This window comes from Lentilactobacillus raoultii, from assembly GCF_900411375.1.
Taxonomy (GTDB): domain Bacteria; phylum Bacillota; class Bacilli; order Lactobacillales; family Lactobacillaceae; genus Lentilactobacillus; species Lentilactobacillus raoultii.
Genome location: NZ_LS422984.1, coordinates 702,364 through 760,034 on the forward strand (window position 1 = coordinate 702,364; position 57,671 = coordinate 760,034).

The 57,671-nt window shown below is 42.6% G+C and carries 48 protein-coding genes, 1 pseudogene and 3 CRISPR repeat arrays (2 of these 52 only partly in view); of the genes and pseudogenes, 28 read left to right on the plus strand and 21 right to left on the minus strand.

The genetic code is table 11. From position 1 onward, the window contains the following. Positions 1-653: direct repeats of the CRISPR family, unit length 28 nt; unit sequence GTATTCCCCACGTATGTAGGGGTAATCC; it begins 450 nt to the left of the window's first position. 708 nt (positions 654-1,361) lie between these two features. Further along, positions 1,362-2,654: pseudogene (locus ED605_RS04950) on the minus strand (IS1380 family transposase). Between the two features lie 384 nt (positions 2,655-3,038). Between ED605_RS04950 and cas3 the strand changes: the two are divergent. Genes cas3 through cas2e form a run of 8 tightly spaced genes read left to right on the plus strand, consistent with a single transcriptional unit; the run spans position 3,039 to position 12,412 of the window. Continuing rightward, complete coding sequence (gene cas3 / locus ED605_RS04955; protein WP_121977771.1) at positions 3,039-5,780, plus strand: CRISPR-associated helicase Cas3'; 2,742 nt, start codon at positions 3,039-3,041, stop codon at positions 5,778-5,780. Further along, positions 5,773-7,479, plus strand: coding sequence for a type I-E CRISPR-associated protein Cse1/CasA (locus ED605_RS04960; RefSeq protein WP_121977772.1), 1,707 nt, complete (start codon positions 5,773-5,775; stop codon positions 7,477-7,479). Before cas3 ends, ED605_RS04960 begins: the two co-directional genes overlap by 8 nt. Positions 7,480-7,501: 22 nt before the next feature. Further along, a complete protein-coding gene (gene casB / locus ED605_RS04965) occupies positions 7,502-8,098 on the plus strand; it encodes a type I-E CRISPR-associated protein Cse2/CasB (RefSeq protein WP_121977773.1) in 597 nt (198 codons plus the stop codon). Positions 8,099-8,103: 5 nt separating this feature from the next. Continuing rightward, positions 8,104-9,192, plus strand: coding sequence for a type I-E CRISPR-associated protein Cas7/Cse4/CasC (gene cas7e / locus ED605_RS04970; RefSeq protein ID WP_121977774.1), 1,089 nt, complete (start codon positions 8,104-8,106; stop codon positions 9,190-9,192). Further along, a complete protein-coding gene (cas5e, locus tag ED605_RS04975; protein ID WP_121977775.1) occupies positions 9,173-9,880 on the plus strand; it encodes a type I-E CRISPR-associated protein Cas5/CasD in 708 nt (235 codons plus the stop codon). The genes cas7e and cas5e overlap by 20 nt, the downstream gene beginning before the upstream one ends. 12 nt (positions 9,881-9,892) lie before the next feature. Next, positions 9,893-10,567, plus strand: coding sequence for a type I-E CRISPR-associated protein Cas6/Cse3/CasE (cas6e, locus tag ED605_RS04980; RefSeq protein ID WP_121977776.1), 675 nt, complete (start codon positions 9,893-9,895; stop codon positions 10,565-10,567). A 4-nt stretch (positions 10,568-10,571) separates the two neighbouring features. Then, positions 10,572-11,525 carry a type I-E CRISPR-associated endonuclease Cas1e gene (cas1e, locus tag ED605_RS04985; protein ID WP_121977777.1) on the plus strand — a complete coding sequence of 318 codons (954 nt, stop codon included), beginning with the start codon at positions 10,572-10,574 and terminating at the stop codon, positions 11,523-11,525. After that, the gene (gene cas2e, locus ED605_RS04990) at positions 11,522-12,412 is read left to right on the plus strand and encodes a type I-E CRISPR-associated endoribonuclease Cas2e (protein ID WP_121977778.1); all 891 of its coding nucleotides are present in this window, start codon (positions 11,522-11,524) and stop codon (positions 12,410-12,412) included. The genes cas1e and cas2e overlap by 4 nt, the downstream gene beginning before the upstream one ends. A 29-nt stretch (positions 12,413-12,441) precedes the next feature. Continuing rightward, positions 12,442-14,121: a CRISPR direct-repeat array (repeat unit 28 nt; unit sequence GTATTCCCCACGTATGTAGGGGTGATCC). A 126-nt stretch (positions 14,122-14,247) separates the two neighbouring features. Here the strand turns inward: cas2e and ED605_RS04995 are convergent. The 4 genes from ED605_RS04995 to lplA (ED605_RS05010) are packed head-to-tail and all read right to left on the minus strand — an operon-like array spanning position 14,248 to position 19,269. Further along, a complete protein-coding gene (locus ED605_RS04995) occupies positions 14,248-15,423 on the minus strand; it encodes a mandelate racemase/muconate lactonizing enzyme family protein (protein ID WP_121977779.1) in 1,176 nt (391 codons plus the stop codon). Between the two features lie 2 nt (positions 15,424-15,425). Further along, positions 15,426-16,481 carry a lipoate--protein ligase gene (gene lplA / locus ED605_RS05000; RefSeq protein ID WP_121977780.1) on the minus strand — a complete coding sequence of 352 codons (1,056 nt, stop codon included), beginning with the start codon at positions 16,479-16,481 and terminating at the stop codon, positions 15,426-15,428. A 38-nt stretch (positions 16,482-16,519) separates the two neighbouring features. Further along, a complete protein-coding gene (locus ED605_RS05005; RefSeq protein ID WP_225419044.1) occupies positions 16,520-18,187 on the minus strand; it encodes a peptide ABC transporter substrate-binding protein in 1,668 nt (555 codons plus the stop codon). 23 nt (positions 18,188-18,210) lie between these two features. Then, positions 18,211-19,269, minus strand: coding sequence for a lipoate--protein ligase (gene lplA, locus ED605_RS05010; RefSeq protein ID WP_191981342.1), 1,059 nt, complete (start codon positions 19,267-19,269; stop codon positions 18,211-18,213). A gap of 343 nt (positions 19,270-19,612) precedes the next feature. Here lplA (ED605_RS05010) and ED605_RS05015 point away from each other — a divergent pair, with 343 nt between their 5' ends. The 6 genes from ED605_RS05015 (at position 19,613) to ED605_RS05035 (ending at position 23,413) form a co-directional block, all read left to right on the plus strand. After that, on the plus strand, positions 19,613-20,167 hold the full coding sequence (locus tag ED605_RS05015; protein ID WP_121977781.1) for a DUF4352 domain-containing protein: 555 nt from the start codon (positions 19,613-19,615) through the stop codon (positions 20,165-20,167). 55 nt (positions 20,168-20,222) lie between these two features. Continuing rightward, positions 20,223-20,612 (plus strand): transporter, encoded by a 390-nt coding sequence (locus ED605_RS05020; RefSeq protein ID WP_121977782.1) that lies wholly within the window; start codon positions 20,223-20,225, stop codon positions 20,610-20,612. Positions 20,613-20,626: 14 nt separating this feature from the next. Next, the gene (locus ED605_RS05025; protein WP_121977783.1) at positions 20,627-20,902 is read left to right on the plus strand and encodes a DUF2147 domain-containing protein; all 276 of its coding nucleotides are present in this window, start codon (positions 20,627-20,629) and stop codon (positions 20,900-20,902) included. Positions 20,903-21,120: 218 nt separating this feature from the next. After that, a complete protein-coding gene (locus tag ED605_RS14590; RefSeq protein ID WP_162919753.1) occupies positions 21,121-21,270 on the plus strand; it encodes a hypothetical protein in 150 nt (49 codons plus the stop codon). Between the two features lie 94 nt (positions 21,271-21,364). Then, the gene (locus tag ED605_RS05030) at positions 21,365-22,315 is read left to right on the plus strand and encodes a DMT family transporter (RefSeq protein WP_121977784.1); all 951 of its coding nucleotides are present in this window, start codon (positions 21,365-21,367) and stop codon (positions 22,313-22,315) included. A gap of 288 nt (positions 22,316-22,603) precedes the next feature. Next, complete coding sequence (locus ED605_RS05035) at positions 22,604-23,413, plus strand: sialate O-acetylesterase (protein ID WP_121977785.1); 810 nt, start codon at positions 22,604-22,606, stop codon at positions 23,411-23,413. Positions 23,414-23,450: 37 nt separating this feature from the next. On the opposite strand, the gene ED605_RS05040 is transcribed toward ED605_RS05035, so the two are convergent. Continuing rightward, a complete protein-coding gene (locus tag ED605_RS05040) occupies positions 23,451-24,035 on the minus strand; it encodes a hypothetical protein (RefSeq protein WP_121977786.1) in 585 nt (194 codons plus the stop codon). Between the two features lie 144 nt (positions 24,036-24,179). Further along, on the minus strand, positions 24,180-25,037 hold the full coding sequence (locus tag ED605_RS05045; protein ID WP_121977787.1) for a helix-turn-helix domain-containing protein: 858 nt from the start codon (positions 25,035-25,037) through the stop codon (positions 24,180-24,182). 371 nt (positions 25,038-25,408) lie between these two features. Here ED605_RS05045 and ED605_RS14880 point away from each other — a divergent pair, with 371 nt between their 5' ends. The 9 genes from ED605_RS14880 to ED605_RS05085 all read left to right on the plus strand — a co-directional run bounded on the left by ED605_RS14880 (position 25,409) and on the right by ED605_RS05085 (position 37,727). Next, complete coding sequence (locus ED605_RS14880; RefSeq protein WP_263852933.1) at positions 25,409-25,882, plus strand: MFS transporter; 474 nt, start codon at positions 25,409-25,411, stop codon at positions 25,880-25,882. A 1-nt stretch (position 25,883) separates the two neighbouring features. Then, positions 25,884-27,005, plus strand: a complete 1,122-nt coding sequence (locus ED605_RS05050) for an MFS transporter (protein ID WP_263852934.1) — start codon at positions 25,884-25,886, stop codon at positions 27,003-27,005. Positions 27,006-27,035: 30 nt separating this feature from the next. Next, positions 27,036-27,404, plus strand: a complete 369-nt coding sequence (locus tag ED605_RS05055; RefSeq protein ID WP_121977788.1) for a hypothetical protein — start codon at positions 27,036-27,038, stop codon at positions 27,402-27,404. A 540-nt stretch (positions 27,405-27,944) separates the two neighbouring features. Continuing rightward, positions 27,945-29,546 carry an MFS transporter gene (locus ED605_RS05060; protein ID WP_121977789.1) on the plus strand — a complete coding sequence of 534 codons (1,602 nt, stop codon included), beginning with the start codon at positions 27,945-27,947 and terminating at the stop codon, positions 29,544-29,546. Positions 29,547-29,590: 44 nt separating this feature from the next. After that, entirely contained in the window at positions 29,591-30,280 is a 690-nt protein-coding gene (locus tag ED605_RS05065; RefSeq protein WP_121977790.1) for an SGNH/GDSL hydrolase family protein, read from the plus strand. 71 nt (positions 30,281-30,351) lie between these two features. Then, on the plus strand, positions 30,352-32,802 hold the full coding sequence (locus tag ED605_RS05070; protein WP_121977791.1) for a DUF5776 domain-containing protein: 2,451 nt from the start codon (positions 30,352-30,354) through the stop codon (positions 32,800-32,802). 42 nt (positions 32,803-32,844) lie between these two features. Continuing rightward, positions 32,845-34,896 carry a glycosyl hydrolase 115 family protein gene (locus tag ED605_RS05075; RefSeq protein ID WP_121977792.1) on the plus strand — a complete coding sequence of 684 codons (2,052 nt, stop codon included), beginning with the start codon at positions 32,845-32,847 and terminating at the stop codon, positions 34,894-34,896. Positions 34,897-34,928: 32 nt separating this feature from the next. Next, complete coding sequence (locus ED605_RS05080) at positions 34,929-35,132, plus strand: hypothetical protein (RefSeq protein ID WP_225419045.1); 204 nt, start codon at positions 34,929-34,931, stop codon at positions 35,130-35,132. Between the two features lie 332 nt (positions 35,133-35,464). Beyond that, a CRISPR array of direct repeats spans positions 35,465-37,265; the repeat unit is 28 nt; unit sequence GTATTCCCCACGGATGTAGGGGTGATCC. Positions 37,266-37,283: 18 nt separating this feature from the next. Then, positions 37,284-37,727 (plus strand): GNAT family N-acetyltransferase, encoded by a 444-nt coding sequence (locus ED605_RS05085; protein ID WP_121977793.1) that lies wholly within the window; start codon positions 37,284-37,286, stop codon positions 37,725-37,727. Between the two features lie 211 nt (positions 37,728-37,938). Here ED605_RS05085 and ED605_RS05090 read toward each other — a convergent pair whose 3' ends face one another. From ED605_RS05090 to ED605_RS05100, 3 genes are read right to left on the minus strand one after another with little or no spacing between them, the layout of a single operon-like run. Beyond that, entirely contained in the window at positions 37,939-38,133 is a 195-nt protein-coding gene (locus tag ED605_RS05090; RefSeq protein ID WP_121977794.1) for a hypothetical protein, read from the minus strand. Positions 38,134-38,156: 23 nt separating this feature from the next. Beyond that, complete coding sequence (locus tag ED605_RS05095; RefSeq protein WP_121977795.1) at positions 38,157-38,378, minus strand: DUF2188 domain-containing protein; 222 nt, start codon at positions 38,376-38,378, stop codon at positions 38,157-38,159. A 14-nt stretch (positions 38,379-38,392) separates the two neighbouring features. Continuing rightward, positions 38,393-39,277, minus strand: coding sequence for an SDR family oxidoreductase (locus ED605_RS05100; protein WP_121977796.1), 885 nt, complete (start codon positions 39,275-39,277; stop codon positions 38,393-38,395). Between the two features lie 292 nt (positions 39,278-39,569). Here ED605_RS05100 and recQ point away from each other — a divergent pair, with 292 nt between their 5' ends. Together recQ and ED605_RS05110 are read left to right on the plus strand one after the other, a co-directional pair. Then, a complete protein-coding gene (gene recQ, locus ED605_RS05105; RefSeq protein WP_121977797.1) occupies positions 39,570-41,333 on the plus strand; it encodes a DNA helicase RecQ in 1,764 nt (587 codons plus the stop codon). Between the two features lie 119 nt (positions 41,334-41,452). Further along, the gene (locus ED605_RS05110) at positions 41,453-42,013 is read left to right on the plus strand and encodes a hypothetical protein (RefSeq protein ID WP_121977798.1); all 561 of its coding nucleotides are present in this window, start codon (positions 41,453-41,455) and stop codon (positions 42,011-42,013) included. Positions 42,014-42,138: 125 nt separating this feature from the next. Here ED605_RS05110 and ED605_RS05115 read toward each other — a convergent pair whose 3' ends face one another. From ED605_RS05115 to ED605_RS05130, 4 genes are all read right to left on the minus strand, one after another. Further along, on the minus strand, positions 42,139-42,762 hold the full coding sequence (locus ED605_RS05115; protein ID WP_191981343.1) for a LysM peptidoglycan-binding domain-containing protein: 624 nt from the start codon (positions 42,760-42,762) through the stop codon (positions 42,139-42,141). Between the two features lie 669 nt (positions 42,763-43,431). After that, positions 43,432-46,092, minus strand: a complete 2,661-nt coding sequence (locus tag ED605_RS05120; RefSeq protein WP_121977800.1) for a YfhO family protein — start codon at positions 46,090-46,092, stop codon at positions 43,432-43,434. A 237-nt stretch (positions 46,093-46,329) separates the two neighbouring features. After that, positions 46,330-47,082: a DUF6612 family protein gene (locus ED605_RS05125; protein ID WP_121977801.1), complete on the minus strand. Its 753-nt coding sequence runs from the start codon at positions 47,080-47,082 to the stop codon at positions 46,330-46,332. A 178-nt stretch (positions 47,083-47,260) separates the two neighbouring features. After that, positions 47,261-47,707: a hypothetical protein gene (locus ED605_RS05130; RefSeq protein WP_121977802.1), complete on the minus strand. Its 447-nt coding sequence runs from the start codon at positions 47,705-47,707 to the stop codon at positions 47,261-47,263. Positions 47,708-48,018: 311 nt separating this feature from the next. Between ED605_RS05130 and ED605_RS05135 the strand changes: the two genes are divergently transcribed. Continuing rightward, positions 48,019-48,444 carry a hypothetical protein gene (locus tag ED605_RS05135; protein ID WP_225419046.1) on the plus strand — a complete coding sequence of 142 codons (426 nt, stop codon included), beginning with the start codon at positions 48,019-48,021 and terminating at the stop codon, positions 48,442-48,444. Between the two features lie 375 nt (positions 48,445-48,819). Here the strand turns inward: ED605_RS05135 and ED605_RS05140 are convergent, their stop codons facing one another. The 7 genes from ED605_RS05140 to ED605_RS05170 form a co-directional block, all read right to left on the minus strand. Then, complete coding sequence (locus tag ED605_RS05140) at positions 48,820-50,418, minus strand: APC family permease (protein ID WP_121977804.1); 1,599 nt, start codon at positions 50,416-50,418, stop codon at positions 48,820-48,822. Positions 50,419-50,630: 212 nt separating this feature from the next. After that, positions 50,631-51,116 (minus strand): nucleoside deaminase, encoded by a 486-nt coding sequence (locus ED605_RS05145; RefSeq protein WP_121977805.1) that lies wholly within the window; start codon positions 51,114-51,116, stop codon positions 50,631-50,633. Positions 51,117-51,134: 18 nt separating this feature from the next. Further along, positions 51,135-52,541 (minus strand): solute carrier family 23 protein, encoded by a 1,407-nt coding sequence (locus tag ED605_RS05150; RefSeq protein ID WP_370824502.1) that lies wholly within the window; start codon positions 52,539-52,541, stop codon positions 51,135-51,137. 360 nt (positions 52,542-52,901) lie between these two features. Then, positions 52,902-54,515 (minus strand): FAD-dependent oxidoreductase, encoded by a 1,614-nt coding sequence (locus tag ED605_RS05155; RefSeq protein WP_121977807.1) that lies wholly within the window; start codon positions 54,513-54,515, stop codon positions 52,902-52,904. Between the two features lie 176 nt (positions 54,516-54,691). Beyond that, positions 54,692-55,174: a universal stress protein gene (locus tag ED605_RS05160; protein WP_121977808.1), complete on the minus strand. Its 483-nt coding sequence runs from the start codon at positions 55,172-55,174 to the stop codon at positions 54,692-54,694. A gap of 138 nt (positions 55,175-55,312) precedes the next feature. Then, positions 55,313-55,822: a YbhB/YbcL family Raf kinase inhibitor-like protein gene (locus ED605_RS05165; protein ID WP_121977809.1), complete on the minus strand. Its 510-nt coding sequence runs from the start codon at positions 55,820-55,822 to the stop codon at positions 55,313-55,315. Positions 55,823-55,914: 92 nt separating this feature from the next. After that, the gene (locus ED605_RS05170) at positions 55,915-56,541 is read right to left on the minus strand and encodes a hypothetical protein (protein ID WP_121977810.1); all 627 of its coding nucleotides are present in this window, start codon (positions 56,539-56,541) and stop codon (positions 55,915-55,917) included. Between the two features lie 158 nt (positions 56,542-56,699). On the opposite strand from ED605_RS05170, the gene ED605_RS05175 reads away from it, so the two are divergent. Further along, complete coding sequence (locus tag ED605_RS05175) at positions 56,700-57,161, plus strand: GNAT family N-acetyltransferase (RefSeq protein ID WP_121977811.1); 462 nt, start codon at positions 56,700-56,702, stop codon at positions 57,159-57,161. 250 nt (positions 57,162-57,411) lie between these two features. After that, positions 57,412-57,671, plus strand: the 5' portion of a protein-coding gene (locus ED605_RS05180) for a uracil-xanthine permease family protein (RefSeq protein WP_121977812.1). The gene runs 1,096 nt beyond the window's last position; only the first 260 of its 1,356 coding nucleotides appear in the window; the start codon lies at positions 57,412-57,414; its stop codon lies beyond the right edge, outside the window.

Below are 57,671 nucleotides of genomic sequence, written 5' to 3' on the forward strand. Positions count from 1 at the left end.
AATCCCCAAATATAGGCTTTGTAGTCCCTGTCAAAGGTGTATTCCCCACGTATGTAGGGGTAATCCCCATATGAGCAATGCCGAAATTATGATCGCCAAGTATTCCCCACGTATGTAGGGGTAATCCTTGCTAAAACAAAATCTTGTTTATTGGCAAAAAGTATTCCCCACGTATGTAGGGGTAATCCCTCGCAATCACTGAGCGCTTCACAGGCAATTCGGTATTCCCCACGTATGTAGGGGTAATCCCGAGGGATGCTGGTTAGTCCGGGGGCTATTCTTGTATTCCCCACGTATGTAGGGGTAATCCTGAGTTTGGCACAAACGCAGCCGCCGTATTAGCGTATTCCCCACGTATGTAGGGGTAATCCTATCGGATAACCAGTACAGCGTGCCAACCGGCAGTATTCCCCACGTATGTAGGGGTAATCCCGTGGCACAAGACGTACTAAATGCTTTCACATTGTATTCCCCACATATGTAGGGGTGATCCTTGAGATCTTTTTATGTATATGTATTCCCCACAGGGTGGGGGTGACCCGGATTTTGGGTTCGGCCGTACGGTATTCCTCACGGATGTGAGGGTGATCCTTAGGCGTTTGCTTAAGGTTTCCTAATTAAATTCGTATTCCCTACGGATGTAGGGGTGACTCGAATTTTTGGCTTTGCTATAAAGCATTCTCTACTACGAAGGTGGCAATCATTTTTATAAAATACCATTAGGGGCTGTATTTTTCTAGCAGTTGGCTGTCAAAAAATGTATTAATTGCAGCTGGTTGGTAGTGGAACGTGCTAAACATCTTCGAGACTGGTAAGGTTTTAGACTTGCCGGTCTTCTTGTGATACATGGATTATGGCTAAGTGTTTTAAAAACATGTAGTTCCGAAAATTAGATGTCGATGGTCTTTCATTTATTAGATTGACACCTCAATGTCTGGAATTAATAGCTGGAGGTGGGTCTAAATTAATGAGCAAACGAATCAATCAGTCGTGTTTAACAGTTAAAAACTACCACAACGATAATCTTACTGGGACTTTTAGATAACCTGACCAAATTATGATAGTTACAGAATAATTTTGGCGGAGAATTGGAACTTTATAAACGCGTTTGCGGCAACAAATTGTGTATCTTAAGCCTTAAAAGCTATCCTGAATAATCTCTACTTTTAAAATTGGTGCGATTTGGTCCTTTCTAAGGGCCATTTTTTATTTTTTTAGGCACTTTTGATCGCTGATAAAACTTGACTGGTTACTAACCGTCACTTTTTGACGAATTGGCGGCTTTATTCAGCTGTTGAAGGCATGCCAAATAAGCCCCCGTTAAAATCCTTATTTTTTAAGTCACGTTCAGTTGCTTCTGCCTATAATTGCTGGACATTTAAGAGGATCCGCCGGAAAGCCGCTTGGTGCACGTGGGTCGCACTTAACTTCAACTGGATTCGACGCGCCGTATGGACCACTTTCCCAGCCACTTTTAAGAGATACTTGCGAATCGTTTCAATGCAAAAGACTTGTTGGACTTTAGGAAAAGCTAGGCGGCGCATTAAATTGACCACGTTGTACGCCAGCTCGCTCATTAAGGTCCGCAGTTCGTTTTTTAACAGCGTCGAACTGTCGGTTTTGTCCATCGCAAAGCCGGTTTTAGCTTCTTTAATAAAGTTCTCCATCGTGCCCCGTCGCCGATAAATTTTAAAGACGGTAGCGGCTGACACAGCTGAACTTAAGTTGGTAATGACGAAAGTATAATCAAATAACAGCTGGCCGGGGGTTAATTTAGCTTCGACGCAGACGCGTCGCGCAATTGTCCAGCTTTGGGCCTGATAAGTTAGCTCAAAGTAAACTGTTTGCGGCTGATCCCAACTGTAATCATCATACTGAATTAGCGCTTCTGCTTGATGCTCCAAGACGGCGTTGGTCTTTAAGCGAATCACGTAGTTCATGGCTTGCGCTTCACAAAAATCATAGAGTTCCGGCGTCGCAAACCCGCTATCGGCCCGACAGAAAAGGTCGGTCACTGGAACCGATTGTTGGTAATGCGCGATTAATGGCCGGATAAAATCCACGACCCCCGTGGAAGTATAGACGTTGCCCGGTCGCAATTTAACGTCTAAAAAATCACCGGTTTGGCCATCAAAAGCCACGATTGGATGATGCCCCCAGCAGCCGTAATGGGAATTGTAGGCCACTCCTTGCTGGTGACCGAAGGCCTCATAATAGGTTGAATCCAAATCTAAAATCAGCGTTTGTTGATTGGTTTATCGACGGCCTAAATCAAGCAGGGCTTGGTTAGTGCGCCGCATACCGGCCAAAGTTGCCGGGGTCGCCCGCTTTAACAGGGCCGAAAGTGAGGACTGCTGGGCGACCTGCGTTAAACAGAGTTGAAAACCCGGATCCTTCGCTAATTGATTGGCGGCGGAATCCGCCCGATAACCCGCAATGAGTTGCAGCAGCCACTGATGCAGTAACTGACCATTGCTATGCCGCCAGTATTTACGCTGATCATTAAAGGGGACCTGCGCCAGTAATTGATCCAAGTGAGTTTTATTAATGAATTCTTGGACTAGGATTAAGCCGCTATCCGACGTTAACGTGCCACCGGTATGTGAAACGTCAATTTTAGAGTTGAATTGTAACGGAATTTTCGATAAAGTCATTAGAGAGGACTCCTTTTGTTGGTTTTTTCTGATAAATTTAATTTAACAGAACGGAGTCATTTTTTCACCCAATGGGTGAAAAAAGCCGCTGGCCAAATCATTAATTTGATCGGGTCAGCGGCCCCTTTTTATTTTTTAGAGATTATCCAGGGCTATCAATTCCTACCCTGGAATTAAAAATGTTGAAGAAATAAGCGATGTACAATGAAAACGCATTCATATATACTGGAGGGGGAAAGCAGGTTTTTCGTATTTAATTAAATAGAGGCATGATTTTTATTTTGAGTGGACTGAAATCTCAAAAAGGTGTATATTTATACTAAGCAAATGCCTAGTTACAAATATATTTGAAAAATTAGTAAAATTGAAGAGGGGCCAATAACAATGATTCATTTATCAAAACGAGAAAGCGTAATTTGGGCTAAAATGAGATCGGAAGGTGGAATGGGAGAGCATCTTTGGTTGCCTTTAATTACTCATTTGTTTGACACTCAGAGCACCATCAATTGGCTCTTTAACCATTGGCTGAGTCAAGAACAACAGGAGATACTGTCGCAAGGCTTATCAAACGCAGCAACTGAAAAGTTGGTGAAATTTGTTGGTTTCACCCACGACATAGGCAAGGCGACTCCTGCTTTTCAAACTAAGCCGTCATACAATGGTGATAAATCACTGGATGATGAGATGGGCGAACGTTTAATTAGAGGCGGATTTGCCGAATTAGATCGTAAAAAGTTGTCTTCTCCTTCAAAGTCTCCACACGCACTAGCAGGTGAAGCGATTCTTGACTATTTTGAAGTGCCCACGTCAATTAGCGCGATAATTGGTGGTCATCATGGGAAACCGACCAGCTCTTCGCCTCGGCGCCAAATTAAAGTTTTTACCAGCAATTACTGGCAGAGCGACAATGACCAAGTTTTACAACAACACTGGCGCGACGTTCAGAAGGGATTCTTTAATTATGGCTTATCGTCTTCTGGTTATCAGGCGGTTGATGAGCTTCCTAATATTAATCAACCTCAAGCTGTGATTTTAGAGGGACTACTAATAATGGCCGATTGGCTGGCATCTAGCGAGCACACTGAGAATGACCTACCCCTTTTTCCACTAATTGACATGTCCAAATCATGGGATGACATCAACATGACCGGCCGGTTTCAGCAAGCCATCCAAAATTGGTACTTGGATGGTGAATGGGTCCCCCAAAAGGTAACGACTTCTGAGGATCCTTACCAGGCACGTTGGGGATTTAAAGCCCGGCCGGTTCAATCTGCGATGACGGAGGCCATTGGGAAAGCGGTTGATCCAGGGATGGTCATTATTGAAGCGCCGATGGGATTAGGAAAAACGGAGATTGCATTGATTGCGGCCGAGCAGCTTGCCTATATTAAGGGCGAAGATGGTCTATTTATGGGGTTGCCGACTCAAGCGACGACGAATGCGATGTTTGGCCGAGTTAGTGACTGGCTGAAACTTCTGGCAAAGTCTCAAGGAGAAAATTTCCCTATAAAACTGATGCACGGTAAAGCACAGTTTAATGAAAATTACAGCAAATTACCAAATGCTTCAAATATCGACAATGCTGGCGCGGTTGTTGTGAATTCTTGGTTTTCTGGGAAAAAGTCAATTTTAACTAAGTTCACAGTGGGGACAATCGATCATTTATTACTGATGGGTTTGAAGCAGAAGCATCTTTTTCTAAGACATCTGGGTTTTAGCGGTAAGGTTGTCGTCATTGATGAAGCGCACGCTTATGATTTTTATATGAATCAGTATTTGTACAAGGCAATCAACTGGTTGGGAGCTTATCACGTACCAATCGTCATTTTGTCAGCTACACTGCCAAAAGAAAAACGGAATGCACTTTTAAAAGCGTATTTGAAGGGAAAGTATGGCAAAAAGTTTAAGCAATCTTTTGAAGCTCCCGAGGGTTGGCAAGACACCCAAGCCTACCCACTTCTCAGTCTTTTAGACGGCAACCACTTAAAACAGGTAACAAAGTTTCCCGGCCAAAGCGACCAGTTACCAGTTAAATTAACTGTTCAGCGAGTTAATGCGGCTGATGAAGATTTAATCCAGGCAGTATTGAAAAAGATTAGTCACGGCGGTATTGCGGGAGTGATAGTGAATACTGTTAAGCGGGCTCAAGAACTCGCTAAGCTAGTTCCTCAAGATACAAAATTAATGATTCTTCACGCCTCGTTCTTGGCGCCGGCAAGGGAAAAGCAGGAAGAGCAACTTCAAAAAGCAATTGGCAAACATGGCAATCGACCTTCAAAAATGATTGTGATTGGGACTCAAGTCTTGGAACAATCATTGGATATTGATTTCGATGTACTTTATACCGATATTGCACCCATTGATTTGATTTTACAAAGGGCCGGGCGACTGCATCGTCACCGTCTAAATCGGCCTCAAGCTTTGAAGATGCCACAGGTTTTTGTGATGGGAATTAATGGCTTTGGTGATTATGGAGATGCTAATGAGGCCATTTATTCCAAGTATTTATTAATGAAAACCGACCATTATTTACCGGAAACCATTACCTTACCGGATGATATCTCCACACTAGTTCAAGCAGTTTATGATTCGGCGACAGATTCTGAAGTACCCGATATTGATCAAGCTAAATTAACATTTAAGACGGATTTTGAAAGAGAAAAACAAAAAGCAAGAGCTTTCCAAATCAAGCTGCCTAGTGATCGTCCCAACGCCACTATTCACGGCTGGCTGGATCGTGATCAGGCAGATGTTGATAAAGACGAGCAAAAGGCCAATGCGGCTGTTCGGGATATTAAAGAAACTTTGGAAGTCATTTTGACAAAACATACGGCTGAAGGGGACTTTTTACTGGATGGTCGCAAGCTTTCCGATGTTCAGCCACAAGAAATTGCTCAACAGACCATTCGAATCCCGGCAGCAGTCACACCACAAATTGATTTGGCAATTGATCGCTTGGAAACTTTGACCAATCTATATTACCGGGATTGGCAGGATAGTAGATGGCTGAAGGGTGCTTTAGCACTACCATTGAATCAAGATCTATCAATTGATTTCTGTGGTTGGCATCTTAGCTACTCATTGGCGTTGGGGCTTAGCTACACTAAGGAGGACGAGCATGGATAATCGAAGTTTTAATTTGGTGACGGAGCCGTGGATTAAAGTGATTGACAAGAAGACAGATCAGGAAAGAAAGGTGTCGCTAACTGAGCTATTTCGCAACGCTCAAAATTACCGACAACTGGCTGGCGAGATGCGCTCGCAAGATTTGGCGATTCTACGGTTTCTACTTGCAATTCTGACAACCATTTACTCCCGATTTGACGCTGAAGGAACGCCTTATGATTGGCTCAAGGTTGATCGCGAGCTAATGCAGGCAACCGGTTTTAGTGATCAAGACGAGGAGGATGAGGAAGAAGACAGCGAAAATCAGCAAGTGCTGCTTGATACTTGGGAGCAGCTGTTTAAAGCCGGCCGATTTTCAGAAATTGTTCTCAAATACCTGCAGAAGTACGCTTCCAGGTTTGATTTATTTGGAGAGACACCCTTTTACCAAGTAACTGAGAATGAGTATAATGCTTTGGTTCCCAAAAAGAAACAGATCAGTGGTGCAAAAGGCCCCGGTTCGGTAGCTATTAAGCAAATTGATCGTCAGGTTTCGGAGAGTGCTCATACACCAGCAATTTTTACCCCTAAATCAGGCCAGTTTAAAAACCGAGTTGCCTTGGACGAATTAGCACGTTGGCTCATTACTTACCAAAATTTTACCGGCGTAACAGACAAGACCAAGATTACTACGAAAGATAAATTTTCAGCCTCGCGAGGATGGCTTTATAGTCTGAATCCGGTATATGCGGATGGTGATGATCTCTTTCAAACGTTGATGCTAAACCTGATTTTGATTAATCCTAGTCGGCCAGACGGTCTTCAAAAGCCAGTTTGGGAATATAACGATATTCAAGACTATGTTTTTGAACGAAGAAAACAATTGCCGCCCGACAATTTGGCAGCCCTGTATACAACTTGGTCAAGAATTCTCCATGTTGACTGGACGGATGGTCACCCAACGATTTTTAGTGCCTGTATACCAATGTTTGATAGTGAAAGTACCTTCGTTGAACCGATGACAACTTGGAGAAGGGATAAAAAAAATAACGGGTACAAACCGGCTGTTAAAAGTTTGCGATCTCTTGGAATCGCTATGTGGCGCAACTTTGGTCAGTATGTAAATCCTAATCAATCGGATGATATCCATGATCCGGGAATTGTGTTGTGGCTGCAGCGACTCAAAGATGAAGGCCGGATTCCGTATGACTCATTATTAACCTTAGCGTCAGCGGTTCTTATTAGCGACGGAAATGCAACCTCTCAATCGCCGGTTGCTGAAGTCTACGATGATATGCATATTAATGCCAATGTGTTGTTTGACGAGAATAAAGCGTTTTATTGGCCGGAACGGATTGAAGAAGTAATTGAGACTACCCAACGAATTGGTGATGATTATTGGCGATTTGCAGCCAACATTGCCCGAATTCGGAATTTAGATGGCCACTCATTCGCCAATCGATTAAGTGCCAAATTCTATGAGCAGTTAAATGACCCGTTTAAAGAGTGGTTGGCTGGGTTAACTAATCAGGATGAGAGGGATCAAAAAATCAACTTGTGGAAAAAACAGCTTAGGACATATGTCTTAGTAGCCACTGAAAATGTGGTCCAATCCAGCTCACCTCGAGATATGAGTGGTATTCCTGGCGATAACGGACTTATGACTATTTTCACCGTAACTAATCAACTTAGATACCAAGTTGCAAAAGATCTTGGATAAGAGAAAGTGTGGATGAGAACTAATGAAGGATAAAATCGTAACCAGTAACGATGTCGGAGCCGTTACTAATAAGATTATTCGGACGATTTATATGGATAAGGCTATTCTGGCAAGCCTTAGAGGAGCGGTATCAATTACCAGTCTAAGAGCCCAAACGGTCTGGCCGGTTTTAATTGCAAACCTGGACGAGGGAATGCTTAGTCGTAGTGGGAAACCAACTTATGCGGAGAGGGCAATTTACGCGGCAATTCGGCTTTATGCCATTTCTCAGCAGGGACCGCATACTTTGACATCACCCGAAGATAACAAATCAAAGAGTAAATCATTTTTCGACGCTTTAGCGAATTTGCGGCAGAATGAATTGATCAGAGTTGCTTTAGATCGACGAGTCCAAATGCTTTTGAAAACGACTAATATCAACGGCGTTATTAACTCGCTGGTTCATCTGCTCGAGATCCTAAAGGCTAATAAGATGGCACCTAAGATTGACTATCCTTTGATGGCTAAAGATCTTTATAAATTTCAGTTTGGGTATGAGCAATCGAACCAGGTTCGCCTACGCTGGGGGCAGCAGTATTTTCGATCATTTGATAAAATAACTAAATCTGAAGGGAAGTAAACATAATGACTGAACAAAACTTATATCTTGACTTAAACGTATTGCAAACCGTTCCTTCTTCAAACATCAACCGGGATGATACCGGTTCACCCAAGTCGGCACTTTATGGTGGGGTTAGTCGGGCCAGGGTATCTTCTCAAAGTTGGAAGCGGGCAATGCGGACATTTTTTAAAGAGGCTAGTTCAGCAGTATCGACTGGCATTCGAACCAAAGAAGCTGCTCAGCTATTAGCTGACAAGTTGATGACACTGGATTCGAAATTGGATAAGGATGGCGCTCTGGATAAAGCTGCCCAGATTTTTAAGTCTGTTGGTATTAAAATTGATAAGAAAACAAGTGAGACTGGCGCACTTTTACTCGTCAGTCCGGGTCAAATTGACAAGTTGGCGCAATATGCCTTTGAAAATGATGAAATTGATAAGAGTGAAGTAAAAAAAGCGTTGAAAACGGATGATTCATTAGATTTGGCACTGTTTGGCCGAATGGTGGCTGATAATCCTGAGTTGAATGTTGAGGCAACAGCTCAAGTTGCCCATGCCATTTCGACCCATGAAGTTGTTCCCGAATTTGATTATTTTACTGCATTGGACGATCTTCAGCCTAAGGATAATGCTGGTGCCGCTATGTTGGGAACAGTTGAATTTAATTCGTCAACGCTGTACCGTTATGCTAACTTGAATGTACGTGAGTTGGCTAAAGATCTTGGTAGTCAAGATGCTATTACTGGTGTTGAAGCCTTTATTAAAGCGTTTCTACTCTCTATGCCAACTGGAAAGCAAAACACATTTGCCAATAAGACATTGCCAAACTACGTGATGATAACATTGCGTTCTGATACACCGGTCAATCTCGTTTCGGCCTTTGAAGACCCAGTCACTTCAAGAAATGGCTACGTCAAAGAGTCTGTTCATCAACTTGAAGAAGCGTTCAAGTCAACGCTTAAGTTGGTTAATCAGCCAGAATTAACCGTTGTTTTGACTGATGCTAAGTATCAATCAGAGTTAGACGAGCAAGTAGATAATTTAACGGACTTGCTTAATAAGGTCAAAGAAGAACTGACCGAGGTGGTACAGGATGACAACGCTAATAATTAGATTAACTGCGCCACTTCAGTCTTATGGAGATGAAGCGACATTTGCAAGGCGGACAACGGGTGACTACCCTTCTAAAAGCGCAGTGATTGGAATGGTAGCTGCTGCGTTGGGATACCATCGCGACGATCCTCAAATTTTAAAGCTCAACCAGCTTCATTTTGCAGTGAGAGTTGATCAACCAGGGACTATTCTGACTGATTATCAAACCGTGGAGTGGAGAAGGAATACTAGGAAGGTGACCTATCGGGATTATCTACAGGATGCTGTATTTGTGGTGGCCTTGGGTAGTGATGATAGGCAAGTGGTTGAAAGAATCAAAAATGCACTGAAACACCCACGGTTTCAGCTCTTCCTGGGTCGCCGTTCAAATGTCCCGGCGGGTGCTTTAGACCTTACCGTGGTTGATTCTGACCCGGTTTCAGCTTTAGAAAGCTTGAAGTGGCAGGCATCTAAATGGTATCAAAAGCGGAAGAGAAAACTTGCTGACGTGGCAGTTGAAATCATTGCAGATGCTCATCTATTACCGGAAAGCCGAAGTACCATGGTTCGAGATCGAGTGGTCTCCTTTGATCAGCGGCATCGTCAGCACGGTTATCGGCCAATTGCCGTTAAACGAGTTCGATTAAAAAATCCAAGTTTTCAGGGAAATGAAATGGCCACAAACCACGACATCATGAAGTTTCTCTAGAAAGGAGTCCAGATGTATTTATCAAGAGTTGAAATCGACATTAAAAACCGTCAAAAAATAAAGGATCTGACACATCTCGGAGCCTTTCATAATTGGGTAGAGAAAAGTTTTCCAAAGGAGATCGCTGCTGGTAAACGGAGTCGGCATTTATGGCGAATTGATAATTTGGCTGGTAAAAAATATTTACTGGTTTTAAGTCAAACCCAACCGGATCTACTGCAACTTAGTACTTACGGGGTCCCGGGAACGGCTCAGGTAAAATCGTATGACCAATTTTTGGATCAACTCCATGAAGGTCAAACACTACAATTTCGTTTAACGGCTAACCCGTCGTACTCGGTTATTAAACCGGGTGAAAGACAAGGACGGATTTATCCTCATGTGACAGTGGCCCAACAGCGAAAATGGTTGGCTAGTCGGGCTGAAAATTTAGGATTTCATTTTATTGGCCAAGATAAAGCCGATTTTTCCTCAAAAGTGCCGGATCACTTTGCCTTTGATGTGATGAGTCGTGATTGGCCGATTTTATACAGGAAGGGTGGTCACCGGATTAAGCTTAGTCGGGTCACCTTTGAAGGGCTACTTCAAGTGGCAGACCTCGAAAGGTTTAAAGAAACATTGATCCACGGTATTGGCCGAGAAAAGGCTTTTGGCATGGGGCTAATGACTGTGATTCCAAAGGAGTAAGCCAATGGTTAAAAAGATGGGTGCCAAGAAGCCGGAAATTTCTGAGTTAAGTCGGGTTCGCGATCGGGTTACCTTTTTATATTTGGAACATGCGAAACTAAATCGCCAAGATAGTGCGATAACCATTACCGATAGTCGAGGGACGGCTTTTGTCCCGGCAGCGGTTGTAAGTGTTTTGATGTTAGGCCCAGGGGTGGACGTTACTCACCGAGCGATGGAACTGATGGGAGATACTGGAATGGGCGTAGTTTGGGTCGGCGAACGAGGCGTCCGTCAATATGCTCATGGCAGAGCTTTAAATCATTCTTCACGTTTATTGGAAGCTCAGGCAAGGCTGGTTTCAAATGCCAGAACGCGAGTCGCTGTCGCACGCAAAATGTACCAAATGCGGTTTCCAAATGATGACGTTTCGAGCCTTTCGATGCAGGAGTTAAGAGGAAAAGAGGGCAGCCGGGTAAGACAGGTTTATCGGGAACAATCTAAGAAAACAGGTGTTAAATGGGTTCGTCGAGAGTATAATCCAGACAATTTTGAAGCTGGAACGCCGATAAACAAAGCATTGACGGCAGCTCACCAAGCTTTGTATGGTCTCAGTTATAGTGTGATTGCGGCCATGGGCGCTTCGGCTGGCCTGGGCTTTGTGCATACGGGCCATGATTTGTCCTTTGTTTATGATTTTGCGGATTTATATAAAGCTGAATTTTCAATTCCAATTGCTTTTGAGATAGCACAGAAATACGGAGACGATAAAGATATTGGCTCTAAAACTCGCCTGGCGATGCGAGATGCTTTTGCTGATGGTAAGCTGCTGGCTCGAATGGTAACTGATTTAAAGGATCTATTAGGTGTTTCGGAAACTAATGTTGATGTTGGCGTGCTTAATTTATGGGACGATAAAATGGGCTTACAAAAGTTTGGCGTTCAGTATCATGAATTCGAAGAAGGTGATGGTGCTTGATCGTCATCACTTTAACCAAGGTCCCGCCCTCATTGCGAGGGGATCTGACCAAATGGTATCAGGAAGTACAGACGGGTGTTTACGTCGGAAATGTTAGCGCTCGGATTCGAGATTTGTTGTGGGAGAGAATTGTTCGAAACCTCAGTACTGGTGAGGCAACGATGGTCTACAATGCTCAAAATGAAGTGGGCTATCAGATCAAAACAACTCGGAAGGCATATGCAGTAGTCGATTTTGACGGAATTCCACTGATGATGCGGGTGAATCAGAGTTCGGAACCGGTTAAGCATGGTTTTAGTAATGCGGCCAAATTTCATCGCGCAAAAATGATGGCTCATAAGTCCATTAAAAAACATCCCCAAAAAATGACAACTCAAATTGCTTCTATCGATTTGGAAACGACTGGTTTGGATGTTACCAAAGATGATATTATTTCAATTGGAGCAGTTAAAAGGCTAAGTAACGGCGAAAATGACCACTTTTATCGCCTAGTCCGGATCAACCATGAAGTACCTAAAAAGATTACGACCTTAACGGGAATTTCATCAGAGATGTTAGAGTCAGAAGGAACGGATTTAGAGTCGGCTTTAAATGACCTTTCAATCTTCATTGAAGATGCGACGGTTGTGGGTTATAATTTGAAATTTGATGAGTTGTTTCTTTCGGAGAGTTTTAAAAAAGTCAATCAACCGGGGTTGTCTAACTCGATGCAGGATTTAATGCCAAAAGTGAAAAAAATTAATCAATTTCTTGATAATTATCGACTGGAGACTGTACTGCAAGCATATGAAATTAAAAATCCAACCCCACATCATGCACTTGCTGATGCTCAAGCAACACTTAATCTGGCATTCAAACTCATGGAAAACGGGGATTTGAAAATTTGAGAATGGCGGTATGACAGGGATCTTTTAGTGTATTCCCCACGTATGTAGGGGTGATCCTGACACGTCTATGTATCACCATATGATACGTGAGTATTCCCCACGTATGTAGGGGTGATCCTTCTTGAATCTTTCGGTTGTGACGAATGTAATAGTATTCCCCACGTATGTAGGGGTGATCCTGAAATGTTGTTTTCGTCATGGTAGGGATCAACAGTATTCCCCACGTATGTAGGGGTGATCCTAAGGCAATGGCAAAAATTGGCGGCCGGTTGGCGTATTCCCCACGTATGTAGGGGTGATCCTCAACAATTACAAGCTAAGGAACAAGAAATTCAAGTATTCCCCACGTATGTAGGGGTGATCCTCAAACTGCCTGCGCCTATCAAGTCTGCGATTGGGTATTCCCCACGTATGTAGGGGTGATCCTATGACAAATTAATATTATTCAATCGAGTAATTGTATTCCCCACGTATGTAGGGGTGATCCCACGGTATGAATCTAGTTGCTACAACTCAGATGGTATTCCCCACGTATGTAGGGGTGATCCCCTGTTTGTTGAGTTCCTTGTAGTTTAGATGTGGGTATTCCCCACGTATGTAGGGGTGATCCCTGTTAAATATGACCACCAATAGTCAGCTCTTCGTATTCCCCACGTATGTAGGGGTGATCCCATTCTCCGCATCAAATCGCCATCAAAGGTCATGTATTCCCCACGTATGTAGGGGTGATCCCACGCAACGGAAAAGAACAAATACCAAGCAAAAGTATTCCCCACGTATGTAGGGGTGATCCTGATAACGGGGAAGTCAGTTGATTGGCTAATCAGTATTCCCCACGTATGTAGGGGTGATCCCCGCTTTTCTCTTGCCTAGTTGTGGTGAACGTAGTATTCCCCACGTATGTAGGGGTGATCCTTGATTATATGATATTACGACTTCGCTAAGCCAGTATTCCCCACGTATGTAGGGGTGATCCTGTCCAAACGGCTAAAAAGTTGGCGGCCAGTGTGTATTCCCCACGTATGTAGGGGTGATCCCAATGCTGCACTTATGTGCAAAGACATCGTAGTGTATTCCCCACGTATGTAGGGGTGATCCTTTGCTCTTAAAGGCGAGGGCTCAGATAGTAGTGTATTCCCCACGTATGTAGGGGTGATCCTACTCATTCTTAAGCCCCCTTTACCGAACTGGCGTATTCCCCACGTATGTAGGGGTGATCCTAATGGTTACCGGTTGCCCGGCGAACTCGGGTAGTATTCCCCACGTATGTAGGGGTGATCCTCAGTTAATCAGCGTTGGGGTTGGTTATTTAAAGTATTCCCCACGTATGTAGGGGTGATCCTGTTCCAGACCCTTCTGATGGCGGAGCACAAGCGTATTCCCCACGTATGTAGGGGTGATCCTGGTTACTAATTTCCCATCAGTTTTTGAAAATAGTATTCCCCACGTATGTAGGGGTGATCCTTTTTTGCAAGAGTCGCCGCCAAGTTATCGATGGGTATTCCCCACGTATGTAGGGGTGATCCCGATTAACCCGTTTAGCAACTTGATTAATCGTCGTATTCCCCACGTATGTAGGGGTGATCCCGGGTAATGCCAATTTTATCAGCATCCCGTCAAGTATTCCCCACGTATGTAGGGGTGATCCTTGTTGTGGCAAAGAACTTAAGTAAGCTTTTGTGTATTCCCCACGTATGTAGGGGTGATCCCCGGATGTAAATTTTACTTCGTGGACCTTTAAAGTATTTCCCACGGACGTGGGCACAATCTACCAAAAAATAAGCCAAGAGTTGTCCTAAACAGACATCCCTTGGCTTATTTCATACATAAAATTCTCACTCAATTCTTGTCTGAACTGCCTCATCCATCGCACTTTCGCTCAACTCTTGACCGATCCCAGGTCGATCGGGAACTTGAAAATAGCCATTAACTGGCTGATCGTCATATTTAGCACTTGACCGAACTTGAGATTTCAAGCTAATTTCATGATGCTCATGAATAAGTGCATTGGGAATAACGGCTTCCAGTTGCAGGGCAACTGCCGTGACAATCGGACTACCACAAACATGAAATTGAACGTCAATGTCATTTGTATCGGCCATATCGCAGATCTTTTTGGCTTCAGTAATACCGCCGCAAATTCCGATATCCGGCTGGACCACGCTGAGTGCCCGATCCTTGATAAAAGGCTCAAACCGAAATCGGGTGGAGATCCGTTCACCGCTAGCAAGGGGCTCACCAGTGGCGTCTTTAATGGCTGTCATGGTATCAGGATTCATTGGTGCGCATGGTTCTTCAACGTAATAAAAGTTCAACTCATGATATTTTTTAATAAACTGACTGGCTGAATTAGCAGTTAACTTTGCGTGACATTCTAAGATCAACTCTCGATCAGGTCCAATCGTCTGGCGAATCGCTCTTAAACGATCCGCATACTTCTCCATGGCTTGACTAGTCAGCAAACCATGCTTAACCTGTCTCAATTGATGATTGTTAATTACCATAAACGGATCCACTTTCACTGCCGAATAGCCTTGGTTAACTGCTCTTTCAGCTGCTTTGGCATAATCTTTTGGATCTGTCAGGAAATGAACCTTATCGTTCCAATCAAACTGTAGCTGGCTGGCATAGGCCCGGATTTGATTGCGGAGCTTGCCACCCAACAGTTGATAAACTGGTGTATTGAAGAATTTACCTTTAATATCCCACAAGGCGGTATCCAGGGCACTGACAGCTGCGTAAAAGATGGTGCCGCCGCCCTTGGCCCAAAAGGTTTGTTGATAAAATTGCTGCCAAATCTTTTCGGTTTGCAAGGGATCGGCGTCAATAATCATTTTTGCTAAATTGGTTATCATTCCAATCGTTCCGTCAGTACCAACGCCGTACGCTATGCCAGCTTCACCGAAGCCACTAATACCGGTATCAGTATTGATCCGAACTACAATCGGGTGCCAAGCCGGCATTAATCCGAACCACCTCAGTTGAAAAACATCAACACTGGTAATTTTCATTTTCAAGCCTCCATTTTTGACGATGCTGTCAACATCATATCAGCTAAAGATTCAGCTGAAATGTTGCCAATAATTTTTTGAAGAGACACATGCCTGAACGCTTGGGCCAATGCTTCTCTGGAGTAATTACAGCCCTGCAGCTGGCGTTCAAGCTGTGTCAGTCCACCGCCAGTCTGGAGAAAATCACCGTAAATTTTCAGTTTAGTGATTTGATCATCAGAGACGGAAAAGTCAACGCTAACGGTGCCAACTCCCTTGAAATAATGCTCGCAGTGGTATTGAAACGTTGATTCATCACCGTATATCCACTTCTTGGTCCCATATTTTTGATCGGCTAATTTAGCGACTGCTTGCCAATCGGCAGTTGTTAAGCGATAGGTTTGAATTTGGTCAAGCCGTTCTTTTTGAAAAATTGCTAGCAAAATCATTTTTTTAAGTTGCTCAAAGGACAAATCAGCCATCGATGCTTTGAAATAAGGTCGCAGATTTGTTACCCGACTGTGAACGGATTTGACACTCTTGGCAGTTAACTTAGCCTTGGATGGGGTTAAAGCCCGCGTCGCATTCTCCAAATTGACGTCAATCATCAAAGTACCACCGTAAGAAACCCGATGGCCCATTTTAGAAGCTGACATGCCGGAAAATTTCTTGCCATCTACAGTCAAGTCATTTCGCCCACTCATGACGGCGTTGACTCCCAAATGACGTAGCACTTGAATGATCGGCTGTGCGTATTGAGCAAAATGAGGTCGTTGAATGGTTGCTTCAGTATCAATATAGCAATAGGTCAAATTACCCGAATCAACATAAACAGCGCTACCGCCCGAGTTTCGGCGAACCAAATCAATTTGGTGGGCTTTTAAAAAGGGAAGGTTGACTTCGGCATACACGTTTTGATGAACGCCACAGATCACAATCGGCTTTTGAGGACGGTAAAAATAGAAGCATTTTCCGGATAGCTTCGGATTGGTTTCCAAGAACTCTGGAAAGGCTTGTTCAATTGATGAACGCTTTAAATAATCTTCTCCTGAAGATGTATCAATATATAAAATAATCAGGCACTCCTTTTAGATGACGAGTAATGACGAACGACTTGCTAATCATTTTTAACATACAAATACTTATAATTCCACTGCGAGCCGGTTGTATTGTGGGTGATCCCGTGAAGTGATGGGCGTTTTAAATAAACGTTATAGTCTTGGTAAAGCGGGGTAACTGCTTGTTGGTCCATCAAAATCTTTTCAGCTTTTAACATCTTATTCCAGCGAATTGATCGGTTTTGATTATTAGTGTAGCTGGCATCGTTAATTAACTGATCAAAGCGTTTATTGGACCACTGACCAGTGTTTAATGCATTGTTACTCATCATTGGTTGTAAGAATGCGGTTGGATCAGCAATATCAGCGCCACGACCAGTTAACTCGGCTTCGAAATTATGTGACACACTGCGTTGGTATGAAATACTGCTTGGAACATTTTGTAAGTTAATGGTCAGACCTGACAATTGCTTTTCAGCCGCCGAATTGATGTATTCACTGGTTTTCTTTGTATTGTCATCGTTGGCAGTTAGAAGGGTAAAAGTTAATCCCTTGATGCCGAGTTGTTTCAAACCACGCTGCCAGTATTGCTTAGCCAACTTAGGATTATAAGCCACTCCCTGCCGACCGGTTTGTTCGTTTGCAAAATCTTCATTAGTTTTGGGATTGTAAGCTAAATATTTGGTAACCAGACCAGTTGGCTTCAAAGCTTCACCCTTCAACAAGTTATCTGCAATCTGTTTGCGATCGATCGTTAGTGAAATGGCTTTGCGAATGTTAACGTTGTTAAAAGCTCTCTTTAATTTAGCGTTTTTGATCTTTTGGTTATAGACCAGGTAGTTCATGTAGGAGTACGGTCCGTGATAGAGATTCTTACTGTTTTGGTAATTCTGGACCTGATCGCCTTTGATAATTGTGAAATCAAGCTTCTTTGCCTGATACAGAGATAGGCTGGTTTGCGGGTCAACTTCGTAGTTCATATGAATCGTGTTCATCTTGACCGCGGATTTGTCCCAGTAATTGGGATTCTTTTTGAAGGTCCAGGTACTACTCTGTGGATGCCACTTGGTCATTACGTAAGGGCCGGAATAAACGGTAGCTTTGGCCGATTGACCGTATTGACTGCCATATTTATCGACAATTTTCTTGTCTTGTGGTGAAAAGGCCTGATAAGTCATTAGTTTGGTAAAGTAAGCGATCGGATGATCCAGTTTGACTACCAAAGTTCGCGAATTCTTCGCTTTGGCGCCAAGTTGACTGACTGGTTGTTTACCAAAGTTAATCTGCTTAGCATTTTTAATACCATAGAAAAGATAGGCGTGCGTTGATTTGGTTTTTGGATTTAGTGTTCGCTGCCAGGAGTAAACAAAACTCTGGGCAGTAATTGGATCACCGTTACTGAATTTAGCATTTTTACGGATCGTAAAGGTATAGGTCTTGCCGTCTTTAGATGTTTTAACTTTGCTGGCCAAGGCTGGTACCGGCTGGTGATGCTTATTCATGTAAAGCAGGCTGTCGTAGAGATTGCCCGCCTGATCAAATCCCTGCGCTTTGGAAATGTCCAGCGTGATAATTGAGTAATTGGCTGAAAGATTGGCAGTCCGAACTAGTTTGGGCTTATTGGACTTTGATTGACTCGAACAACCAACCAGACCAATGGTAATTACTAAATCGGTTAGTAATAGTGAAGCTGATTTTAAAAGTTGCTTTTTCTTGAAAAGTTGCATTGATAAATCCCCCAGAATATTGATTAATGTGTCAGTTGATTGTGATGATTTAAGACTAAATCGGTGAGTTCTTCAGGTGTCACTGCGCCAATGTTTTGAGAAAGGTGGCTGATCCTGAAGGCCTCCATTAAACTGTCACGAGTCAGCGGCGTGCCGATTAATTGGTGTTCAATTTCGGCCAAATTGCCGTTAGCCTGATTAAAGTCACCAAAGACTTTGGCGTGTGTAATGATACCGTTTGTAACCGAAAAGCTGATTTCGACTGTGCCAACACCGGCATAGTGCTTGGAGTGAAAGTAGTCGTCCGTAATTCGTTTACCCATGACCCAGTCCTTGGTTTTGAAGGAGGCTTGGGCGATCTTTTGGACTTGCTGCCAGTCGGCTTCGGTCATTTTATAAGTCGGAATGTCGGCCAATTTTTCAATTTGAAAGACCTCCTTCAAAATCAAAGATTTCAAATGGTTCACCGGAATCAGCTGGTAGGCCGGTTTAAAGAACTGTCGGATATTAGTGACCCGACTATGAACTGACCGAATACCCTTGGAGGCAAGCTTAGTTTTCGGTGGCGTCAATGCCTGACTAGCCGCGTCTAAATCGACGTCCAACATAATCGTGCCGCCACATGAGAATCGGTTGCCAATTTTTAGGGACGACATCCCCGAAAACTTCATGCCATGAACTGTTAGGTCATTACGACCTGTCATTTTTACATCGGCTCCTAATCTCCTTAAAACACGGATAACCGGGGCGGCGTATTTTCTGAAGTTTAAATAGTTGGTTCCGTTATCGTTATCGACAAACGCGTAGGTTAGATTACCGGGATCAACGTAAACGGCGCCACCACCGGCTGCCCGTCTAGAAAGTACAATATGATGAACTCGGATGTAATCTAAATTAACTTCGGAGTAAACATCTTGATTCACACCGACAACCACTGATGCTCGCAATGGTTGTGAAAAATGAAAAACGGTATCTTGAAACTTTTCGTTTGTGATGAAGTAAGTGGACAAACTTTGAGAAATTGCCGGATCACGTAAATATGCGTTACCACTAGATAAATCGACGAAAATAATGAAAATCACTTCTTTCTACATAATTAATTAAGCGTTTCCAAAAACAAGTATAACATTGTGAAATTAAAAAGTTTATTTTGAATTTTTATGTCATAAATATATTAAATCCGTTATAAAACAGAGATCAGTATCTTTTTGTAATAAAAATTGATTACATCATTACTTTTAGACATATAAATACTCTTTTTTTGAATTTGATATACTATTTTCTAACTAGTTGTTATATGATGATCATGTAGTAGTTAAGAGATGATTACGTTATGCTTAACGTGATGCCTTTGGGGAACCATATGTTAGAAAGCATATTTCTGTAAAACGTTTGTTGGATTAATTATCTGGGGATGAATTGAATATGAATGAAGATCAAAAGAAACAGCCGAAGCCTTGGTATAAAGTTTGGTGGTTTTGGGTTCTGGTTGTTGTCGTGCTGTTTATATTAGGGGGTATGTTTGGTGATGATTCAGGATCATCTGAATCAAATAGTAAGCCAAGGACTCGCAAAATTTCGCCATTCAAAAGAACTTATCAAGTTGGCCAAGTAGTCAATTACAAAGGTTATAAATTTAAAGTTAATCAAGTAAAGTACTTTGCAGGTAACAGTTGGGATACGCCAAAGAGTGGCAACCAATATGTAATTTGCAATGTGACAATCAAAAATGATAGTCATAAAAAGCAAGATTATAATGAAATGGATTTCCAATTAAGTGCTAACGGTAATGTGACTGATTTTGATGAAATCTTAACTTCAGGAAATTATGACAGCAATACGTTGGATAGTGGAACGCTTGATAAGGGTGCCTCAGTTTCTGGTAATTTAATTGGCCAGGCAAAGAAAAATGCCAAACTAAAGCTTGAATACCAACCATCATTTTTGGACGATAAAACGATTAAAGTCGATTTGAATTAGTTTTACGTCCAAATACTGAAGACGTTAAAAGCTGAAATTATCTGGGGGTTTTATCATGAAGCGTCTTAAGCTTAATACTTGGACTGGAATTTTTGATATTGTTAACTGTGTGTTATTTGTACTTTCCTGGTTTGTCATTTTTGGGACAGCATTCAGTGATGCGACAACCGGTGGGAACGCAACAGATTCTGCTGCGACATTCTTTTATGCAATGGCTTGGATCGGGGTAATCTTAAATGTCATTGCTTTATTGCAGTCACGACGTCATGGAATTTCGTTAGTTGGACCAGTTCTTGGAATTATTGGAAGCCTGCTATTTGGAATCACGGCTGCGATGGCCTTTCCAGCACTCGTTGTATTAATTGTTGCAACCGTGTTTACGATGTTACAGCGTCCCGCAAAGAACTATTCAAACCATAGCCATTCTGCTACGCCAAGTAATTAAATTAGGGGGATAATTTGAAGAAGCATTTAATTTTATTGTTGTCTGTTATTGCTTTGGTGGCCGGCTTTGCATTTGCCACTACTCAAACGAATGCACGGGCTGCTTCCGCAATTCCCATTTCATTTCGAGGACATTGGCATAACTATGATAATGGTGCTCATATAACCATTACAGCACATTATGTAAAAATGTTTAAACATTTCAAACACGTTAGATATGTAAGTCGTTCTGGATCATGGTATATGGTTCACTTTTTACATTCCTATCCAATTTATTTGCATTATGGTTGACCAGGCGTCCTTCACTTGGAATATGGTATGAGTATTCGAGAAACCTATCATCAAAAATGACGCATCGGTGATCGAACTTTGACAAACTATAAAGCAGTTTTTTATCTAGGCGCTAAGGGAGATTTTACAATGCTTCTACTAGCACTAATTATCATAGTCTGTTACCTTACCTAACCTATAAGTTCTTTATCCAATGGGTTAGGTGGCTACTGTTACTAATGGCTTTATTTGATGTTTGGGATCTATTTAAGTGGACCATTGGCACAGTTGTTTTCGAACTTGCAGTCAGTATTTTTGTGATTCTGATGATCTCCGGCTTATTTCTTGAATGGAAAGACAATTATCAAAAAAAGCATCAAAAATTTTAATCAAAAAGTCCTCAGTCGGGCTTTTTATTTTTCAATTATGACTGGGTGACCAGACCACGAACACTAATTATTTAAATGCTAGAAGGTGACCAAATTGCTAATATTCATGACCATCTCCTTGGTCGCAGGGTTTCTCTTATCAAATCAAAGCCCAGTCAACGCCGATTTGAGCCACATTGTCAAATCGCCGTTCATTGCTGGCACAATTTCTTTCATTGTGGGAACGTTGTTTCTGGCGATTTTATCATTGGCAATGAGTGGACGACTTTTTCCTAGTACCACTTTCATCGCTTCTCAGCCAATGTGGATCTGGCTGGGCGGCCTTCTAGGTGCAATTTATCTGACTTCAAATATTCTGTTATTTCAGAAAATTGGTGCAATTCAGACGACAATTTTACCAATTCTGGGACAAATCACGATGGGTTCAGTGATTGATCAATTTGGATGGCTTGGCGCTGAAACGATTGCGATGACCCCGTGGCGATTCACTGGGATTATCGTTTTGGTTATCGGTGTGATGATTGCGATCGCGTTACCCAGTCTGACTAATCGAGATATTCGGCAATTTGATATAGCGAAGACGCATCGTAAGCGGAAATCGCTGGTCATTGGCTGGCAGATTTGGGGTGTTGTCGTCGGCGTATTGGCAGCTATGCAGCAGGCGATTAATGGTCATTTGGGGACGCTGCTTCACTCAACCGGACAGGCATCGTTTATCTCTTTTTTTATTGGTACCATTTTAATTGCCATTGTAACGTTGCTGATTAATAAACGTCTGCCAACGATCGTCCAGCTCAAAGCCACTCGACCATGGAATTGGTTTGGTGGCTTTCTTGGCGGCACATTTCTATTTGTGACAGTCATCGCAGTTCCTCAAATTGGCGCGGGCTTAACCATTATGATGGGCTTAATCGGCCAGGTAATTGGGTCGATTCTGGTTCAGCAATTTGGCTGGTGGCACTCGATTAAACAACGAATGGTTCCAGCTCAAGCACTGGGGATTGGTTTAATGTTGGTCGGCGTCGGGTTGATTAAGATGCTGTAATGACGTCATTTTTTGCAACAAATCGGTAAAAACTTGCAAAATTGGTCTCTCAAAAAAGACAAATTTCATAGTGGTACGGTTGAAACTATCTGAGGTGTCCTTTCTGCAATAAACTAAAATCTTTTTGCAAAGAAACCGTAGAAGAGATTGCTTACAATAGCTAATGGATCACATACTTATATTGGTCAGTCAACCTGATCAGCTGGCTAAGTCAAGGATCAGCCTGCAAAAAGTCAATAACCTATCATATTACAGACCATATCGAATTCTTAAAAAGGAGCAACAACATTGGCAACGAATGCAAAAAAGTTAACAATTATTTCGGCAGGCCAATCCAACATTGACGGTCGAGTACCGAGTTCAAAATTACCAGCCTACTTGTCATTGCCATTAGCGGGCTGCCACTATTGCAGTGACAAGACGCCGCAGCACGAACAAGGGATCTTTCAAGATGAATTAAAAGAAAGTGATCTCTCAGATCATCGATGGGGCTTTGATTTAATCACTTACTATTACTTGCTTCATCAAAGTGATTGCCAAGACCTACACGTCATTAAATGGACGGAGGGTGGTACCTCAATTGATCCGACCGGTGATGGCGATAACCACTGGACAACTCATTTTGATGAATTAGCTGATCGAAGCCACTCGTTGTTACTAGGATTCACCAATTTAATCAAAACCTGCCAACAAACCCAGCATAATCATTTGGATATTAAGGCAATGTTGTGGCATCAGGGTGAAGCAGACCGGGCTTCCTACTCGAAAGTAGCGGCTGAAAACTATTATCAAAATCTAAAGGACGTTTTTGCATACTGCCGCCAAGTGGTTGGGAATCCTGAACTGCCAATCATTTGTGGCACGGTGAGTCATAATTCCAAACAATATGATGCCCAGGTTGAAAAAGCGACGATCCAGGTGGCCTCTGAAGATCCGAATATTCACTTAATTGATATGCAAAATGGGCAGTTGCTTGATGATTTTCACTTTAACGCAGCCAGCAGTGAACTGTTTGGTAAACGGGTGTACAATACGCTGATTGATGAACAAATTGTGACTGGCAAGCGGTTGGCTGACATAACCGCCCATGTTTATTAAAAAAGATCCCGCAGGTGTCAAAGCCCACGGGATTTTTTTATTTAACGAAATTAGTGATTACTTGACCATCTCTAATCCGTAAAAGTGTTTCGGTTTTCGGAATTGCCGCTTGAATTTGAAGCGTATACCCCTTGCCAAGACTCTTCTTAATAGATTGGCTGGTCACTTTAAAATTATTAACGGTTCGCGGCCACTTCAGCTGATTAGCTTGGGATGGGGACTGCTTTAAATACGTCATCGCTTTAATGAAGTTTCGGTCGGTAATTGTCAGCGAGTACGTTTTGGTTCGGCGATTAAACGTTAAGTTTCCCGTCTGACGATACTCACTTTTTAACTGTTTTTCGACATTTCGTTCATGCAATTTTTGAGCAGCAGCCTGTTTTTTAGCTGTGCCATCATCAAAAACGGTATTTTGTGCATGGCTGGACAAATGAGCGGCTTTCTCAGATTCTTTTTGGGAAAGCTTCTTTTTTGTCTCAGTTTGGATCCGGGCATATTTGGGCGTGGTCACACTCCCGTAAACGAAAAAGGCCACGCCAATTAATCCCAGAACGACGAATAACACACGACTCTCGTTTTTATAGGTGGCGGTTCGAAACGAAAAAATACTTAGAAAAATCATGATAATACCAGCAATAATTAGAAAGACAGATATCTGAAGAATCTAACTCAACCCCTTTAACACGCTTGTTTACTTATTTAAATATAAAGTGTCAGAGTTGAATTGTAAACTTTTAACACTGCCATAGGATGTCAATGGCCGGTATCAATGCTTGGCAAGACTGCTTTTCTTATATTTTCCGGGTGAAATACCGGTATACTTCGTAAATGCTCGGATGAAATTGCTGTAGTTACCGAATCCGGCCTGGTTGCAGGCATCGGTTACTGAGTTGCCGGCTTTCAACAAGATTTTGGCTTCGTCAAGGCGTCTTTCGGTGATGTATTTATGAATCGATAGCCCCATGTATCGTTTGAAATAACGATTCAGATAGCTTTGATTCAAATAAAAATGTTGGCTGATCGTTGAGAGACTGAGGTCACCGGTGAGATGGTCATCCACAAATTGAATCATTTTTTGTAATAGTGGTGGGATAATATTCTGCAGCTGATTTTTGACATGAGCCACCTGATTGATTAATAACAGAATTTCAGATAAAAGGACCTCTTCGCGAATATCGTTGCCAAAAGTATCATCTTGATGATTTAAAACGTCGGCTAATTTATCTGAAAGTGAGACAAAGTAGGACAGTTGATCTTCATTTAGCTTTAGAAGATTGACTTCCGATGAAGCATCTGGCTGAAAACACTTTGAGAGATCAGTCTTAAAGGTCGAGAGTTGTTTAACAAGATCCACACGAATATTAATGAAAATTCGTTCATATAGACTATCATCGTTAGTGACGGCCCGGTGCCAGTGGCCATTGGGAATTGCGACTAGATAGCCCCGCACCATCGGATAAGCTGACGAACGCGTCCAAAAAGTCACGTTGCCGGCCAGAAAAGCATAGAGTTCATAGTGATTACTGTGTTGATGAAACGGTGAGTCGTGAAATCGATTGCTATTATGGGAACAAACAACATCCTCAATAATGGTTCCGTCCGCCGGCATATCAACAATGTTCATTGTAAGAAACCTCCTTTTTTGCAAATAATTTGGCTTAAACTTGCAAAATTGACACGAAATTTAACGATTTTCCGACTTACTAAATTTTTGAAAGCGGTTAGAAGTCACTTTTTACGATAAATCAAGGTAATTTTGCAAAGAACATGCTAAATAAATCGCTTACAATTATCAGTGTACAAGAGATTAACCGTTAAGTAAACAAGTTCTCCTATTATGCCATTATTATTTTACACGTTAAGCGTCATTAGAAATTGCTTGTTTATTGATTCTTATAGCGGTTGGAAAGGATGGGTCAAGTTGGTTAGGTAGCCCAAATTTTCTGAATAAAAATGTAAGCGGATTCTTATTAGCCATAGAAGGAGTTTTAAACAATGGATGTCAATCATAAGCAACCAGTCGTTCACGACGGTTGGAATGAATACGCCCATAAGCGAGTCTACCAAAGTCGTGGCAAAGTCGGCATTTGGCGATCGCTCGGGTTTGGGGTTTTCTCATTCTTCAGTATTTCGATGCAGGGGTTAGTTGGTGCCTGGTTAATGTTTTTCTACACCACCTTTGCCGGGTTGTCAGCTGGACAAGGCGCCACCATTTCCCTGATTGGCCGGGTAGCCGATGCAATTGTGTCACTGATCATGGGGAACATTTCCGATAATGTTTATAAGTATAAAATTGGGCGTAAGTATGGGCGTCGGCACCTCTTCATTTTAGTTGCGGCGCTATCAGTGTTAGTGGCGATTACGATGTGGGTGGCCGGCATGAATTTCTGGTACTACCTGATTACGTATCTGATTGTGACTATTCTAATGTCAACCTTGCAGATTCCTTGGGAAACCTTACCTATATGAAATGACCAAGGATTTCAATGCCCGAACCAAGATGTCGACAACTCGAATGGTCTTGGCTGGTTTAGGTGGGATGTTGACCCAATTTGTGCCGGCCCAACTATTCAAGTATTTCCCGAAGTCCTCTCCAGAACCATACATTTTAATGCAGGTCATTTTCTCAGTGGCCACGTTCTTCTTGATTTTAATCACGTACCACACCACTTGGGAACACTTTGTCACTAAGGATGAAGCTAAAAAACTTGAAGCTGAAGCCCTCGCTGAAAACAATGGTCAGAAACCGAATTTGAAATCTGAGTTAAAGAACTATTTTTCAACCTTCAAAATTAAAACGTTCCGGCTTCACATGGAGATTTATTTAAGTTCTTATTTTGCGACCATCCTATTTTCAACAGTGTTTGTCTACTACATCGTTTATGTACTGAAGATGTCAACCAGTGTTTCCGGATTCTTACAATCGTTAAGTATTGTTTCAATTCCGGTCACCATCTTAGCGGGCTTTGCGGTAACTAAATTCACTTACCGATCGCTTTACATTTTCGGTTACTCATTGATTTTAATCCGTGCGGTTAACTGGGCCTTCGTTGCCTTCACACGTCCGGCCCACATGATGATTTGGTTGATTGTTGGTATGTCGTTTTATGAAGTTGGCTTATACATTCTTTACTTTGCACCATGGAACGTCTTTCCATTTATTCCTGATTTGGATACGTTGGTGACTGGTAAAAATCGAGCTGGTTTGTTTGCTTCGGTGATGACCTTTATCAACCAGATCAGTCAGGGATTGGCTTCAGTGGTTGCTGGTTATTTACTGGACTTTGCCCACTTCCGTCAGTCTGCCGGGGCGGTTTCTCAACCTCAAAGCGCAACCGATATGATTATCTTTATCGTTTCTGGCGGGGTTGGGTTTATGATTCTGTTAGCCATGTTCTTCGCAGCCCGTTTCCACTTAAGCAAGAAAACCTTTAAGATTCTGGCTCAGGAACTGGGGCGTCTACAAAAGGGTGGCAGTATGAAGGACGTTGATCCGCACACTAAAGCCGTTTGTGAAGATTTAACCGGTGTGAAGTATGACACCATTGATTTCTGGAAAAAGAATGATCAGCAAACGTCTCAAAATAAGTAAGGAATTGAAATTAGAAAGGATGATTGAGTTATGGCAAAAGATCAAGCAGGTTGGAAAGCAGCACTTAAGTCACCAGAGGCATTTAAAGCTTTTATTACCGATTATTTTAAAGATCATGAAGAACTGAGCGGTTCTTACGACATTCCATCGTATTATGAGCACTACACCGTTCGCCTGGACAGTCATGACGGGTTAGTAATCACATTAATTACCGGTGTTAACCAAACCGGCGAAAACGCGGCAACGGCTTTACCATTTAAGCAAACCGAAACGATGTCGATTGAGGATTTTCGCAAGTTGATCCTGCATAAAAAGTTTGCGGATCAAAATATGTCACTGGCCGATGTGTTTCAAGTAGTGGCTGGTGTTCCGGATGATGACGATCAAAAAGATGAGTGACTACACCATAAATAAACAATTCGTGGAAGTCTCTCGATAGAAAATAGGTATTTAAAAGGGATATTGGATGGTTGCTACGCGTCAACAACCATCTGGTATCCTTTTTAGTATGGGTTATCAAAAGACTGGCTAAAGATAATTTTTAAGCAATCCGGTGATGCCAAGTCATCAGCGCATTAAATAGGTCGCTTTTTACAACTTATGTTGGCAAAAATTGCAAATTCAACACTTTTTGCCATCATTTTTTGATTTAAGTAAGAAATGAAACCGATTAAATGTCAATTTTTACAATAAAACAAGCAAATTTTGCAAAGAAAATATGAAATAAATCGCTTACAATAATGATTGCATTAAAGATCGACGCACTCGTCTGATAGGGGTATTTGAATGATACTATTATTTATCAAAATTCATTCCGTTAACAGAAACGGTTGTCCTTAGACTGGTGTGATCGGTTACCGGCTATTAATCACTTAATCTGTGAGTGATGAATAGCGATAAATGTAAGCGGATTCTAATACTTTAGGAGGGTTTAGGAAAATGGAAACAGACAGTAAAAATCAACAGCCAGTTGTCCACGATGGCTGGAATGAATACGCGCATAAGCGGATTTATCAAAGTCGTGGCAAGATCGGCATTGGTCGTTCAGTTGGATTTGGGGTCTTCTCGTTTTTTAGTATCTCAATGCAAGGGCTGGTCGGTGCCTGGTTAATGTATTTCTACACGACATTTTGCGGATTAACCGCTGGCCAGGGTGCGACGATCTTCCTGATTGGTCGGGTGGCCGATGCCATTGTGTCACTGGTTATGGGAAATGTTTCGGATAACGTTTATAAGTATAAATTGGGCCGAATGTTTGGCCGACGACATTTGTTTATTTTAATTGCCGCTCCATCGGTTTTAATTGCCATTACGATGTGGGTTGCCGGCATGAATTTTTGGTATTACCTGATTACTTATCTGATTGTCACAATTCTAATGTCGACCTTGCAGATTCCTTGGGAAACGTTGCCAAACGAAATGACCAAGAACTTCAATGAGCGAACAAAGATGTCAACCAGTCGAATGGTAATCGCTGGTTTGGGGAACATGTTAACTCAGTTCGTGCCGGCCCAACTTTTCAAGTACTTCCCGAAAACATCACCGACACCTTACATTTTAATGCAGGTCATCTTTTCCGTCTTAACGTTCTTCTTGATCATTATTACCTATCGAACAACTTGGGAACACTTTGTTACCAAAGATGGAGCCAAACGTCTTGACGCTGAAGCTCTAAAAGAAAACAATGGCCAAAAGGCTAATCTTAAGTCGGAACTTAAAAATTACTTCTCGACCTTTAAAATTAAAACATTCCGCCTTCACATGGGAATTTACCTCAGTTCTTATTTTGCAACGATCCTATTCTCGACAGTCTTTGTTTACTACGTGGTTTATGTTTTAGGTAAATCTACCAGTACCTCAGGCTTCTTGCAGTCGTTGAGTATTGTTTCTATTCCAGTTACCATCTTAGCTGGTTTTGCGATTACTAAATTTACCTATCGGGCACTTTACCTATTTGGCTACTCACTAATTCTAATTAGTGCTGCTGACTGGGCTTATGTGGCAATGGCTAAACCGGCTGGCATGATGATTTGGTTGATTGTCGGGATGACGTTCTACGAAATTGGATTGTACATTCTCTACTTTGCCCCATGGAACGCCTTTCCGTTTATCCCGGATTTGGATACCTTGGTAACTGGGAAGAACCGTTCCGGGTTGTTTGCTTCCGTGATGACCTTTGTTAACCAAATCAGTGTCGGACTTGCCGGGGTGGTTGCCGGTTATCTATTGGATTTTGCTCACTTCCGTCAATCAGCCAGTGGCGCAGTTACACAACCTCAAAGTGCCATTAACATGATTACTTTTATCGTCTCCGGTGGTGTCGGCATTATGATTTTGTTGGCCATGTTCTTTGCCAGTCGTTTCCACTTGAGCAAGAAGACATTTAAAGTCTTGGCAACTGAACTGGTTCGCCTGCAAAAGGGTGGCAGTATGAAGGACGTTGATCCACACACTAAAGCCGTTTGCGAAGATTTAACCGGTGTGAAGTACGATTCAATTGACTTTTGGAAGAAGAACGACCAACCAACGAATCAAAAATAAATTGTTAGTAACGAATTGTTAACGAGAAAAGGAGTGCTAAAAAATTGGGTGAAGCAAATCCAAAGTTAAAGGGTAAATTATTATACGCATTTGGGACGAGTATTGTTAATGGTCACTTAGCCAATACGAGCTTTGTTGACGACATTTGTCAGGAAAATCAGATGACTTATAAGAAATTTTGCATCAACGGCGCAGCTTCGAGAAGCACTGATCCGAATAATATCATTGATCAAATTAAGAACGCGCCCAGTGAAGTACCGGACCTGATTGTGTTTGATTCGATTGCCAACGATGCTTATGCAACGGTGACGGATGATCCGGATACCATGGGGAAGATCACGTACGGATTTAACAATCAACTCGATCCGAAAACCTATTGCGGGGCCTTGGAAACCATTTGTAAATTGCTGGAGACCAAGTACCAGGGCGCCAAGATTTTGTATGTGGCAACCCACAAGACGCCGGCACGGGATTTGCGGGTTCAAACGATCATGCACGATGTGTCAGTCAAAATTGTTCATAAGTGGTCGATCAAAGTCGCTGACTTGTACACGGATGGTAATTTTAACGGCTTTTTGGAAAGCTATCAGCACGATTACTCTTATGATAAGGTTGACGCTAATGGCAGCAATCATTCAGTTGGTGGCACTGGGACGCATCCCAATGCGGACGGCTATCGTTTGTTCTATGATCCGATCATTACACAGAGTTTGGTGTCACTGACTTCAAACTAGTAATTCAAACATCATTTCAAACCGAAATTTAAGCGAGTCACCTTAAGAACTAACGCAAATTGGAGGGCGACATGACGAAAATCAAGACAATGACAAAAACGATCGGCCAAAGTGTTTTAACGGTGATTGCAGTGGCAATGACAGTTTGGTTGTTAATACCTGGATCAATTAAGGCAGATACCACGCGAACGCGACCCGAAACGTTTTACGTCAGCAGTCAACACGGCAGTGACCAAGCGAGTGGAACCAGTGCCCAAACGCCTTGGCAAAGCATTCATCGGGTTAACCAAGGCCAATTCATTGCCGGCGATAAGATCTTATTTGAACGCGGCAGTACATGGAAAGATGTGACACTTCAACCAAAAGGAAGTGGTAATGACCACGCTGACATTACGATTTCTGATTACGGCAGTCAAGGGGAATTACCCAAGCTAGCCGGTGAAGGTAAGGTTTCTGACGTGGTTCGGCTTACCAATCAAGACCACTGGACAATCAGTCACTTAGATATTTCAAATCAAACAACTGGGTTTGATAACAACAAGGAAAGTGACGAAAACGGGGCCAAGTTAAATGATCTTCGTGGCATTCATATCACTGGGCAAAACGTTTCCGAGCTTGACGGTTTTAATCTGACTGATTTAAATGTGCACGATGTTTCTGGTCGGGTTGAATGGGCTTCAGATGTTGGACTTGATGGCAGTACTTTGAAAGAAAGGCAGCCAGGTGTTTATACCAATGCCGGCTGGGATCGTTCAAAACGCACCGGTGGCATTTTGATTGAGTCGTTAAAGCCGACTAATAATCAACCAACCATTTTCAAAAATGTTTCACTGACGAATAGCACCTTGGAACGTGATAGCTACGGTGGCTTTACCATCAAACAGTGGAGTGGCGGTAAAAATGGTCCTCAATGGGCATTTCCAGCAGCCGATGCTAAAGCGCCAAACTATGAGAGCCCACAGTTTAAGCCCCATGAAAATATTACGGTGAAAAATAATTATATTGATCAACAGGGTGTTTATAATTGTAACGGGATTTACGTTACCAGCAGTAAACATGTCATGGTAGAAGATAACGTTGTTAAGAATAGTGGTACTTGTGGCATTGAAATTAACTTGGTTAATCAATGTGTGGTTCAAAATAACGACGTGTCAGGGTCCAAGCCAAAAGTTGGCGGTGCCGATTCAAACGGGATTGATGCTGACCGCCGGGTGTCAAATACCATCTTTCAGTATAATTATCTCCATGACAATGGTGATGGCTTTCTGATTTGTGGTTTTGGTTATAATGGGTTAATCATTCGTTATAACTTTCTAAAAGACAATACCGGGATTGATTTTCGGGACAGCGTTGATGGTGGCTTTGTTTCAATTGACAACAATTTGATTTACAATACATTGTCACGCCTTAAACTAAACTTTTCAAATGCTAGTCCTAGAAATGAAACTTGGCAGTTTGAAAATAACGTGATGTACAATGTTAACTCCGCACTTCAGAGTGTTTCGTATGGTAGTTCAAATAATAAAGTTCAGTATAGTCACAATGCCTATTATGGTTCAGGAGTTTCTAAAAACGCCTTGGATAAAAGTGCCATTACTGCTGATCCCAAGTTTGTCAGTGCAAAGCCGGAAATTCCACAAACCGGGGATACGGTTGCCGGTCGCGTCAGTGATTTTAGTGGGTTTAAACTTCAAAGTGATTCGCCGCTAATTAATGCCGGGACGCCTTACGTGAAAAATTCAGCCCAGGTCTCAATTGACGTGAATGGCAAGGACTATGCCGGCCAAGCTATTTCCGGTAATCCGGAAGTTGGCCTATATGAATTCGCTAAGACCGAAACGCCGACTAATTCGACTAGCAGTGTTTCGAGTTCTGCCAGTTCTGCTAGTGTGACGTCAAGTAATCAGTCAAGTGTTTCGAGTTCATCGGCTCCATCACAAACTTCGTCGGCTTCATCAGCGACTGGCTCAACTACCGGTACTAGTTCAACGAGCAGTTCTGTCACCCCTGAGAAGCCCGCAAAAAAGATTCAACGCCCCACATATAAAAAGGGAACAACCGTTTACGCGATTCGCGGGTTGTGGTTATACAAGACACCAACTTTTACTAGAGCTAATCGAGTGACGCATTATCCAAAAAAGTCACGGATGAATCGGCCTGCCTTTAAAATTATGGGTAACAGTCAGTCTGCAACCGGAAAACTGCGGTATAAGGTCCGAGTTGTCAATCATTCAAATCAGGCGACTAATAAGATCGGCTATATTACTACTAAAAAGGGATTCCTTGAACCGGCTTTTTACCAGCACGACTACCAAACTGTGACGGTTTTAAATTCGACTGGCATTAATGCTTATTTAACTAAGAAGCTCACTCACCGAGTCAAGCATTATCGAAGCGGCAAGGTTTTACGCGTTAAGAAAATTGTCCGTCAAGGATCGACAACCCGCTTTGAATTGAAGAACGGTCAATTTATTACGGCTAATCGTCAATTGGTGCTTGCTGGCACCCATCACATCAGATGACCGGCCAGCCAAACAGAGCCAATCTGGAAAGGAAGATAACTATTGTCAGATAAAGAAACATTTACAATTTCCCGAGGGACGGTGGTCAAGGCAGCCGATTATCGAAATCCGGTGCTTAAAAATGCCCGCCTGATTCTTCAGCGGGATATTGAAGCAGCAACTAAGAAAAATGACGTGAAAAATCAAATCTATTTGAAACTTGATCCTGAAACTGCTGTTGAGGGGGATGACTATCAAATTCGGTTGACAGATGCCAAGTCGGTCACCATTTCCGCTAAAACAGCATTAGGGGTGATGTACGGCACACTGGCCGTTTCAAGAAATGTCTTAAAGGTGGATGATTTCTGGTATTGGTTGGATCGACTGCCTCAAGTCCGCGATGTGGTTGTTTGGCACAACTTTGATCTTCACTTACCGCATTATCAAACTAAATACAGGGGTTGGTTTGTTAACGATGAACTGTTGATTTCGGGTTGGGAGGATCATTCTTCCAACCGCTATGTTTGGCAGCGAATCTTTGAAACAGCACTTCGGGTTGGCTGTAACGTGATTATTCCCGGCACCGACGTTAATTCACAAGTTAATCGCCGACCCGCCAAAGAATTTGGCTTAATGATTGCCCAACACCACGCGGAACCATTGGGAGCTAAGATGTTTGCCCGTGAATACCCGAATTTAACGGCTTCGTTTGTTAAATACCCGGATTTGTTCAGAAAACTTTGGCGCGATGCCATCATGGATCAAAAGGGCACGCCAACCATTTACAGTCTCGGCTTTCGTGGTCAGGGTGACAAGCCGTTCTGGGAAGACGATGACAGTCGGGAATGGGATGAACAGGCAATTGCCGACGTGATCAATGGCATTATTGAGGAACAGTACGAGATGGTGAAACAACTCGACCCAGGGGCACCGATGGCTTTGAATGTCTACGGCGAACTGACCGGTTTGTATAATAAAGGGTTGGTTAAGATTCCAGACGACGTCATTGAAATTTGGGCTGATAGTGGTTACGGTAAGATGGTTTCCAGACGACAGGGATTGGATAATCCTCGTTCACCGATTCTAGAGGCCCCAAACCCTCATAATCGTCAACGGGGCATTTACTATCACGTAGCTTTCCATGATCTCCAAGCTTCAAATTTCTTGGGCTTACTATCCAATAGTCCAGCCTTTGTTTCATCAGAGCTTTCAAAGGTTCGTGAACACCATTTTGATACATTGGAGCTGATCAACACCGGAAGTATCAAGCCACACATTCTTTATTTGAGAGAAGTTGCCAAATCTTGGTTGGCAGATTATTCGGCGCGGGATAACGAGATAATTTTAAAGGACTATGTGTCGACTTATTATGATGAAAAGCAGCCTGAATTAGTTGAATTATACAGTAACTATTGGCAGGCAGTCGTCCAATACGGGCCACATTCGGATGAAACGGCCGGCGATGAATTTGCGCCTTACTTGATTAGACGCTTGATCAAGGCGTGGGTCGGTCATCATGATAAGCTGAGTGACGCTGGTTGGGTGGTTGATGCTAAACTACCGGAAGCGTTGAAGAAGTTAGATGAGATGATCACACCAAAACTACCAGATTGGGAAGCGCTGCGGTTGCAAACGAAGCAATTACTGTTGACTTTAAAACCTGCTGATGCGACCCGGCTATACGGCGATTTTTATTTGAGTGTGATTAATCAGGCTCAAGGATTAAAAGCGTTGCATTTGGCGATTCGGGCCTATCAAGAGGCAACTGGGGCAACTAAAGGTGAGGATTACCTCAAACCATTCTTAACTGCTGATGAGGCTTACCAGGCCATGAAAGAAATCGTGATTGCTGAAACGACTAATCCTTCAGGAAAATGGGCGGACTTCTATCAAAATGACGGCTATAATAATGTGCCGTTAGCGGTTGCCCAGTTGAAGTTTTTGCGGCATTATCTAAGAGTCCTGGGCGATAGCGATGATGAAGATGGCTGGGAACACCACTTCGTTAAAGCAACGGCTGAGGCTCGGGTAATGACACTGTCAAACACTCGACCGGCAATGGGAGACGACCAACTGGCCAAAAAACTGCGTGAGCGTTTGATCCATCATCTATAATAGAAGTTAATTTGAAGGGGAAAATGATTGAAATGAACAATAAAAAAATTAAACTCGATCCGGATAAGTTTGCCAGAGCCGTTGTCAGTGGGTCGACAATTGATGAAACAGATGATGTTAAGGCCAGTAAGTTTGCACTGAAACGCTATTTGTCAGCATACCTGCTCGCTGAAGACTTTAACAATTTGGAAAAGAAAGATGCCAGCATTTTGAACAGTAAGAACATTTCGGAATGATGGAATCAATGAATAAGGCAATGAAATCTCGGCTTTGAGTTGATTAACCAGATTCGATATTAAAGTAAAAAGTGGGTCACAGTGTAGTTAGCGCTGGGCCCATTTTTGTGTTGCTAAGAAACGATTACAATTACTTACATATTTAATATCTCAAAAAATTCGAAATTGTTCTGGATTATGAGTGTTTCGTCTGTAATAATGGAATTAAGATCATGAAATGATTGGGCTAGGTTTAAAATTCAAATGGTTAAATCGGGCACACCGTGAAGCAAAGTGATGGAAAATGGTGGTTTGCCAATTTGAAAATGGCGGTATATCAAGGATCGTTTAGTGTATTCCCCACGGATGTAGGGGTGATCCCACATTTACAGCTGCACAGACATTCAGTATTGCGGTATTCCCCACGGATGTAGGGGTGATCCTATCATGTCGTGGTCTCACGCTGATCTTAGATTGTATTCCCCACGGATGTAGGGGTGATCCCAAAGCTATTCAAGCCATTCCTCAACCGGACACGTATTCCCCACGGATGTAGGGGTGATCCTACTTCACTTGGCGGCCGGTGTGGATGTACGCTGTATTCCCCACGGATGTAGGGGTGATCCTGAATTCCGGATCCTTACCAATTGGGCTGTTAGGTATTCCCCACGGATGTAGGGGTGATCCTGTGGTCGCACTATTAACTTTAATAATAATGTTGTATTCCCCACGGATGTAGGGGTGATCCAAATCTTCAAAAAGTTGGCAAACTAGCAAAAAAGTATTCCCCACGGATGTAGGGGTGATCCTTTCAACAACAGGAAATGTAAATTCCGCGCTTGGTATTCCCCACGGATGTAGGGGTGATCCTACCCGATCATCGGCCAATAATGCTTCATCTAAGTATTCCCCACGGATGTAGGGGTGATCCCAATTAGCGCTCCCAACTCCCCGTACGGACTTCGTATTCCCCACGGATGTAGGGGTGATCCTTATACGAGAGTCCGTTTGAGTCGATGCTCACGGTATTCCCCACGGATGTAGGGGTGATCCTTTCATCAATATTAGCGATTCGTATTTTGGTTTGTATTCCCCACGGATGTAGGGGTGATCCTCATCAATTATGTGCATCATGATCACCTCTCTTCGTATTCCCCACGGATGTAGGGGTGATCCTCCGGTCATTGAATTGGTCGCATGCAAATTAGCGTATTCCCCACGGATGTAGGGGTGATCCCCTGACCAGTGCCGCTTCCCTGAGAGTCTAAAGGTATTCCCCACGGATGTAGGGGTGATCCTCTGTGTTTGGTTAATGCGGTTTTTACCGTTAAGTATTCCCCACGGATGTAGGGGTGATCCTATAACTACGGTTTGCAAATGGCGGCCTATAAGGTATTCCCCACGGATGTAGGGGTGATCCCTTTTTCGGACCAAATCGGTAAAAATCGGACCAGTATTCCCCACGGATGTAGGGGTGATCCTGTACTCATCGGCGGTGTCAAAGTCCTTTTTGCGTATTCTTCACGGATGTAGGGGTGATCCTTGCAAAAGTTCGGATTGCGGAATCGTGACATTAGTATTCCCCACGGATGTAGGGGTGATCCTTACAAGCCGGCTTATGACTCAGGATATCTGCTGTATTCCCCACGGATGTAGGGGTGATCCTTCGTCGGGCCAGTCCTTTGGCACCTTCCAAAAGTATTCCCCACGGATGTAGGGGTGATCCTCTGTAAGGTGGCCGTTGACGGCTGCCAATTGCGTATACCCCACGGATGTAGGGGTGATCCTATCAACGATTCTGAGCAACAACCGCCACTAAAGTATTCCCCACGGATGTAGGGGTGATCCTTAATTACTCGCTGGCGATTGCAGTAGGCGCGGGTATTCCCCACGGATGTAGGGGTGATCCTCGCACTGCACTTTGAATTCGAGTAAACGCGTGGGTATTCCCCACGGATGTAGGGGTGATCCCTAATAGTCAGCGAAGTAAACCTGTGGTCCAATGTATTCCCCACGGATGTAGGGGTGATCCCTTTGATGCGGTGTGTAACTATCCGGCTCAAAAGTATTCCCCACGGATGTAGGGGTGATCCCACTGCTTCTGAAAAGGGATCGGCTCCAGAATGGTATTCCCCACGGATGTAGGGGTGAATTTTTGGAGGGAGGGATGATATGGACATTAAAGTTTTAAATCAAGCCACTATAGAAGAACCGGCGTGGTTGGCAATTCAACATCAAATTGAGTCGTTCGATTGGGGAGGCGCTAAGTTTATTGCTAAAAAGATGCTAGGGCCAATGACACCTCAGGAACGTCTGATTGTTGCTGTTGAAAAAAAGCGAATTATCGGTGTCTGTGCAATAGTAGAGAAAGATATTGCCGACATTCCTGAAACGCCGTTTATCAGTACTGTTTATGTCATGCCTGACTATCGAAATATGCATGTTGGTACACAAATGGTTAACCGGGCATTAGAAGTTGCAAGAGGACTTCAATTCGGGGAAGTTTATATTATTTCTCGGTTGAGTGATTATTACGAACAGATTGGATTCGAATTGGTTAGGATGATCAAGGACTTTATGGGCAGAGAGATGAAGCTTTATCGCAAGCAAATTTAGCTAATTAAGAGGTTCTTATTGAACTTTGACGCTACATACTTTGTAGCATTAAGGATTAGTGCAGAGTTGACCTATTTGTATCAAATAACTAAAACAAATTAAAAAACGCCAATCCCAATTTGGAAGTCAGCAGTGGCAAAAGTCACTTTAAGACTGTCATTGAGATTGACGTTTTTAATTATTGGAGAGTACCTAAAAAGTCAGACCTAGATTAGGTGTCGGATTTGCGTGGATCGTTAAATTCTGTATCAGGTGATTCATCGTTCCAAGCGGGCGCACCGGCTTTATCTTTATCGGTGGCTTCTTGATTAGGCACGTCGACCTTGCCTTTGCTTTCCTGTTTTTCACTGGTATCTTCAAGAGATTGCTTCAGCTCTTTTTCAGCTTTTGAATGATCTGATGTCATACTAAGTCCTCCTTGTAGTTACGTCATTTGCGCGTTTTTTGACGACTCTTTTTAAAAGGATCATTTTTATCCGGGGCATGGTGGTCCTGATACCATTGCTCAGCCTTATCGGTTGCAATTGCAATTGCTTTTTGATCATCATATCCTTTATCTTTTAGGGCGTTCGCAATATCAATGGCTTTGTCCCGGACCACTTTTTTAAGATTCTTCATTGAAGCTGGATAATTTTCATTATTCCAGGGCATTGGCAGTCCTCCAGTTAGTTAGTAAAATCACCGCCAGTAACGCCATAGCTTTGGCCAGTGACGTAGCTGGCACGATCAGAAGCCAAGAAAACGTAAACGGGTGCTAATTCTACTGGTTGACCAGCACGCTGAAGCGGTTTGCTTTGACCAAACTTGGGGATGTTTTCCTGCGGTTGGCCACCAACAACTTGAAGCGGTGTCCAGATTGGGCCTGGCGCCACGGTATTGACTCGAATGCCTCGTTTAGCTAACTGAGCGGAAAGTGCTTGGGTTAGCGTATGAATGGCGCCCTTGGTTGCCGCGTAGTCCAAGAGAAACGGTGATGGCTGATAAGCTTGGATTGAAGTCGTGGTAATAATGGATGCGCCTGGCTTCAAGTATTTCATAGCAGCTTTAACAGTCCATAAAATGGGGTAAACATTGGTTTCAAAGGTTTCTTTGATATTTTGTGTCGACAAGTTGGTAATATCGGGTTCAGCCTGCTGCTTACCGGCGATCAGCGCCAAAATGTCCAAACCATGGAGCTTTTGATAAGCGGTTTCGATTAATTCTTTATTGAAATCCTCGGATTTAAGATCTCCCGGAATTAAAACCGCAGTTTGACCAGCTTCTTCAATCCAGTGCTTAACCTCTTGCGCATCAGTCTGCTCTTCCGGTAGATAATTGATAGCGACATCGGCGCCTTCGCGAGCAAAGGCAATGGCAGTTGCTCGACCAATACCGGAATCGCCACCGGTTACCAATGCCTTTTTTCCCTTAAGCTGTCCAGATCCGTGATAAGAAGTTTCACCGGCATCTGGAATGGGGTCCAAGTTGGCCTGTAATCCTGGCTCGGTTTGCGATTGAATTGGGTAGTCTTGGTGATAATATTTGGTGAGTGGATTTAACGAATTCTCCATAAATCAGCCTCCTTTAAAATCTCAGCAAGGTAGTTGCAATGCGGGAGCTTGATAGTTAATTTAAATCATCTCAAATCAACCTGATTCATTAAGATGATTTTCAAACAGTATATGACAATTCAAGATAGCTGGTCAAATTTCATGATTGCTAATTTGTAATTATTTCGATCGCCAGGTTAACAATTATTTAGTTTATTTTCTGATCTAATCGCTTTTGTAAATAATTTTTGATAGAATTTAGCGTATATAATTAATAAGAAACGAATCTTGATTAAGAAAGGTTAAGCTACAAATGACACCTCAAGAATTACTTAAAATCAAATTTGGTTACGACAGTTTCCGACCAGGACAGGCGACGGCAATTAATGACATTTTAGCCCACAAAAATGTGCTTACCATTATGCCGACAGGCGGTGGAAAATCATTATGTTACCAAATTCCGGCACTGTTACTTGATGGCGTGACACTAGTAGTTTCGCCTTTAATCGCGCTGATGAAGGATCAGGTGGATGCGTTGAATGAAAACGGCATTCCGGCGACCTTTATTAATAGCACGTTAAGCTTTGACGAAATTGATAACCGCTTTAAGCAGGCTAAAAATAGTGAGGTGAAATTACTGTATGTCTCACCGGAGCGGCTGGATTCTGGGGCTTTTTCTCAATTGGCGGCTTTGCCGATTGATTTGGTGGCCGTAGATGAAGCTCACTGCATTTCTCAGTGGGGTCATGATTTTCGGCCCAGCTATTTAGCGTTAACCAATCATTTGCATCAATTGCCAAGTCACCCAGCCATTATTGCTTTAACGGCCACTGCAACCCCAAGAGTGGCTGAAGACATCAAAGCTCGTTTAGGACTTAGTGAAGAAGTTAAGACTGGTTTCGAACGTGACAATTTAGCCTTTAAAGTGGTGAAAAATCAGGATAGTGACCGGTATTTATTGGACTATCTAAAATTAAATTCAGATCAGTCAGGGATTATTTATGCCAGTACGCGAAAAGAAGTTGAACGACTGACACGGTTACTTCAAAAGTATCATTTTTCAGTGACAATGTATCACGGTGGTCTTAGTCGTGACGAGCGGCGGCAAAATCAAGATGACTTTCTTTACGACCGAGCGTTAGTGATGGTGGCAACCAATGCTTTTGGCATGGGCATTGACAAGAGTAATGTCCGCTTTGTGATTCATGACTCGATTCCCGGCAGCTTGGAGGCTTATTATCAGGAAGCTGGTCGAGCGGGCCGAGATGGGCTGCCAAGCGAAGCCATTTTATTGTTTAAAATGGCTGATGTTCAGACGCAACACTTCTTCATTGAGCAGTCTGATCGCAATGAGCAGGTTAAGGAACGGGAATTTCAAAAACTACAGACAATGGTTCAGTACGCCAATACGGAAGAATGTCTCCAGCAGTTTATCTTGCACTACTTTGGTGAGGAAGGGCCGACTTGCGGTCGCTGCAGTAATTGTCTTGATACCCGTGAATCCCAAGATATTACGGTTGAGACGCAGAAAGTTCTGTCATGTGTTCGTCGAATGAATGAGCACTTTGGCAAAACATTAGTGGCACAAGTATTAGCAGGTTCCAAGGACCAAAAGGTGATGAAATTTCACTTTAATACGTTGTCAACTTATGGCATCATGCAGGATCAATCTAAGCGCCAAATTACGGAGTTAATCGATTATTTAACCGCTGCCGGCTATTTAACGGCAGAAGGCGGTCAGTTTCCGGTGTTAAAAGTCACACCACTGGGGTTGACCGTTTTAACGGGGCAGCAAAAAGTTTCTCGTAAGGTGGCTGTTCAAGCTACTAAGGCATTGCCGGAAAATGATGAGCTATTTGAACAGTTGCGGTATTTACGACGTCAATTGGCCGAAGAGCAGCACGTGCCACCGTTCGTGATCTTTTCGGATAAGGCATTGCATGAAATGAGCGCTCAACTACCAACGACAGCTAGTGAATTTTTGGACGTTAAGGGCGTCGGTGAAAGTAAATTAGCCAAGTATGGGGATCAGTTTCTGAAAGTCATTGCTGAGTATCGTGCGGAGATTGAAGCGTGAGAATAATGCTCACCATTGTCGTCGCCTTTTTATCGATTATTTTAAGAATTTTGTGCCACTTTTTACTAAATTGGTTATAATAGAATTGTATACAAGCTAATCTTAAAGGAGTGGTCAGAATGGTTGAAAGGTATCGGGCTGAAATTAAGGCATTGAATGGTGACAAACTGGGTAGTCATCCAAGTGGTGAGGCAGATTTTACGGTTGATGGTGATACTTTAACAGTCGAAATTACGATGGATCAGACGTCGCCGAACACGCAACATTGGATGCATTTTCATGGTTTTCCAGATGGGCGGGATGCTCAGCCGGCAACTGCCGCTCAGGATATCAATCACGATGGTTACGTTGATCTGCCGGAAACTGAACCGGTTTCGGGAACCACAATGGTACCATTCAATGATCAACCGGAAAAAATGGCAATTCCGACTGATACTTATCCGGTTTCGGACGATCATGGGCATTTTCATTATAAAAAAGAGGTGCCGTTGGCTGATATCAAAGCCAAGTTCAAAGAAACCTTCAACGATGATGATCTGCAATTGGAAAAACGTGTCATCTATGTTCATGGAATTCCTAATGATGTTGACTTACCAGAAACGGTTAAGGGAACCGTGATGGATTACGATCCGCATACAACTTTGCCGATCGCAACTGGAAAAATCGAAAAGCTGAACTAAAAATTAATTAGAAATGTTAAAACCGGGATTGAAAGCTACTTGGCCTTCAATCCCGATTTTTCAAAAGAAAAAGCCATCCCGACGACTGTCGAAGATGACTAAAATTAATTGGTTAATGAGTTAGTTTAGCCTAATGACCAAGCACTCATACCTTGTTGATTGTAAAGACTTACGGCTGCGTTCACTTGATCCTGAACTGAACCGCCATTAATGTGCATGTTTTGGAATAAACCGTAGGCACCACTTGAACTGTTTCGAACAGATGGTTGCCAGTTGGATTCACGTGAGATGATTGCATCCCAAGTTGATGCTGAAACACCGGTTCTAGAAGCCATTTGGCTCAGAACGTAGCTCTTAGTGCTGTTACCGTATGAAGCAGTGCTGTTTTGACTTGAAGTTGAAGTCGTGTTAGCAGTGTTGTTGCTAGTAGCAGCTGGTTGACTGTAGCTGGTCTTTTGCTGAGCAGTGGTAGTTGTCTGAGGAGCTGCTGAAGTAGTGGTGGTAGTAGCAGCGTTTGAAGTTCCATCAGGAATTACCAACTGTTGACCAGGAACGATCATGTGGTTTGAAATGTTGTTTGCATTTTCGATTGCATTGATTGATGAACCGAATTGTTGCGAGATTGCCCAAACGGAATCGCCGGACTTAACGGTGTAGGTCGAAGATGCACTGGCACCTGCTGCGCCTGCAAAGAACAAGCCAACGGCAGCTGCTGATGTTGCGAGAATGGTGGTAATAAATTTTTTCAAAATAGACACTCCTATAAGATAGATTCGAGAAATTTCTGCTTCTTGCGATTGTTAACCAACAACGATTAACTCCTAAGAGTATAGCCGGTTATTGTTACGAGACAATATCGAGAAGTGTACGAGTTTGTTTCGGTGAAGTGACTTATCTTACAGCCAAGTAATATATGTAATGTCGATTGCGGCCTAATTCTTTTTTGAAAATGATTGTTGAGACAGAGATGAAAACGATCACAGATCGAAATTAAATGTTACAGGAATATTTCAAAAGGGCTGTTTTTTAGCAGCTCGTAATATAAAAATTGCTTTTTTGGCGTCACTTTTGACAGGATTTTAGTTAAAAAAACTGGTTTTTAATGATTTTAATTTCGAATTTGCTTTTTTAAAATAGTCGTTGATGATCATTTTGTTGTCGAATCACAATATCAATAAAATATATCGTTATTTTGAAGAAGACTTATCCATGAATTAATGGATAATGGGAATTCGTTTGACTTGTCAATAGTTGCTTATTGACTTGTACCGCGCCATGTGATGCAGATTGTTAGTGTAACAAGGTTCTCCAAAATCTCTTGAAGAAAATTATGGTGACAATCCAAAGTTAATTAACCAAAAAACGACGCTCCCTTCAGCAAAATCACTTACTTTGGGAGCGTCGTCTATAACGAAGGATTATTTAGTTGTTGACTGATTGATACCGGTTACTCGGCGGCGTCTGTAATGTTTGTAGCCAAGAAATCCAAGTGAGCCAATTAGCGTGACTAATGAGAGGGTTAAGCCGTAGTTGAAGCCAACTGGTGTGTACGTGAATTTAACGGTGTGTTTTCCTTTATTGACCGTAATATACATAAACATGTTGGCCCACCTCTTTGGTGTAACGCGTTTACCATCGACGGTTGCCGACCAGCCCTTGGAATAAGGAATCGTCGTAGTCATCGTTCGATCATCGCTTGGGGAAGTGATAGTCCCGGTAATGGTTCGATTGTTGAACTTGGTTACCTTATAAGGATTCTTCTTGAGGTCATTGGTCAGCTGCTTGACTTTATTATTATCAAGCGCGTACAAGTAGACATTTTCCATTGGCGCATGGTTGACGTTGGCGAGAATCTGCAGATGAACGGTTCGGTTGCGATTGGTCCCCGTTGTAAAGTTCAAGAGGGTCTCCTTTGCTGAAGTCCGATATTGCTGCAGTGGCTTATTATCTACCAGATAGCTGAGTGTATCTTGCGCCATTCGAGGCCCAAGTGACATGTAATAAGAAGTATGTTTTTTGATTGGGACCGTTAGTGTTAATCCAGCCGGCTCAGTTTTATCCTTCTTGCGAATTTGGGAATTGGAAAAATCAGCAGCCGGATAGGCATTATCGTACGTTACTTTGGTGGGCCGGACAGTTGAAAACAAATTGCCGACCTTGGGATCCAGTTGAGAAGCAATTTGATTTTGATAAGCGGCCGTTTCATCCATATCGTTGATCGGGAACATGAATTGACGTCTGGATAAGAAACCAAGGGGAAGCGCATATGGATTTTGATAGACGTTGATCAAATCGGTGTGGGTTTTCTTTGTATAATCGGCTAAATCAGGTCTGGATGTTAGCGGTGTTAAATAATTTAAGGATCGCCGCGACTCAGCTTTGTTTTTAACGTGTCTCGGAGTAAAGTAGTATTTCATCGATAATAAAGAATCCGTAAACATCGTCCCGTTTGAGTAAACCGCATAGTACGTGCCACTAGGATTACCGATATTGTTATAGAATCGAGTAGTGGCGGTCTCCAGAGTAGAGGAGAAGACCGAACCACCATAGAAATTACCGGTCATTGCGTCATTTCTGGTCCGGCTAAATGTTGCGGCAGTTCGATAAAAGTTGGGGTCCAGCTTTTTGGTTTTAGCACTGGCCGCTCTCATTAAGGTTGAAAACTCAGTGTAATTGGCAGCGTCCAAGTAGGTTAAAGTAGCGAGCGACACACTCAGGTTGGTCGCCATTTCCGCGCCGACCACTAAGAATAGCAGGATTGGGAACAGGGCTTTGTGGGCAGATCGACGCCAGAAAAATAGGAGTAAAGCTGACAATAGCAGAAAAATAATGGCGGTGATCAATTTACCAATTGTTAAAAATTCGAACTTCTTGATCGCAATCAGGATGTAAGTAAATCCAAGGACAATGATCCCGGTTGAAATCCCAAAAGCTAAGCGGGATAAGCCGTGTGCCAATATTTCCTGGAGAGTTGAAAAGGCAATTAGGATCATTAAGAAAGAAAAGACAAATGAAAACCGGTATGGATACCAAACGGGAAGTGCCAAGCCATGCCACAAGACATCCAGTGGTTCAAAGCACATTGATAAGATCAAAAAGGCCAGCATTAGGCCATTCGCAACTTTTAAGCGGCGTTTAATTGTGGGCGCAAAGAAGTAGTAAAGACACATCATCAAGGCCAGACTGCCGATAAAAATATTGGGTGTCCCCTTTGGGAGCTGAGTGAAGTCAAACCCACCATTGACAAATTTAGCAATCATTCGGAATGGGTTGTATTCTAATTCAAAGAAAAAGGGCGACTGTGAGAAGTCCGATTTGCTTTTGAGCAACGCATAAAAAGTCGGGATGAGGATCCATGCTGAAAGGGCGCCACTGATTAGGGATGCTCCCAGCCATTTGAGCAGAACTTTTATATAGGAAGAAGTTGTCTGATAAGCTTTGCAAAGGGTAAAAATAATTGCGTAGGCGGAAACAAAAATTGCGATCATCCAGCCAATATAATAGTTAATCATTAAAATGGCGGCCAGTGAGATGATGTAAAGTTTACTGGAACCACCCTTTAACAAGGTGATTAAGCCGAGATAGATTAATGGCAGTAAGATCACACCGTCCACCCACAGCGTATTTAATTGGTTGGCAACCATCCAACCCATTAAGGCGTAGGTGGTTGAAAGAGCCCCAATTAACCAGCCGTTAGTTTGATGAAGTTTAGTTAACAGGTAGCCGAAAGTTAAACCAGATAGTGCGTATTTTAGAATGGTAATCACGCCCACCACGGCTGGTAATTTACTGAGCGGGAATAATAGGATCAGCAGATTCAAAGGACTCATCAAATAATAGCTCCAAGTACCGAGCATATCGCCACCAAGGGCTTTGTTGAATGAGTAAAAAATGCCGCTTGGATTATGTAGGAGCGTTGTCCTAAAATAAGTAAAAAAGTCGATATATTGTTGGCCCATGTCGACCGTCATAACTGAAGAATTGCCGAATGGTGCAAAATGTCGATAAATAAAATAGCCCGTAACGATTATTAATGGGGTAAAAAAGCTAAGAAGTAGCGCGGACCGCTTCGATTTCATTTGAATATTCCATCCTCTCATAAATATTGATACTTATAATATCATACCATTTTGAACGATTAGGTTGGGACAAACTTTTAATTTATTAGAATTTAAAACAGCCTCGGAAGCCAAAATCGGGTTCTTGACTTCTGAGACTGTTTTGATGATTGAGTTAGCTTGTGCTTAAATCTGTTTAGTGTTATTCCCGTAAGCAGGTCTTTACACTCCGGAGTTTAACCGCTTGAATCCACTCACTTATTTAAACATATACTTAGCCAAGCCCGCTGGGAATTTCTTTGACGAAGTAATGATGTTCTGTGGGATGTCGACCTTCTTAACTTTGTTGATATCCGCATAACTGCCGTCAACTGTACTGGTTGAAGATTCACCCTTACTTGTGTACTGGATCTTAATATGAGACTTGGTTGGCAGGTAAGATTTCTTGTTAACAGTATATTTGAACGTTAGATGAGAAACTTTGATTTTATCGGCATTTTGTTTACCAGCTTTCCCAGACTGCTCAACCAAAATATTTTTGGCTGTATTGGTAGCCTTTTTACTATCCCCGTCATATGACAACGTGTAGGTCTTGTCGTTGGTCTTTAGCTTCAAGTCTTTCTTAATGCCTTTTAAGATTTGAGAAGCCGACTTGGCAGACATTTGGTTACGGGTGTTTGAAAGGATTTGACTGTTTTTGTCAACCTTTTGCTTATACCAAATTTTATTCATTTGAATATAGAGCATATTCTTATTGATGTAATAATGGCTGGTTGGTTGACTTTGATTTGATTGGTTCAAAGCAACTACAAATGGTTTTAATGTAAAGGTCCCGCCGTCGATGGTTTGTTGAGTACCGGTGCTGTTAGTTGTTTTCAACGTAATAATGGCTTGGCCACTCTTGATGGAATCAGCTGCATCAGCGGACTTTGAAACGACCTTTGATGTATTGGCACAGCCCCCCAAGGCTAACAAGCAGACCCCCAAGACGAACAGCATTGCTTTCTTCATAAAAAATTCCTCCAAATTAATTCAAAATATTGTTTTCACTGCCAATTAAATTGCATGACAAATGAACAAGTACAATAATCATTCTAACACGCGGGCCCGCTTGATGAAATTAAGAATTTACCGCGTTTTTAAAGTAGAACTGTTTAGTAATGATTAAAAATGACCACTGAATTTGTTATTAATGACCAATCTTGTAATAAGATTGACGATTTGTATTTTTAGCCCCATTACCAACAATGATTTTGTTTTTGCTGGTTTTCTTAACGGTGATCACAGATGCCGGTTGATTCGATAACTGGGTTTGAATTAAATAAGTGCCCTTTCTGATCTTTTGATAATCTACCTGGTGGATTTTAAAACGCAGGGTTTTGTTGTTGATGGTTGCTGAATTAGCAAGGGATGTTTTGCTAAAAGACAATGTGTAATAGATAGTTGCCGTGCCTTTAGCGGTGGCTTCTTTTCTGGCGTTGGATTTCCAATTGCCGCGAAGGACTGTTGGTGTGCCACGATGCCAAGCGGCGGCATGAGTCGCAACTGGTACCAAAGCCATTGTTAAGATCAGGACAACGGTTAATGCTGTCAGCTTTTTTTCAATTGACCAAATTTGTTTAATGATAAGCTTCACCTCCACTCAAATATTAGCATTAGTCGGCTTAGCTGCCAAGGAGGAGAATATTTAGCTGCCAAATTAAAAACGGGGTCAAAACAAATTAGGACTTGTTTTGGCCTCGCTTAGACATTAGTGCCCCTGCCAAGGACCTTTATTATACATCTGATTAAAGTTGATGACTGATTAATCTCAACAATATTTTCTGAAGACCAGTTATCCCTGTCACAATGGTAAAAGTTGAAATTAAGAATTGGTTTCAAAATTGTCGTACCCGTTGGCAAAAGATTCACCTCGTGATATATTAGGGACATTGGAGGATGATTTATATGAATATGACTAAATTCGCAACAAAAGCATCGATTACTTTGGGGCTGACTTTAGGTTTGGGGTTATTCGCCACACAACAACCAGCTCAAGCTGCTAAGTGGCACAAGGGCACTCCTTCTGCTGTTCGGGGGACTTGGAAGACCAAATCAACCAATATCTCCTTGGGGTCAAAGAAAACAAGCTCTTATGAAAAACTGACGATTGGCAAGACGGCCATTTCCGATTACATTTACACAGGTAAAAACAAGTTGGGAATGAAGGGGACGTCGGCAAAGTACGCAGCAACCGGGAAACATACCTACATAATTAAGGCAAAAGTTTCCAAGAAGACGACCACACTTCATGTCAAAAAGTTAAGTAACAAAGTGATTGAAGTGGGAACCGGCACGAAGAATCTTAATCCTGCCAAGTATTACAAAGCTTAAACTTGAAACTTCTTAAATAAAGTTAGTTAAAGACTGGCAGAACGCCATTTTTAACTAACTTTTTTTGATGCCGCTGTTCAGCAGTTCACTCGAATTTTAGTGACAAATTACGGTTTTGTTTCTAAGAATAGATCGAGGTATGATAGAAAGTGCCTTGGGAGGACGTTTTAACAGCAAAAAAGCGTTAAACTTCGAATTTGATTTCGATAGGTTTAACGCTTTTTTGCTGTTGAGTGTTTTTTCCCCACTCACTTAGGACAGTTACCCAAAGCAACACCACTCCGTATAAGGGATGATTGATTCAAAAAATCCAAAGCCCGGATTTCCCGAATCAACGCCTTACATTCCGGAGTTTAACCGCTTGAATCCACTCACTTATTCTTTAACCGAATCATTCAATTCCTTGGCCTGATAGTAATCCGGGAAGATGTACGCACTCTTAACTCCCCAAATGTAAAAGCCAAGAGAGGCAATAATGATCACCACGAAGTCCCAAGGATAAGGGATCCAATTAACACCGTTAAATTGGTGACTACCGGCATATGACATAATCGAAATGAAGATCAGATAAATGATCATCCACATACTTGACCAGAAAGCCTTTCTGGTATTGACGTAACCGGCACGATATTCGTAATAGAAATAAAACGGCAAGCCTAATAGAATGACCAAGATCACTTCAACGGTGGTTGGCCACATTGCCCAATAGACCGCTAATGATGCTAAGACGAAGGAAAGCGGCGCCATCCATTTTAGGTTTTTTAGTTTAACCGGCCGTTTAAAGTCCGGGGCAATTTTTCGAAATGCCACCGCTGTGACTGGCCCGGTTAGATAGGCAATTAAGGTTGACGTACAGATCACGGTTGCCAAAGTGGCCCATGATCTGAAAATTGAGACCATCAGCATACTTAAAATTAAGTTTACCAGCATCGCTACTCGAGGGATGCCGTACTTTTGATTGATTTTACCCAAAAAACTGGGGATATGCTGATTACTTTCCATTGCATAGAGGGCTCGCCCCGTAGATGCCGCAAATGAAACGCCGGTACCAACTGGGGAGACAAAGGCATCCATGTATAGCAGAACAGATAACCAACGAACACCCAGCATAATGGCCAAGTCAGCGAAGGGTGAATTAAAGTTAATCCCACTCCATCCGTGAGCAGCCACGGCTGAAGGTTTGATTGCCGTGATAAAAACACTTTGAAGGACGACATAAATAATCCCACTGATTAGCAGCGAGATAAAAATTCCCCGCCCAATATTCTTTTTAGGATTTTCAATTTCGCTTCCCATGTTAATAACCGTTTGAAAGGCATTAAATGAAAAGATAATTCCGGCTGATGACGTTGCCGCAAAGATCGGAGCCGACCCGTATGGCATAAACGCGTGTAGCGAGTGGCCGTAGTTTTCGGGATGAAAACTAGCGATTGTCAGCATAATGATTGTCAGCGTTGGAACGCCGATTTTAAAAACCGAAATTAAACTGGTAAAACTGGTTAAAATTTTGACCGACCAAAAATTAAGAAGGGTAAATACCAACATGAAGAGGAAAACAACCATCAGGCCAGCTGTGGTGATGGTGCCATTCTTTAGGAACTGGTGCGTCCAATTAGCCCATGACCACGGCCAAGAGCTCATGTATTGGACGGCAGCAACCGCCTCGATCGGAATCAGTGTGATGAGTGAGATCCAGTTGGCCCAGGATGAAATAAATCCTAAGAGTGGTCCGTGTGAGTATTGAGCATACTTGCTCATCCCACCAGCCTCCGGGAACATAGCCCCCAGCTCGACGTAATCATACGCAATCGCGGCAATGACGGCACCTCCGATTACCCACGAAATAATGGCGGAAGGACCGGCTACTTTTGAAGCCTCCCAAGACCCGAATAGCCAGCCGGATCCGATTAAAGAACCCAGCGTTAACATGACAAGTTGAAACAATCCAATTTTAGTCGTTTTGTCAGAATCCATATATACCTCCTGTTTGCAATGCTTAATAGTGTAACAAATGAGAGGATTATTGCAAATGAAGGAAAAATGAAAATCCCAATCTAAGGCTATTATGACAGTCACGGGGAAGAATTATACTTTTTTAGGAATGATGAATTTAGCGAGTCTTGCCAAGCTTAATAAAGTCAAAAGCACCGCCTCCTAAATTAATACATAGAGGCAGGTGCTTTCACTTAGTACATTGTTTTAGTCTGTTGTTTCTCAAATTTATCAAATGCCTTAATCGTTTGGCTTCGATTACTTGGCTTTAAATCCAAAACCTCTTTATCATGTCCGTCACCTTTGATGAAATCATAGATATAATCATCCCGAAAGCCAATCTTGGCAGCATCTTTGGCCATGTTACCATAGTAAACTATTTTAATGTTTGACCAAATAATGGCTCCCAGACACATCGGGCATGGATAACAGGAAGTATAGAGTGTGTACCCGCTTAAATCATAGCTGCCTAGCTTTTGGGTTGCTTTTCGAATGGCCGTAATTTCGGCGTGAGCAGTCGGGTCTTGATTTTTGAGGACTTGGTTATGAGCCTTTACCAAGATCCCCTGGTCATTGGCGATGACGGCGCCAAATGGGCCACCATCCCCAGTTTTAAGATTATCCTCAGCTTCTTTTGCGGCAAGTGACATCAGTTGATCAATTCGATTAATCGTTTCCATAGTGATTGATTCTTCCTCTCACTTAGTAGTTTTAATCGTCCTTTTTAGGACTGATTGGGAATTTTCGGGCAGCAGCTGATTTAAAATAATGGCTGTGATTGCTGCTGTGGCAATGGGTGAGTCGAGTAAATATTGGCAGAAGGTTGGCACTTCATTTTTTAAACCGCTTGGCATTAGAACCAGCGCCAGCGTCAAAATAATCGGCATCCCTAAAATGTAAAGATCACGTTCAGCAAAGTGACTTTGACTAACCACGCGTAACCCATTGAGCATAATGGTGGAGCAGATAATCGCAAAGACGCCACCAATGACGGCTGAAGGAATGGCTGCCAAGAGGGCTGATAATTTACCCACAAAACTGAAAAGAATAAACCAGACACCGGCACTGATAAAGGCTTTTTTACTGGCGACACCGGTGATTGAAATGATGCCGGCATTTGTTGAATAGCCGGTTACCGGAGTGGCCCCAAATAAGGCTGACAGTAAACAGGAAATACCTTCACCAAAGACGCCCCGATTAATTCTTTTTGGCGTTAACTTAGTTCCAGTGACAGCTGATACCGCAAACCAAGTGCCAGTGGTTTCAGTCATCAATACCATGTAGATGATTAACATCGTTAAAATAGGTGACAGGGAAAAGCGCAGCCCGTAGCTGGTCATGGCGAACTTGGGAAGGCTGAACCATGGCGCACTTAAGACGGATTGAAATGAAAACTGTCCCATGATGGCAGCCACAATGGTTCCCACAGTTAGGGCAATCAAGATGGAACCTAAGCGGAAAATCCGATTGTATTGGGGGAAGTGAAGACTAATGATCACGCAAACCACCAATGCGCCGGCCGTAATGAGCCCCAATAAAACGTTGGTGTTCAACCGGCCGGAAGCTTGAAAGATATTGTCATTAAGTGCTGAAGGAATTAGTGAGAGACCAACGTTGGTAATAATGGTGCCACCTACCAGAGACGGGACAAATTTGTGAATTAATTTTGGCACCACATTTGTAAATCCCAGGATTAATACGAACAGTGCTCCGATAATCAAGGAGCCGAAAATGGTGGCCATGCCAGTCGTTCCGCCACCAGTGGCTGCGTAAATGCCGGCAAGAGCGCCCAGCGGGACAAAGGAAGCCCCTTGAGTAACCGGCATTTTCATGAAGACGCCGGTTTGGAGAATCGTTCCGATACCGGCTGCTAAAAATGTAGCTTGAATGAGTCCCATCTTGTTATCAAGGGGTAAGCTTAACATCCCAGCCACAATAATCGGGACAACGTACACGTCCATGGCCAATAAATGCTGGAGCCCCAGCAAAACCGTTTGGCCAGTTGAAATATCTGCATCAGGCGTTACCATTAGCTGATCAGCAGACTTGTCAATATTGAATGATTTGGATGATTCTTGAGTGACTTTTTTTGCAAGAATTTTCATCATCATTAACACCTTCTCTATTCAATTTGACAAGCCTGCCACCTGCTTGCATCTTTAATGTAATTATTTTTAACATCGAAGATCTTCTTTATAGCCACCTGATCCATGAATGAATTCGTAGATCTTTAAAAACGATCATACGCGATTAAGACTCCATTTTCAACGCTTTTCAAGCAAAAACGGGATGGTGTCAGCGGGCATTTTGTGTGTTTTGAGATGGTCATCTTACAGACACATCAGATTAGTTGAGCTAAAAAATTTAGCTAAATGGCAATTCTCATGTTATATCATATAACATAAAATTGGGGATTTGCCTTAAAACCAGTTAGACAGGGGTGGAACTGATTCGATTACTGACGGTCATTCTTCGATCATGATGGCGTTAATGCCCTTGCCAGCAAGAATCCTCGAGGCATTGTACGGACCCAGCCCCTTTCTGAAAGTAATGTAGACTTTTCGGTCGGTCGGCACCTCTGAAATCCGATCTCGAAGTTCGGAGAGAGGAATGTTCAAGGTTGGGGTGACAGAGCCGGCTTGTGGCTTACCTGGTTCGCGAATATCCAAGAAGAAAGCTGTTTTGAAATCTGCTTCAGGAATGTTAGCCAGCTTAATGGTGGCGCTTCGATGAGTTAGTTGGTTGATGGCAACGTATCCGGCAATGTTTAAAACATCTCTGGTGGAAGAATACGGTGGCGAATAGGGAATTTCAAGGGCCGGTAAATCGGCTACGTTCAGGTTACCCGTGATAGCGACCGATAATTGTGAAATTCGTTTATCAATGCCGGTCTTACCAACGGCTTGGCCACCTAGAATCTTGCCGGTTTTATCTTGATACAGAAGTTTGAAATTGACTCGATCGGCGTTTGGAAAGAAATAGGCGTGATCGAATGGGGTGATAAAGACGGACCGGTAATCGTTAATGCCGGCTTGTTGTAAGGCTTGTTCAGTATAGCCGACATAACTAACGGTCAGGTCAAAGAATTTTGCGACGCCAGCCCCAATAAACCCTTTGTAGGTTAGGGGGGCACCGTTGAGAATATCTGCCAATAAATGGCCTTGACGATTAGCCGCGCTTGACAATAAGCTCGGAGTCGGCTGCCCGGTAATCAGGCTGGTTGTTTCAATGACGTCACCAATTGCGTAAATGTCGGGCAGATTTGTTTGAAGTTGATGATTCACAATAATGTGCCCATCGTCTGATAACTGAATGCCAGCGGTTTTTGCCAACTGACTATTGGGTTGAACGCCGGTGCCAAGAAACAGCATATCTGTCTGGTGAGTTGACCCATCGTCAAAAATTAAGGTTCGGCCATGATCGGTAATCTCTTTAATGGTGTGGTGAAGAAGAACCTGAACACCTTTTGCTTTTAACTCTTCTGCCACAATATCGGCAATTTCCGAATCAAATGGCGCAGCCACCTGGTCAGACTGTTCAACAATTGTGACGGCCATTCCGTTATGAACAAAACTTTCAGCCACCTCAATGCCAATGGTACCAGCGCCAAGAATGGTGACTCGTTTGGGATGGGCCGTCTCTAAAAAGGCTTTGATCTTATCAGCATCGGTAAGTGCCCGTAATACAAACGCGTTGTCGGCTTTTTCAATTCCTTTAATAGCTGGTGTTGAGGGACTGGCTCCCGTAGCGATGACTAATTTATCATAACTTTCAGTGCTGCTTTGACCAGTTTGAAGATTGGTAACGTGAACTAATTTTTGACTTGGGTCAATTGAGGTGACCTCGTGGTAAAGTCGAACGTCGATATTATTTTTCTGCTTGAGAATTGCCGGGGTTCGTTCAATGACCGCTGAACGATCGGTAATGAGACCGCCTAAATAATAGGGCAGCGCACAACTGGCCACAGAAATAGCTGATCCACGCTCAAATAGGATAATTTCGGCGTTTTCATTGATTCTGCGTAACCGGGTTGCAAAGGACGGACCACCCGCAATACCGCCAATAACTAGAACTTTCATAAAAAAACCTCCATTTAACATATAGCGCTTACATTCACAAATTCATCATAACTGATTGACTGCGAAGGATAAAGAAAAGACACTCTTGACAGCAAAAAGGATCGAAACAAAGTTTAGCCTTTGCCTCGATCCTTTTTAAGCTGTTTATTTTGTATATTAACCTGATGATTAACGGATTACTTTTTTTCCGGTACAAACGGTTCATTCTTTTGGTTGGTCCGAGCCACCATGACATCGCAATGGGCGTTTCGGTTAACGAAGGATGAAACGGAACCTTCAAGAACTCGTTGCAGTCGGCTCATCCCAGTTGCCCCGATGACAATTAAGTCAGACTGGTGATCTCTAGGGAATTCGAATGCAATGACGGTTTTGGGATTCCCAAACCGAATGTGAATACTGACATCATTAATATCGGCGTCTTTTTTAATTCGGTCAATTAGTTTGTTAAGGTAATCGGTTGTATCTTCAACTAAATTATTGATGACGTCGCCATCCACCATGCCACCGTAATTGTAGCCGTACTGTGTGGTACTAAGCACGTGAAGGACGTCCAGATGGGCATTGTTATTTTTAGCAATTAGTGCCCCTTTGGCCAAAGCGTCTTCAGCTTGTTTGGATCCATCAACCGGCACTAAAATGGTCTTATAATTGGCTTCCATGAGAAGTAGCCCCCTTGCGGTAAATTAATATGTTTATGATAAAACTAGGCAGAACCCCCTGGCTTTAATCAGTGTATAGTTAATTATATCACTAAAGATAGTGAGCAAACAAAAGCGATTAACACCCCAATGGCCAACTTAATTTTGACTTGGCAGTATAATTTCCGCTGTGTCCAAAATATGTCCGCGCATGGCATTTTGTAACTCATTAAGCCAAAAACCGTCTTTTAAGGGCAACTTAGTATCCAGTGCAAACATTGAAAGATGGTAGTTATGGACTTTGTCAGGCGGCACTGGACCATTGTATCGCCAAGCCGTCTTTGGATCTTGGTTACCGACCAGACCGCCGGCGGTGCTGTTTCGTCCTTGAATCATCGGTACCTTTAAGCTGCGACTATTATCTTCCGGGATTTCCAGGACATCTGGTGAAATATTGGCCGCAATCCAGTGAATCCACGGGAAACCGCTCACTGGAACGGCATCCCAATCAATCAATGTCAATGCTAATGATTTGGCGTCTTTTGGAACACCAGTTACTTGAATTGGAAACGAGACAACCGGCTTACCGTCAACTGTATCAGTGGGTCTCGCATACTTTGCGTATTTATCTGGTAAAAGTCCTTTTGTCAGTGGCACTTTAATCTCCATTCTTTATCACCTTCCAATATCATCATAAGGCTTTCGGCGAAAGATTAAAATAAATTGTTTTGATTAAAGTTGATTAAGTAACTTGGAAACGCTTATTTAACGAACTTGAGGGTATAATACCCTTGGCCATTAGAGGTGATGGTATAGTTGACGTAACCGGCTTTCAGCCACTCAGACTTGGTAGCATTCGCCCAGTTCTTAGCGTCTTGAATTGACGAAAAGGTGTGACTGGTAGCGAATGGATCAGTTTGCTTCGGCTTCTTCGGTGGCTGATTGGTTCTGGTCCCAGTTTGATTGAGCAAACTTTGTTCCTTGTCCTTAACCGACTGATTGGATTCTTGATTAATCGATTCTTGGAGTCGAGCGCGTTGCTGCTTAGTAATGCCGTTTTGATCGGCTTGGTTCAATTTCTTTTTAAACGTGGCAATCCGATTATTTTCTAATTGCCGGGTTAACGGCCCCTTCTTTTTTCGGTTAATCAAAGTACTTTCCGATTTTTTGATGGTTCGGCTGATCCGGTTATTGGAAGAATGGCCTGACGATTTGTGGTTGTCCTTTGTTAACAGCCAGTTGAGTGAAAAGGCGATTAAAAGTGCAACAACTAGAATGAGTAGTGCAAACCACCAGCCACTATATTGTTTTTTGCGGCGACTGCGCCGGGTCTCCTCCGAATTGAAATCATATTTTTTATATTGTGGTTCATTATCATGCTTGTTCACATCGATACCTCATTCTTACAGTTATCTTGCAAGTTAATCTAGTCTAATATATTATAACAGAAAGAGAAAGGCCGCGCATAGAAGTGCGTTTTAGCGCCAGCTTGTTCTTTTGAGTATAATCGCAAGTCAAATTTTTGCAAAGGGAAAGGATTAATTTAATGACGACCATCAAGACTAAATCGTTTAGCGAGTTAACAACTAAGGAATTATTTGAAATTTATAAATTAAGGGTGGCCGTGTTTGTTGTCGAACAAAAATGTCCGTATCAAGAAGTCGATGACGATGATTTAACAGCTTATCATTTGACGTTTAAAAATGACGCTGGTGAGTTAATGGCCTATTTACGACTGATTCCCGAAGAAAATCAAACCATTGTCAGAATTGGCCGGGTAATCGTTGCTCAGGCCTTTCGTAAACGGGGATTGGCTAAGCAATTGCTTCAAACCGGCCTTGATGAATCAATCCGCTTAATGCCAAATGTTAACAAGTTTGTGCTGGCAGGGCAAGCCTATTTGAAAGATTTTTATCATTCATTTGGCTTTCACGATGTCAGTGACGTTTATCTCGAAGACGATATTCCACATATTGATATGGAAAAAGAGGTTTCATTACATGGTTGACAATTAATCGAAATCTTTCAGGGTGAACGTAGCTGCCGGTTGACTATCGGTTGCTGTTCCAATTTATGTATACTATAATTTAAACAAGTAACATGATCTTTAACTCTGGTCCCGTGAGGCCGGCAAGAGGACGATTTTTAAAACGGATAAACTAATCCGAATAAAAGCCATCATCTTTGCTAACAAGCGGGGATGATGGCTTTTTTGTCGAACAGAGTTTCAAAACTAAAGATAGAGGTGTCTGATAATAATGGCTGATAAAAATGAATTTCATGATGATCGTGCGATTTTGGACGTTCACGATATGCCGCCGTTTTGGCCATGGGTTGGCCTTTCGTTGCAGCATATGTTTTCAATGTTTGGGTCAACGGTTATTGTGCCGTTACTAGTAGGGTTAAGTCCAAGTATTGCATTGTTTGCGTCTGGTGTTGGGACACTGTTACATATTATGATTACCCAACGAAAAATCCCAGCATATATGGGATCCAGTTTTGCGTTTATTACACCAAT

What these genes read in the sequence shown, in the direction of transcription:
- cas3 (WP_121977771.1), top strand. Translation starts at nt 3,039, where the DNA reads ATGATTCATTTATCAAAACGAGAAAGCGTAATTTGGGCTAAAATGAGA.
- ED605_RS04960 (WP_121977772.1), top strand. Translation starts at nt 5,773, where the DNA reads ATGGATAATCGAAGTTTTAATTTGGTGACGGAGCCGTGGATTAAAGTG.
- casB (WP_121977773.1), top strand. Translation starts at nt 7,502, where the DNA reads ATGAAGGATAAAATCGTAACCAGTAACGATGTCGGAGCCGTTACTAAT.
- cas7e (WP_121977774.1), top strand. Translation starts at nt 8,104, where the DNA reads ATGACTGAACAAAACTTATATCTTGACTTAAACGTATTGCAAACCGTT.
- cas5e (WP_121977775.1), top strand. Translation starts at nt 9,173, where the DNA reads ATGACAACGCTAATAATTAGATTAACTGCGCCACTTCAGTCTTATGGA.
- cas6e (WP_121977776.1), top strand. Translation starts at nt 9,893, where the DNA reads ATGTATTTATCAAGAGTTGAAATCGACATTAAAAACCGTCAAAAAATA.
- cas1e (WP_121977777.1), top strand. Translation starts at nt 10,572, where the DNA reads ATGGTTAAAAAGATGGGTGCCAAGAAGCCGGAAATTTCTGAGTTAAGT.
- ED605_RS04995 (WP_121977779.1), bottom strand. Translation starts at nt 15,423, where the DNA reads ATGAAAATTACCAGTGTTGATGTTTTTCAACTGAGGTGGTTCGGATTA.
- ED605_RS05005 (WP_225419044.1), bottom strand. Translation starts at nt 18,187, where the DNA reads ATGCAACTTTTCAAGAAAAAGCAACTTTTAAAATCAGCTTCACTATTA.
- ED605_RS05015 (WP_121977781.1), top strand. Translation starts at nt 19,613, where the DNA reads ATGAATGAAGATCAAAAGAAACAGCCGAAGCCTTGGTATAAAGTTTGG.
- ED605_RS05020 (WP_121977782.1), top strand. Translation starts at nt 20,223, where the DNA reads ATGAAGCGTCTTAAGCTTAATACTTGGACTGGAATTTTTGATATTGTT.
- ED605_RS14590 (WP_162919753.1), top strand. Translation starts at nt 21,121, where the DNA reads ATGGCTTTATTTGATGTTTGGGATCTATTTAAGTGGACCATTGGCACA.
- ED605_RS05040 (WP_121977786.1), bottom strand. Translation starts at nt 24,035, where the DNA reads ATGATTTTTCTAAGTATTTTTTCGTTTCGAACCGCCACCTATAAAAAC.
- ED605_RS05045 (WP_121977787.1), bottom strand. Translation starts at nt 25,037, where the DNA reads ATGAACATTGTTGATATGCCGGCGGACGGAACCATTATTGAGGATGTT.
- ED605_RS14880 (WP_263852933.1), top strand. Translation starts at nt 25,409, where the DNA reads ATGGATGTCAATCATAAGCAACCAGTCGTTCACGACGGTTGGAATGAA.
- ED605_RS05050 (WP_263852934.1), top strand. Translation starts at nt 25,884, where the DNA reads ATGACCAAGGATTTCAATGCCCGAACCAAGATGTCGACAACTCGAATG.
- ED605_RS05055 (WP_121977788.1), top strand. Translation starts at nt 27,036, where the DNA reads ATGGCAAAAGATCAAGCAGGTTGGAAAGCAGCACTTAAGTCACCAGAG.
- ED605_RS05060 (WP_121977789.1), top strand. Translation starts at nt 27,945, where the DNA reads ATGGAAACAGACAGTAAAAATCAACAGCCAGTTGTCCACGATGGCTGG.
- ED605_RS05070 (WP_121977791.1), top strand. Translation starts at nt 30,352, where the DNA reads ATGACGAAAATCAAGACAATGACAAAAACGATCGGCCAAAGTGTTTTA.
- ED605_RS05080 (WP_225419045.1), top strand. Translation starts at nt 34,929, where the DNA reads ATGAACAATAAAAAAATTAAACTCGATCCGGATAAGTTTGCCAGAGCC.
- ED605_RS05085 (WP_121977793.1), top strand. Translation starts at nt 37,284, where the DNA reads ATGGACATTAAAGTTTTAAATCAAGCCACTATAGAAGAACCGGCGTGG.
- ED605_RS05090 (WP_121977794.1), bottom strand. Translation starts at nt 38,133, where the DNA reads ATGACATCAGATCATTCAAAAGCTGAAAAAGAGCTGAAGCAATCTCTT.
- ED605_RS05095 (WP_121977795.1), bottom strand. Translation starts at nt 38,378, where the DNA reads ATGCCCTGGAATAATGAAAATTATCCAGCTTCAATGAAGAATCTTAAA.
- ED605_RS05100 (WP_121977796.1), bottom strand. Translation starts at nt 39,277, where the DNA reads ATGGAGAATTCGTTAAATCCACTCACCAAATATTATCACCAAGACTAC.
- recQ (WP_121977797.1), top strand. Translation starts at nt 39,570, where the DNA reads ATGACACCTCAAGAATTACTTAAAATCAAATTTGGTTACGACAGTTTC.
- ED605_RS05110 (WP_121977798.1), top strand. Translation starts at nt 41,453, where the DNA reads ATGGTTGAAAGGTATCGGGCTGAAATTAAGGCATTGAATGGTGACAAA.
- ED605_RS05120 (WP_121977800.1), bottom strand. Translation starts at nt 46,092, where the DNA reads ATGAAATCGAAGCGGTCCGCGCTACTTCTTAGCTTTTTTACCCCATTA.
- ED605_RS05125 (WP_121977801.1), bottom strand. Translation starts at nt 47,082, where the DNA reads ATGAAGAAAGCAATGCTGTTCGTCTTGGGGGTCTGCTTGTTAGCCTTG.
- ED605_RS05135 (WP_225419046.1), top strand. Translation starts at nt 48,019, where the DNA reads ATGAATATGACTAAATTCGCAACAAAAGCATCGATTACTTTGGGGCTG.
- ED605_RS05140 (WP_121977804.1), bottom strand. Translation starts at nt 50,418, where the DNA reads ATGGATTCTGACAAAACGACTAAAATTGGATTGTTTCAACTTGTCATG.
- ED605_RS05145 (WP_121977805.1), bottom strand. Translation starts at nt 51,116, where the DNA reads ATGGAAACGATTAATCGAATTGATCAACTGATGTCACTTGCCGCAAAA.
- ED605_RS05150 (WP_370824502.1), bottom strand. Translation starts at nt 52,541, where the DNA reads ATGAAAATTCTTGCAAAAAAAGTCACTCAAGAATCATCCAAATCATTC.
- ED605_RS05155 (WP_121977807.1), bottom strand. Translation starts at nt 54,515, where the DNA reads ATGAAAGTTCTAGTTATTGGCGGTATTGCGGGTGGTCCGTCCTTTGCA.
- ED605_RS05160 (WP_121977808.1), bottom strand. Translation starts at nt 55,174, where the DNA reads ATGGAAGCCAATTATAAGACCATTTTAGTGCCGGTTGATGGATCCAAA.
- ED605_RS05165 (WP_121977809.1), bottom strand. Translation starts at nt 55,822, where the DNA reads ATGGAGATTAAAGTGCCACTGACAAAAGGACTTTTACCAGATAAATAC.
- ED605_RS05175 (WP_121977811.1), top strand. Translation starts at nt 56,700, where the DNA reads ATGACGACCATCAAGACTAAATCGTTTAGCGAGTTAACAACTAAGGAA.